44 protein-coding genes and 2 pseudogenes (1 of these 46 running past the window's edge) are annotated in these 57,671 nt (G+C 69.1%); 24 read left to right on the top strand and 22 right to left on the bottom strand.

The features are described 5' to 3' along the window. Positions 1–2,950: the 5' portion of a (Fe-S)-binding protein gene (locus tag TY25_RS20735; protein WP_042258550.1), read on the bottom strand. The gene continues 245 nt to the left of window position 1, outside the view; 2,950 of the gene's 3,195 nt are visible here — the first part of the coding sequence; the start codon lies at positions 2,948–2,950; its stop codon lies off the left edge, out of view. A gap of 454 nt (positions 2,951–3,404) precedes the next feature. On the opposite strand from TY25_RS20735, the gene TY25_RS20730 reads away from it, so the two are divergent. Beyond that, the gene (locus TY25_RS20730) at positions 3,405–4,124 is read left to right on the top strand and encodes a DUF8020 domain-containing protein (protein WP_042258549.1); all 720 of its coding nucleotides are present in this window, start codon (positions 3,405–3,407) and stop codon (positions 4,122–4,124) included. Positions 4,125–4,183: 59 nt separating this feature from the next. On the opposite strand, the gene TY25_RS20725 is transcribed toward TY25_RS20730, so the two are convergent. The 6 genes from TY25_RS20725 to TY25_RS20700 all read right to left on the bottom strand — a co-directional run bounded on the left by TY25_RS20725 (position 4,184) and on the right by TY25_RS20700 (position 13,605). Beyond that, positions 4,184–5,083 carry an NRDE family protein gene (locus TY25_RS20725; RefSeq protein ID WP_042258547.1) on the bottom strand — a complete coding sequence of 300 codons (900 nt, stop codon included), beginning with the start codon at positions 5,081–5,083 and terminating at the stop codon, positions 4,184–4,186. A gap of 139 nt (positions 5,084–5,222) precedes the next feature. Further along, entirely contained in the window at positions 5,223–6,485 is a 1,263-nt protein-coding gene (locus TY25_RS20720; protein ID WP_081868995.1) for a S1 family peptidase, read from the bottom strand. 99 nt (positions 6,486–6,584) lie between these two features. After that, positions 6,585–7,940, bottom strand: coding sequence for a S1 family peptidase (locus TY25_RS20715; protein WP_042258545.1), 1,356 nt, complete (start codon positions 7,938–7,940; stop codon positions 6,585–6,587). Positions 7,941–8,105: 165 nt separating this feature from the next. Continuing rightward, positions 8,106–9,218, bottom strand: a complete 1,113-nt coding sequence (locus TY25_RS20710) for a hypothetical protein (RefSeq protein ID WP_042258543.1) — start codon at positions 9,216–9,218, stop codon at positions 8,106–8,108. Positions 9,219–9,278: 60 nt separating this feature from the next. Continuing rightward, positions 9,279–11,873 (bottom strand): LuxR C-terminal-related transcriptional regulator, encoded by a 2,595-nt coding sequence (locus tag TY25_RS20705; protein ID WP_042258783.1) that lies wholly within the window; start codon positions 11,871–11,873, stop codon positions 9,279–9,281. Then, complete coding sequence (locus TY25_RS20700; RefSeq protein ID WP_042258542.1) at positions 11,866–13,605, bottom strand: Hsp70 family protein; 1,740 nt, start codon at positions 13,603–13,605, stop codon at positions 11,866–11,868. The genes TY25_RS20705 and TY25_RS20700 overlap by 8 nt, the downstream gene beginning before the upstream one ends. Before the next feature lie 294 nt (positions 13,606–13,899). On the opposite strand from TY25_RS20700, the gene TY25_RS40660 reads away from it, so the two are divergent. Genes TY25_RS40660 through TY25_RS20685 form a run of 3 tightly spaced genes read left to right on the top strand, consistent with a single transcriptional unit; the run spans position 13,900 to position 19,153 of the window. Continuing rightward, entirely contained in the window at positions 13,900–15,702 is a 1,803-nt protein-coding gene (locus tag TY25_RS40660) for an IniB N-terminal domain-containing protein (RefSeq protein WP_146154122.1), read from the top strand. A gap of 47 nt (positions 15,703–15,749) precedes the next feature. Beyond that, a complete protein-coding gene (locus TY25_RS20690) occupies positions 15,750–17,612 on the top strand; it encodes a dynamin family protein (protein ID WP_042258540.1) in 1,863 nt (620 codons plus the stop codon). Then, entirely contained in the window at positions 17,609–19,153 is a 1,545-nt protein-coding gene (locus TY25_RS20685; RefSeq protein WP_042258539.1) for a dynamin family protein, read from the top strand. Before TY25_RS20690 ends, TY25_RS20685 begins: the two co-directional genes overlap by 4 nt. 35 nt (positions 19,154–19,188) lie before the next feature. Here the strand turns inward: TY25_RS20685 and TY25_RS20680 are convergent, their stop codons facing one another. Continuing rightward, positions 19,189–19,773 carry a TetR/AcrR family transcriptional regulator gene (locus TY25_RS20680; RefSeq protein ID WP_042258537.1) on the bottom strand — a complete coding sequence of 195 codons (585 nt, stop codon included), beginning with the start codon at positions 19,771–19,773 and terminating at the stop codon, positions 19,189–19,191. Positions 19,774–19,847: 74 nt separating this feature from the next. On the opposite strand from TY25_RS20680, the gene TY25_RS20675 reads away from it, so the two are divergent. Then, entirely contained in the window at positions 19,848–21,086 is a 1,239-nt protein-coding gene (locus TY25_RS20675; protein WP_042258535.1) for an FAD-dependent monooxygenase, read from the top strand. A gap of 37 nt (positions 21,087–21,123) precedes the next feature. On the opposite strand, the pseudogene TY25_RS20670 reads toward TY25_RS20675, so the two are convergent. After that, positions 21,124–22,324: pseudogene (locus TY25_RS20670) on the bottom strand (zinc-binding dehydrogenase). A gap of 62 nt (positions 22,325–22,386) precedes the next feature. After that, the gene (locus TY25_RS20665) at positions 22,387–22,833 is read right to left on the bottom strand and encodes a winged helix-turn-helix transcriptional regulator (protein ID WP_042258534.1); all 447 of its coding nucleotides are present in this window, start codon (positions 22,831–22,833) and stop codon (positions 22,387–22,389) included. An 83-nt stretch (positions 22,834–22,916) separates the two neighbouring features. On the opposite strand from TY25_RS20665, the gene TY25_RS20660 reads away from it, so the two are divergent. After that, a complete protein-coding gene (locus TY25_RS20660) occupies positions 22,917–24,362 on the top strand; it encodes an MFS transporter (protein ID WP_226887135.1) in 1,446 nt (481 codons plus the stop codon). Positions 24,363–24,432: 70 nt separating this feature from the next. On the opposite strand, the pseudogene TY25_RS20655 reads toward TY25_RS20660, so the two are convergent. Beyond that, positions 24,433–26,033: pseudogene (locus TY25_RS20655) on the bottom strand (FAD-binding oxidoreductase). Between the two features lie 473 nt (positions 26,034–26,506). Between TY25_RS20655 and dnaK the strand changes: the two are divergent. From dnaK to TY25_RS20625, 5 genes are all read left to right on the top strand, one after another. Next, complete coding sequence (dnaK, locus tag TY25_RS20645) at positions 26,507–28,354, top strand: molecular chaperone DnaK (protein ID WP_029896915.1); 1,848 nt, start codon at positions 26,507–26,509, stop codon at positions 28,352–28,354. Then, on the top strand, positions 28,351–28,998 hold the full coding sequence (gene grpE, locus TY25_RS20640; RefSeq protein WP_042258530.1) for a nucleotide exchange factor GrpE: 648 nt from the start codon (positions 28,351–28,353) through the stop codon (positions 28,996–28,998). Before dnaK ends, grpE begins: the two co-directional genes overlap by 4 nt. A gap of 48 nt (positions 28,999–29,046) precedes the next feature. Further along, positions 29,047–30,207 carry a molecular chaperone DnaJ gene (gene dnaJ / locus TY25_RS20635; protein WP_014988846.1) on the top strand — a complete coding sequence of 387 codons (1,161 nt, stop codon included), beginning with the start codon at positions 29,047–29,049 and terminating at the stop codon, positions 30,205–30,207. Further along, positions 30,207–30,614 carry a heat shock protein transcriptional repressor HspR gene (locus TY25_RS20630; protein ID WP_042258528.1) on the top strand — a complete coding sequence of 136 codons (408 nt, stop codon included), beginning with the start codon at positions 30,207–30,209 and terminating at the stop codon, positions 30,612–30,614. The genes dnaJ and TY25_RS20630 overlap by 1 nt, the downstream gene beginning before the upstream one ends. Before the next feature lie 552 nt (positions 30,615–31,166). Beyond that, a complete protein-coding gene (locus TY25_RS20625; protein ID WP_042258527.1) occupies positions 31,167–32,336 on the top strand; it encodes an FAD-binding oxidoreductase in 1,170 nt (389 codons plus the stop codon). A gap of 93 nt (positions 32,337–32,429) precedes the next feature. Here the strand turns inward: TY25_RS20625 and TY25_RS20620 are convergent, their stop codons facing one another. From TY25_RS20620 to TY25_RS20610, 3 genes are all read right to left on the bottom strand, one after another. Beyond that, positions 32,430–33,212, bottom strand: coding sequence for an FAD-binding oxidoreductase (locus tag TY25_RS20620; RefSeq protein WP_042258524.1), 783 nt, complete (start codon positions 33,210–33,212; stop codon positions 32,430–32,432). Between the two features lie 14 nt (positions 33,213–33,226). Further along, a complete protein-coding gene (locus TY25_RS20615; RefSeq protein ID WP_029896903.1) occupies positions 33,227–34,384 on the bottom strand; it encodes a globin domain-containing protein in 1,158 nt (385 codons plus the stop codon). A gap of 226 nt (positions 34,385–34,610) precedes the next feature. Continuing rightward, a complete protein-coding gene (locus TY25_RS20610; protein WP_052383090.1) occupies positions 34,611–35,546 on the bottom strand; it encodes an NADP-dependent oxidoreductase in 936 nt (311 codons plus the stop codon). 156 nt (positions 35,547–35,702) lie between these two features. On the opposite strand from TY25_RS20610, the gene TY25_RS20605 reads away from it, so the two are divergent. The 8 genes from TY25_RS20605 (at position 35,703) to TY25_RS20570 (ending at position 45,578) form a co-directional block, all read left to right on the top strand. After that, a complete protein-coding gene (locus TY25_RS20605) occupies positions 35,703–37,424 on the top strand; it encodes a Clp protease N-terminal domain-containing protein (RefSeq protein ID WP_052383089.1) in 1,722 nt (573 codons plus the stop codon). 212 nt (positions 37,425–37,636) lie between these two features. Beyond that, complete coding sequence (clpB, locus tag TY25_RS20600; RefSeq protein WP_042258520.1) at positions 37,637–40,192, top strand: ATP-dependent chaperone ClpB; 2,556 nt, start codon at positions 37,637–37,639, stop codon at positions 40,190–40,192. A 122-nt stretch (positions 40,193–40,314) separates the two neighbouring features. Beyond that, complete coding sequence (locus TY25_RS20595) at positions 40,315–41,112, top strand: DUF5666 domain-containing protein (protein WP_042258519.1); 798 nt, start codon at positions 40,315–40,317, stop codon at positions 41,110–41,112. Between the two features lie 77 nt (positions 41,113–41,189). Next, positions 41,190–42,344: a TtfA family protein gene (locus TY25_RS20590; protein WP_226887136.1), complete on the top strand. Its 1,155-nt coding sequence runs from the start codon at positions 41,190–41,192 to the stop codon at positions 42,342–42,344. A gap of 46 nt (positions 42,345–42,390) precedes the next feature. Next, positions 42,391–43,203 (top strand): SDR family NAD(P)-dependent oxidoreductase, encoded by an 813-nt coding sequence (locus TY25_RS20585; protein ID WP_042258515.1) that lies wholly within the window; start codon positions 42,391–42,393, stop codon positions 43,201–43,203. A 2-nt stretch (positions 43,204–43,205) separates the two neighbouring features. After that, entirely contained in the window at positions 43,206–43,787 is a 582-nt protein-coding gene (gene pyrE, locus TY25_RS20580; RefSeq protein ID WP_042258514.1) for an orotate phosphoribosyltransferase, read from the top strand. Positions 43,788–43,831: 44 nt separating this feature from the next. Next, positions 43,832–44,890, top strand: coding sequence for a beta-ketoacyl-ACP synthase 3 (locus tag TY25_RS20575; protein ID WP_014988834.1), 1,059 nt, complete (start codon positions 43,832–43,834; stop codon positions 44,888–44,890). 4 nt (positions 44,891–44,894) lie between these two features. After that, entirely contained in the window at positions 44,895–45,578 is a 684-nt protein-coding gene (locus TY25_RS20570) for a lysoplasmalogenase family protein (protein ID WP_042258513.1), read from the top strand. Positions 45,579–45,588: 10 nt separating this feature from the next. Here TY25_RS20570 and TY25_RS20565 read toward each other — a convergent pair whose 3' ends face one another. The 3 genes from TY25_RS20565 to TY25_RS20555 form a co-directional block, all read right to left on the bottom strand. Further along, the gene (locus TY25_RS20565) at positions 45,589–46,035 is read right to left on the bottom strand and encodes a DUF3592 domain-containing protein (protein ID WP_029901442.1); all 447 of its coding nucleotides are present in this window, start codon (positions 46,033–46,035) and stop codon (positions 45,589–45,591) included. Positions 46,036–46,130: 95 nt separating this feature from the next. Next, complete coding sequence (locus TY25_RS20560) at positions 46,131–46,784, bottom strand: LuxR C-terminal-related transcriptional regulator (RefSeq protein WP_014988831.1); 654 nt, start codon at positions 46,782–46,784, stop codon at positions 46,131–46,133. Then, positions 46,781–48,154, bottom strand: a complete 1,374-nt coding sequence (locus TY25_RS20555) for a sensor histidine kinase (protein WP_042258512.1) — start codon at positions 48,152–48,154, stop codon at positions 46,781–46,783. The genes TY25_RS20560 and TY25_RS20555 overlap by 4 nt, the downstream gene beginning before the upstream one ends. A gap of 91 nt (positions 48,155–48,245) precedes the next feature. Between TY25_RS20555 and TY25_RS20550 the strand changes: the two genes are divergently transcribed. The 3 genes from TY25_RS20550 (at position 48,246) to TY25_RS20540 (ending at position 50,640) form a co-directional block, all read left to right on the top strand. Continuing rightward, positions 48,246–48,584, top strand: coding sequence for a DUF4190 domain-containing protein (locus TY25_RS20550; RefSeq protein ID WP_014988829.1), 339 nt, complete (start codon positions 48,246–48,248; stop codon positions 48,582–48,584). 43 nt (positions 48,585–48,627) lie between these two features. Then, positions 48,628–49,314 carry a TrmH family RNA methyltransferase gene (locus tag TY25_RS20545; protein WP_042258510.1) on the top strand — a complete coding sequence of 229 codons (687 nt, stop codon included), beginning with the start codon at positions 48,628–48,630 and terminating at the stop codon, positions 49,312–49,314. Positions 49,315–49,551: 237 nt separating this feature from the next. Beyond that, complete coding sequence (locus TY25_RS20540) at positions 49,552–50,640, top strand: glycoside hydrolase family 76 protein (protein WP_029901446.1); 1,089 nt, start codon at positions 49,552–49,554, stop codon at positions 50,638–50,640. Between the two features lie 34 nt (positions 50,641–50,674). Here TY25_RS20540 and TY25_RS20535 read toward each other — a convergent pair whose 3' ends face one another. Both TY25_RS20535 and TY25_RS20530 read right to left on the bottom strand, forming a co-directional pair. Further along, on the bottom strand, positions 50,675–51,325 hold the full coding sequence (locus TY25_RS20535; protein ID WP_042258773.1) for a DedA family protein: 651 nt from the start codon (positions 51,323–51,325) through the stop codon (positions 50,675–50,677). 52 nt (positions 51,326–51,377) lie between these two features. Beyond that, positions 51,378–52,037, bottom strand: a complete 660-nt coding sequence (locus TY25_RS20530; RefSeq protein ID WP_226887525.1) for a DedA family protein — start codon at positions 52,035–52,037, stop codon at positions 51,378–51,380. Between the two features lie 374 nt (positions 52,038–52,411). On the opposite strand from TY25_RS20530, the gene fbaA reads away from it, so the two are divergent. After that, positions 52,412–53,446, top strand: coding sequence for a class II fructose-bisphosphate aldolase (gene fbaA, locus TY25_RS20525; protein WP_042258509.1), 1,035 nt, complete (start codon positions 52,412–52,414; stop codon positions 53,444–53,446). A 34-nt stretch (positions 53,447–53,480) separates the two neighbouring features. After that, complete coding sequence (locus tag TY25_RS20520) at positions 53,481–54,599, top strand: BTAD domain-containing putative transcriptional regulator (protein WP_042258506.1); 1,119 nt, start codon at positions 53,481–53,483, stop codon at positions 54,597–54,599. A gap of 6 nt (positions 54,600–54,605) precedes the next feature. Here the strand turns inward: TY25_RS20520 and TY25_RS20515 are convergent, their stop codons facing one another. The 3 genes from TY25_RS20515 to TY25_RS20505 form a co-directional block, all read right to left on the bottom strand. Then, positions 54,606–54,908 carry an excalibur calcium-binding domain-containing protein gene (locus TY25_RS20515; RefSeq protein WP_226887137.1) on the bottom strand — a complete coding sequence of 101 codons (303 nt, stop codon included), beginning with the start codon at positions 54,906–54,908 and terminating at the stop codon, positions 54,606–54,608. Positions 54,909–54,971: 63 nt separating this feature from the next. Continuing rightward, positions 54,972–56,045 (bottom strand): fused (3R)-hydroxyacyl-ACP dehydratase subunits HadA/HadB, encoded by a 1,074-nt coding sequence (locus TY25_RS20510; protein WP_042258502.1) that lies wholly within the window; start codon positions 56,043–56,045, stop codon positions 54,972–54,974. 239 nt (positions 56,046–56,284) lie between these two features. Next, the gene (locus tag TY25_RS20505; protein WP_226887138.1) at positions 56,285–57,295 is read right to left on the bottom strand and encodes an Rv0361 family membrane protein; all 1,011 of its coding nucleotides are present in this window, start codon (positions 57,293–57,295) and stop codon (positions 56,285–56,287) included. Positions 57,296–57,671: the final 376 nt, after the last annotated feature.

Raw genomic sequence — 57,671 nt, 5'->3', positions numbered from 1 at the left:
TGGCGGGGATGGTCGGCTTGGTTTCGGTGGGTTCCGAAACCGGTTCGGCTGCGGGCGTTTCCGGGGTGGCCGGGCTCTCGGCCGCCGGAGCGGGCGCGGGTGCGGCCGGTGCCTTCGCGCCCGGCGCCTTGGCGCCAGGCGCCTTTGCGGCACCCTTCATGCCGAGTCCCTTGACCGGCTTCGGCGCGGGAGCCGGTGCGGCGGAAGCGGACTCGGTGGCGGAGGCGGATTCGGCAGGGGTGGATTCGGCGGGAGCGGATTCCGCGGCCGGTGCCGCCTTCGCGCCCGGCGCCTTGGCCGCACCCTTCATCCCGAGTCCGCCGGGCTTCTTGGCGGGGCCCTTCATAGCGAGACCCTTGACCGGCGGTGCGGTGGTCTCCGCGGCCGACTCTTCCGCGGCGGGTTCAGCTTTCGCGCCCGGCGCTTTCGCCGCGCCTTTCATGCCGAGTCCGCCGGGCTTCTTGGCGGGGCCCTTCATAGCTAGACCCTTGACCGGGGGTGCCGCTTCCGCGGCGGGCTCCTCGGCCTTGGCTCCGGGCGCCTTTGCCGCGCCCTTCATGCCGAGCCCGCCACCGGGTGCCTTCGCCGGGCCCTTCATCGCGAGTCCGCCGCCGGTCGGCGCGGCCTTGGCGGCTGGGGCCTGCTGCTCCGGTTCGGGTTCGGGCTCGGCGACCTCTTGCACCGCAGGCGCTTTCGGCTCCTGCACGACGGTGAGGTTCTCGGTGAGCCGGGCCGGGTCGACCCGGTCGATGGCGTCGAGCATGAGCTGGGCGACGTCGACGACCTCGACCCCTTCGCCTTCACCCTTTTCCTGCCGGGCGGTGACGCCGTCGGTGAGCATGACGCGGCAGAACGGGCAGCCGGTCGCGATCTTGCCCGGTGTCGCGCCACCGGCACCGGTGAGGGTGTTGAGGCCCTCGTCGACGCGGTCCACGTTGATCCGCTTGCCGAGCTGCTCTTCCATCCACATGCGCGCACCACCGGCACCACAGCACATGGAACGTTCGCCGTGGCGCGGCATTTCGACCAGGGTGGAACCGGAGGCTTCCATCAGTTCGCGCGGCGCGTTGTAGACCTTGTTGTGCCTGCCCAGGTAGCAGGGGTCGTGGTAGGTGACGTTCTGCGACACCGAGGCGACCGGGATCAGTTGCTTCTGCCGCACCAGGCGGTTCAGCAGCTGGGTGTGGTGCACCACCTCGTAAGTGCCACCCACCTGCGGGTATTCGTTGTTGAGCGCGTTGAAGCAGTGCGCGCAGGTGACGACGATCTTCTTTTTCTGCTGCTCGACGCCCTCGAACACCGAGTTGAGCAGTTCGATGTTCTGCGCGGCCAACTGCTGGAACAGGAACTCGTTGCCCGCGCGCCGGGCCGAGTCGCCGGTGCAGGTCTCGTCGGCGCCGAGCACCATGAACTTGACGCCCGCGGTGGCGAGCAGTTCGGCGACCGCCTTGGTGGTCTTCTTCGCACGGTCTTCGTACGCGCCCGCGCAACCGACCCAGAACAGGTAGTCGTATCCGTCGAAGCTGTCCGCGTCCTGGCCGAAGACCGGGATCTGGAAGTCCAGCTCGTTGATCCAGTTGAGCCGGTCCTTCGAGTTCTGGCCCCAAGGGTTGCCCTTGTTCTCCAGGTTCTTGAACAGGCCCGCAAGCTCAGACGGGAACTCCGATTCGATGAGCACCTGGTAGCGGCGCATGTCGATGATGTGGTCGACGTGCTCGATATCCACCGGGCACTGCTCGACGCACGCACCGCAGGTGGTGCACGACCACAGCACTTCGGGGTCGATGATGCCGTTGGCCTCGAGCTCGCCGACCAGCGGACGTTCCGCCTCGGCCTTCGACGCATCGGAGATCTTCGCCAGCGCGGCCTCGTTCGGCGCGCCTTCGGCGTCGACCAGGCCGACCTCGTCGCCGCCCATGTCCTTGCGGCCACCGGCCAGCAGGTACGGCGCCTTGGCATAGCCGTGGTCGCGCAGCGACATGATCAGCAGCTTGGGCGACAACGGCTTACCGGTGTTCCAGGCCGGGCACTGCGACTGGCAGCGGCCGCACTCGGTGCAGGTGGTGAAGTCGAGCCAGCCCTTCCAGGAGAAGTCCTCGATGCGGCCCGCGCCGAACGTGTCGTTGTCCGGGTCGGCGGTCTCCATGTCGATCGGCTTGCCCTTGGACATCATCGGCTTCACCGCGCCGAGCGCGACGCCGCCGTCGTCCTCACGCTTGAAGTAGATGTTCGGGAACGCCGAGAAGCGGTGCCACGCCACGCCCCAGTTGAGGTTGCGGCCGACCAGGAACAGGAAGGTGCTGCCCGACATCAGCTTCACGAACGCGAACAGCGCGACCATCGTCGCGTTGGCCGGCAGCAGCTTGGCGACCTGCATGGTGAAGAAGTCGGTCCACGGGTTCGAGTGGCCGTAGACGGCGATCTTGCCCGCCTTGACCAGCACCATGCCGAGACCTTCGATGAGCACGATGGTCTCGATGATGTAGGCGGGACCGAACCGCGAGCCGCTGAATCGGGACAGCCGTTCGGGCAGGCGCGGGTGGTTCAGCTGGCGGATCACGATCAGCACCAGGATGCCGATCACGGTGCCGATGCCGAGGATCTCGTCGGCCAGGTGGTAGATCGCCCAGTTGCCGATGATCGGCCAGTGGAATTCGGGATCGAAGGTCTGCCCGTAGGCCTCGAAGAAGAGGATGAACCCGGCCAGGAAGCCGATCATCACCAGCCAGTGGGCCCAGCCGACGGTGCGGAACTTCACCATGCGCGTGTGCGCCAGAAATTCCACGATCATCGTCTTGAAGCGGGGGAAGAACGGTCGCCAGCGGTCCGGCGCGCTCTGGCCGATCATGATGGTGCGCGCGATGTTTCGAACGCCGCCGACGAACGAGGCCCAACACAATAGGCTGAGCGCCGTCCCAATCGTGCCCAGCGTCACTGTCAGGGCATTCATGTCGCGACCTTTCTCTAGAGAGGCAACACGAGCGGGGGCAGTTCGGCCGCCCCGGTTGGCTCGTATCCTAACCGGCGGTAAGTTACCCACCGGTAACAACCACTGTCTACCGTACGATCGGCACCTGAGCTATGCCCCATCTTCCTGGGGCTTGACGCAGAATTTACCTGTGATGAACGTCACAAAAGGGTTGCCAATCCAACTGCATGTTCGGGTGATCACCACCGTAAACGTCGAGCGAATCGGTTCTGTCGCTAAGGTCAGGCTTAGTCCGCAAGGCGCGTAATGCATCTCGCATCTGAGCGGCCGTTCGATTACGCTCACGACGTTCTGTCTGCTGTGCCCGTCTCCGCACTGCTCGGGGAGGATCCGGGGCGACCGCCCGGATTTGATGAAGAGCTCTCGCGTGACGCAGATCGGCCGGTAGACGACCTGATGATGGATTGGAAACTGAATGAACCTCCGCAGAACCACCGCGGGTGCCGCGTTGGTCATCGGCGCGATGACCATCGGTCTCGGGACCGCGCATGCCGAGCCTGTCGCCGCACCGGCAGACTCCGGCATCAACTACTCCGTCAAGCTGGTCGACAAGACGGTTGTCGCGTCGCTCAAGGGGGGCACCTTCTCGGTTACCGAGCAGGACGGAGCGACCGCCGAAGATCCCAAGCTCAGTGTTGCCAACGTGCGTGACGGTCAGGGCAACACCCTTGTTTCGTTCCCGCTCGAGGTCGACGTCGACGGCACCCTCGTCCCGGTCAAGACCGAGGTGAAGAAGGACGGCACCGTCCTCGAGATCACCCCGCAGAAGCCCGAGGGCCTCGTCGTCACCGGCAAGCCGGTGGCCGCGCGTCCGTCCGTGGCGCAGGACATCGCCTCGCCGATCGAGAACCAGCGGGCGCAGAACGAGTTCGCCAGCAAGTTCGGTATCGCGACCGCGATCGGTGGCTTCATCGGCACCGCGATCGGCGCTGTCGTCGGCTTCTTCCTCGGCCTGCCGATCTTCGGTGTCGGCGGCCTGCTCGGCATCCCGGTGGGCGCCGGTATCGGCGGCATCCTGGGCACCATCATCGTCGGTGGCCCGGCGCTGGTCGCCGCCGGCCTCGAGCTGATCAACACCATTCAGGCGCCGGACGGCACCACCCAGTGGGCGGACAAGCCGCAGCCGGTGAAGTAAGTTCTTTCGGTTCCATCGACTCGGCCCGCTCTCTTCGGAGGGCGGGCCGAGTCGTCGTTTCAGGCGGGCATTTCCAGCGTGCCGCGCATCGACACCGTGCCCTTCGGTCGCCCGAACCGCCCGAAGGTCCGCTCCGCCATCTCGAACGAGCCGTCCTCCCGCACCAGCAGCACCGTGCTCGCGCGGGTGCCGTGCACGCCGTCGGCGATGAACCGGGACGACAGCCTGCGCTCCATCCGCTTCGGTACGCCGGTGTCCGGCAGGTCCGCGTCCGCGGCGCGGGTGCGGTCCGCGAGCACCTCGAAATAGCGCGCCACCGCGCCCGGCTCGGACGCCACCACGGCCCGCAGGTCGGCTACGCCACTGCGTACCTTGGGCCAGATGGGCTGTGGGGCGGTCAAATCCGTGTCCTGTGGGTTCGGCCCTACCGAGCTGACGAACGGGGCGTTGGAGAGGCCGTGGAAGCCGGGCGTGAGTTCCTGCGGCGGCGCCGCGCTGCGGTTCGAATGCCACCACAGCGCGTCCAGGTCCGACACCACCAGGTTGTAGCCGTTGTAGTCGTCGGGCGCGGCCGCGACGTCGAGGACGTACTTCTCCGGGCCGGGGAAGTCGGCGCCGGACCGCCGCTGCGACGAGCCCCGCAGGAAATCCATCAGCAGCGCGCCGCGCGAACGCGCGTCGGTGCGCTCGTCTCTCGGGTTGCGCACATTGGTCACGGTCGCGAATCGGCTGGGTCGCAGCGGCTCCTGCTGATCCGGCGCGGCCGCGCCGAGCCAGGTGCCGGGCGGATCGCCCGCGGACTTGTTCTTCGCGCCGAGGTCACGGCCCGCGAGCAGGCCGGGCAGCTCCGGCCACCAGCGCATGGACTCGGTCGGCCGGGTATAGAACTCGTCCCGGTTGGCCGCGACGATCAACCGATACTCCGGATGGGCGCGCCAGCCGATCAACACCAAACACATGCAGTCCAGGATGCCGCAACGGTGCCGGACGCAGCACCGCATTCGCCGCCGGAACGGGCCCGCAAGGCCAGTGGAAAGGTGCCCGAGACAGCGAAAAGGCCGCCCGCGCGCACGCGGCCGGCCTTTCCGTCGGGGGAAGCTAGTTGGTGCGCAGCTTCAGACCGGGGTTGTCCGAGAGCACCACGTGCACCGGCTGCGCGAACAGCTGCGGTGCGTTGCCGGTGAGGGCGCCGATCAGGTTGGGGATCTCGCAGATCGGGTAGTCGGCCACCGACGACGCGCTGGAGATGCCGAGCGCCAGACGGCCGGTCACGATCGGGCCGCCGCTGTCGCCGGGCAGCGCGCAGATGTTGGCCGAGAACGCCTGGGTCAGCTCGCGCTCGCCCACCTGCACGGTCTGGTCGACCGCGTTCACCACGCCACAGCTGAAGCCGGTCCGCGAACCGGACTTGCAGACCGGCGCGCCGACGACCGGGGTGGCGACGCCTTCGATCCGGATGGACGCGGCGCCGGGCACCCGGACCTCGTTGTTGCTGAAGCGATCCCGGGACTGATCGGCGATCCGCACGATCGAGTAGTCCTGCTCGCCGAGCACCGACTTCTGGAACCGGCCGAGCTCGGTGCCGAGCCGGTCGCCGTTGAGCTCGTGGATCCGCGCGGCGTTGTCGTTGCCCGCCGACGGCAGATCCGGGTTGCAGTGGCCCGCAGTGACATTCACGATGTTGCCGTTGCGGTCGGTGCCGTTGAAGCCGAGCGAGCAGCGCAGCGAGGTGCGGCCCGCGACCGAGGCGTAGCCGTCGCCGCCGGCCAGCACACCGGTTCCGGCACCGGCGATTTCGCTCGCCTGCGGCAGCGTCGCCTGCTCACCGGCCACCGGCGGGGCCATCACGATGACCCGGGCCGGGTCGATGAAGTTCGGCATCGGCAGGCCGATCTTGTCGACGCGCACCGCGATGCTGTTGTTGATCGTGTCCACCACGACGCCGCGCACCAGCGAGGAGACCGCCTCGGGCTGGCCCTCCAGCCACCGCTCGAACGCGCTCTTCTCACCACGCAGCGCGGTCTCGCTCTTGGCCACGTTGCGCACCTCGAAACCGGCTGACTCCGCGGCCTTTCGGGCTTCGTCGGCACCCGGCCCCTGCGCCAGTGCCACGACCGCCTTGCCGCCCTCGTCGAGCCACGAGCCGCCGAACACGGCGGGGTACTGCCGCTGGGCGGTGGTGGCGAACGCGGCGACCTGCTGGGCCACGTCGGCGCGGTGCAGGTACTCCTCCGGCGAGATCTTCAGATCACGCGCGATCGCGCTGACGAGCTCTGCGGGCAGATTCGGCGCGGGATCGGGTTGTGCAGACGCTACTGCCGTCGGTCCGAACAGCAGTATCGCCGCCGAAGCGGCGATCACTGATTTTCGGACCCGGGTCTGTCGCGCAGCTGATCGGAGAGGACCTATACGTGGCAGGAGCATGCCCAGACTATATGGGCTCGAGCCCGCTATGCCTACTTATACCGAGCCTCGGGTTCGCACCGAGATGCCGCTGCCGACGCCGCCGCCGGACGAGGCGTCGATATCGGCCAGGATCGGCCGGATCGGAATGCCGAGGCTGGCGGTGCCGCCGTACTGCGCCAGCGCGATATTGGCCTCGTTGCAATCGGGGGCCTCGGCCGCGTTGGAGCCGCTGGTGATGCCGAGGGCGAGCGTGCCGGACACGATCGCGCCGCCGCTGTCCCCGCCGAGGGTGCAGGCCGAGCTGGCGAAGCCGCGCACGACCTTGCTCTCGCCCTCCGCGGTGTAGAGCTGGGTCTCGACCCGGTCGGCCACCACGAAGCCACAGGTGAAGGTGGAGGACTGCCCGGTCTTGCACACCGGCGCGCCGGTGATCGGATCGGCGGTGCCGGTGATCGACAGCGTGGTGCCGTTGGCGCCGCGCACGGTCGGCTGGTCCATGCCGGCGCGGACGGCGCGCTCGTTCAGCTTGATCACCGAGTAGTCCAGTGCGCTCTGCCCGCCCAGCTTCGCCTGGACGAACGTGCCGAGCTCGGGGCTGGCCGGGATGTCCTTGACGTTGGGGAAGTAGACGGTGGCCGCTTGGCTGTCCTTGCCGACGTTCGGATCGCAGTGTCCCGCACTGATGTTCAGCGCGTTGCCGGCCGCGTCGACGCTGTTGAAGCCGAACGAGCAGACGTCGACGCCCTTCAGCGAGGCGTCACTGAGCGGGATCGGGGCGCTGATGTAGGTGTCGCCACCCATTGGCCGCCGCTCCACCGCGCCGCCGCTGCCGGGGGAGAGGATGACCTTGACGTTGGCGATCAGGGTCGGCAGGTTCAGCAGGTGGCCCGCGGGGGTGTTGGCGACGCTGAGCACCAGCTGGCTGTTGAGGAAGTCGATGGCGACCGAGTTGATCGCGGTCGAGATCTCCCGGGGCAGGCTGGTGATCCACTGGTTCAGCTGCATCAGCGAGCCCTCCAGTCCGTCCGCGGAGACGGGGGCGAGCCTGGTCTGGTAGCCGTCGGCGGAGGCGATCTTGGCAGCGTCGAGCGAGGTGACCGCGACGATGGGCTTGCCGTCGGTGCCGATCCACGCGCCCGCGAACGCCTCGGGACGCTCGGAGCGGAAGTCGCGGGCGTAATCGCGCAACTGCTGTGCGCGGGCGGCCCGGTCCAGGTATTCGGTCGGCGTCATCTTCAGGTCGCGCGCGATGGCCTGCGCCAGTTCGGGCGGCAGCGTATCGGCGGTGAGCTGCGCGGGGGTCGCCGGCGCCGCCGCGGCGGTGGTCGTGCCGAGCAAGGGAGCGAGGAAAACGGTCGAAGCGATAGCGACAGCTTTGACCGCGGCGCGGCGCGCCACCAACTTGCGCATGAAATCCCTTCGTGGCACGCAAGTGCCAGCTAAATCCGCGGCAACGGGCCTGGAATCCGTTGGCTCACAGTCGTCCTCCAGCAACAGACCGAGCGCCGGGAATTCATCCGACAACACCGGTCAGCGCATCACTTTAAGGCACAAACCGGGGAAGGGCTCTACTAATCACCGACTGCCCGGTATCTGCAGGCCAGGGATGGACGGGATCTCCGGCAACGGCTGGAACGGCGAGGACTTCGACGGCTTCGGGCGCGTCGTCGGCGTCGGCGTGGTCGTCGGCGGTTCGGTGGTCGGCGGCGGGGGTGGCGGAGGCGGCGGCTCGCTCGTTTCCGGCGGTGTGGTCGCGGTGGTGGTCACCGGCGGCTCGGTGGTCGGCGGGGTGGACGGCACGGTCGGGAAGTTGACCGGCGGCGCGGCCGGGGTCGGGCTCACCGTCACCTGATCGGATTTGGCGTCGCGCAGCGGCGGCACCGGAGTGTCGCTCTCCTCGCGGAACAGCACGGCCACCGCGAAGCCGCCGAGCACGAGCCCGATCAGCGCCGCGGCCCCGATCAGCAGCGGCAGCTGCTTGCGGTCCTTCTTCGGCTCCGGCTGCTTGGGCTCGGTTTGCTGTTCCGGCTCCGCGGCCTCGGTCGTCGGCAGCGGCTCGGCCAGCGGGATGGCCGCCGAATACGCCTGCGGCTGCGCCTCGGACGCGGGCACCGCCGGAATGATCACGGTGTCCACCGTCGAGTTCTCGGCGTGCGTCGGATCGGGCGGCGTGCTGCCCGCGGGCGTGGACAACACCGCGGCCAGCGCGGCGCGGGCCGCGTCGTAGGCGTACGTGCCGCCCGGCTCCGCGATCCCCGCGCTCGGCAGCTCGGCCTCGCTGACCAGCAGCACCGAACGCAGTCCCAGGTAGTCCAGCGCGTCCCGCAGTGCCTGGATGTATTCGCGGGGCCAGTCGCCCGGATGCGTGGCGTAGAACTCGGCGGCGCCGTTGAGATATTCGGCCGTGAGGTTGATCAGGCAGAACAACGCGGTCGCGACGAGGTCTTCGGCCCGGTAGGCCTCACCGTCGTCGACCGCGAGACCGGCCGGATCGCCGACGGCGCGCACGAAGCCCGTGATCGCGTGGGCGTTCCCGTCCGGCGGCGCTTCGCCGAGTGCGGCGTCGCCGTCGTCGGACATGTACAGCACCGACTCGCGGACGATGAGCAGCGGCTCATCGCCGCTGTCGGTGACGATCGCCGCCGTGCACTCGTCCTCGGCGATGCGCAGGCCCACCCCTGTGGCCATCCTCAGTACCTCGCTTCGGCATCCGGCTGACGAATCCGCACTCTGTGCACCAGTGCTGGATCACACCAGCAGTGAGCCGTGTCCCATGGCACGGAGCATCGACAATAGCTCCGATCGGGACCGCGCACCGATCCGGCGTCGAATACGGGCGACATGATGCTCCACGGTCTTGGCAGAAATGTACAGACGTGCGCCGATCTCGCGGTAGGTGAGGCCGAGTAACACCAGTTCGGCGACTTCGCGTTCGCGCTCACTGAGGATCGCGGCCGGCTCCCCGACCGCCGGATCGGGGACAGGCGGCGTGCCCTCCCGCACCACGGGTTGCGCCGGCGCGACGCTCGGTTCCTGCGGCTTCGCGTCGGCGCGGACCGTACGGGCCAGTTTGAGCAGCGCGGTGGCGGTGGCCGAATCGGCGGCGCCGAGTGCGGCCTCGCTGGCGAGGCGGGCGGCGTCCCAGGTCATGCCGATCTCGCTCAGCCCGGCCACGGCCGTCGCCACCGGCGCCGCCGAGACCTGTCCGCGCAGCACGAGCACCCAGGTGCGGCCCGCATCGGCGAGGATCGCGGCGTGCCGGTCGCCCGCCTCGGCGGCCGCCTTCAACGCCTTGGCGTGCGGCAGCAGTTCCTGCGGGCTCTCATGCAGGATCGCGGCCTGCACCCCGTACCAGTGGAAGGCGTTCGCCCAGGCCGGAGGTTCGGCCACCCGGCGCAGCAGCGCGAGCGCGGCGTCGACCAGCGGCGCGATCCGGCGTTCGTCGCGTAACCGGATGCCCGCCAGCCACAGCTCACCGATCGGCAGCAGGGTGAGCAGGTCGGTCTCGACGTCGTCGAACATCGGATGCGCGGACTGCCAGGCCCGGGCCAGCGCGACGTGGTCGCCGGTGCGCCGGGCCAGGCCGACGGCGACACCGTGCGCGAGCAGCCGGTCGCGCGGGTCGAGCGAATCGTGTTCGAGCGTGGCGACGGTGGCGGCCGCGGCGCGTTCGTCGCCGCCCAGCATCGCCGTCCAAGCGGCGAGCACCTGCAGTTGATGGCAGCGCAGGCCGCTGGCCGTGGCGCGGCGCAGTGCGTCACCGGCCCGGCGCGGTTCCCCGGTGCCGAGGCACAGCAGCGTCGCGATGGATACCGCGGTGCACGGGAGGAAGCGGTCGACACCGGAGTCCGCGTGCGCGGCCTGCACGAGCGCGGAGACCGCCGCGGCGGAGCGATTCGCGGATCGCGGTGCTACGTCCGGGGTTTCGTGCCCGGTCAAGGTGTCCGCGAGCGCGCCCGCGATCAAGCGGGCGTGCGCGGTGGCCTCGGTCGGCGGCCACTGGGTCGCCGAGGCGGACATCTCCGCCGCGCCGGCCACGTCGCCCGCGAGCGCGAGCACAGTGGCGCCGACCGCCCAGTCCGCGCCGACCCGCTGCGCGCCGAGCCACGAATACAGTTGTGCCGCACGGGCGACCAGTCCCCGCCGGGTCAGCACGGCGGCGCAGATCCGCACCGCGTCGGCGAGTTCCGCGCCCGATACGCCGGGGCGGGCGAGCACCGGTTCGGCCAGGCGCATGGCGGTCTCGCCGTCGCCGTTGCGCCCCGCGGCCTCGGCCCAGCGCAGCGCAATACGGTCCGGGTCGGCACCGGTCGCCGCGGCCGCCGCGTAATAGCGCACCGCCTCCCGGCCCGCCTTTTCCGCTGCCGTGGTGAGGAATTCGGCCAGGCGCGGGTCGCGCACGCCCGATTCGGCCAGCAGCAGCGCGGTGTGGTCGCGCAGCAGGCCCGCGTCCAACCGCGCGCCGAGCAGTTTGCGCTGCACGCCGACGAACCGGCGATCGCCGAGCAGGGTGCGCAGCGGTCCGACCGCGGGCGTGAGCAGCAGATCCGCGTCGGTGACCAGGGCGCTGGCCCGGGCTCGATCGATGAGGTGCTGCGCGGCAACGGGTTCCACGCCCAGCACCTCGGTGAGCTCGCTGGCGTCCAAGCCGGTGCCCGTGGTGGCGACCACGAGGGTCTCCAGCAGATCCGGCTCCAGGTTGTCCAGCAGGGCACGGGCCCACGCGGCGACGGCGGCGTCCACCGCGCCGATGCCCGCGTCCAAGCGGGCCGAGCAGGCGGCGCTCAGCGCGGCGACGACGCCACCGCGGATGCCGTCGGTCTGGCGGTGGATGTGCTGAGCCACCTGGCGCGGCACCATCATGCCGAGTTCCCGGGCGAACGGCGCGATATCGGTGACGCCGAGCGCGCGCAGCTCGACGACCCGGCCGCGCCGGGCGACGGTGTCGGCCAGGACGCGCAGGCGCGGATCGTGCGGCCGCTGCTGGGTGGCCAGCACCACCGTGCGGGTTCCGGATTCGATGGCGGTGCAGAGGAAGTCGAGATCGGACCGGCTCAGCGTGTGCGCGTTGTCGATGACCAGTGCCGGGCGGGGCGTCGAGGCCGTGCGGGTGCTGAAACCGTTGCCCGCGACGGGTGTCGCGTCCGCGGTCTCGGCGACCAGCGCGTCCTGTAGCGGGATGCCGCGGGCCCGCAGCCTGGTGCGAATCTCGTTGAGCAGGGTCGACTTACCGGTCTGCGAACGGCCGCGGATGAGATAGACGATCGGCTCCCGATCGGCGGTCTCGAGCTCCCGCAGGATCTCCCGCGCCGAGGGCAGGGTGTCGAAGGCGATATCAGCCACCGTTTCCTCCGAGGATCTGGCCGGGCGCACGCAGGACGGTGCCGACCGTGCCGCCGACCTGATCGACGGTGTCGTTCAGAACGCCGGTCGGCAGGCTCGGCACGGTGGGCGCCGTCGGCGGCTGCGGCTGCGGGCCGGGACCCGGCGCCGGAGCAGGGGCCGGCTGAGGTTGCGGGGCCGGTTGTGCCGCACCGGGTTCCGCGGGCGGCGCGGCGGGCTGGCCGGCGGCGGGCTGGCTGTTCACCACGGCGACGGTGGTCGCCGCCGGTGTGCCGGGCTGCCCCGCCTCGGTTTTCGGGCGATTCGCGGTCGGGGACGCCGGATCCGCCACGGCGACCGGCGCATTCGGATCTGTGGCGTCGCCCGGCGGGGCGCCGACCGTGGCGGCGATCTCGCCGGCGCGTGCGGGCGTCGAGGTGTTCGTGGAACCCGGATTCGACTGAATACCGGTGCCGATCGCGACGGTGCCGGTGGCGAGCAGGCCGAGTACGACGACCGCGCCCGCGACGACGGCGAGCCGTCGCTTGCCGCCGCGCGCAGCGGCGGCCGCTGTCGGCAGGGACGGTGTCGCCGAGGCAGCGGCAACCGCGGGCGTGGCCGAAAGTGCCACCGTGGGCAGCTCTTCGGTACTCGAGCCGATCGAGGCGGGAGGTGCGGCGGGCACCCGGGTCGCGGCGTCCGCCAGGTCCGCGGCCAGCAGTGCGGCACCGCGTGCGCTGGTCTGCGCCGGCGCGGGCGCGGCCAGCACCGGGAGCCCGAACTCGGACGAGATCAGTTCTGCGACCAGCGGTATCGCACCGCCCCCACCGGTGAGCAGCACACCGCCGATATCGCCGATCGCCAGCCCGGCCCGGTGCACCGCGTCGCGGACCAGATCGGTCGAGCGCAGCAGCGGCGCGCGGAGCAGATCCTCCAGCTCGCCGCGGACCAGCCGCACATTGCTGCTGTGCGCGTCCGCCGGATTCAACCGCACCCGCACCACCGTGGCGGTATTTATCGACAGCTCTTCTTTCGCCGTCCGGCAGCGTTCGCGCAATGTCGCCAATTCGCGTTCCACCGCCGGGTCGAACGGATCCAAATCATTTGCGTCCGTAACGTTTGCCAGCACGTAGCGCATGGTGAGCAGATCGAATTCCGCACCGGCGATGTCGGTGCTCCGCAGCGGTGCGCCGAGCAATCCGGCGTGATCGCCGGTGCGCAACACCGAGACGGTGAGGCCGGTGGCGCCGAGGTCGTACACGACCACCGCGCCGTCGGCGCGCGGACCGTGGGTCGCGGTGAGCCAGCGCAGCGCGGCGAGCGGTTCCGGCACCAGGGTAACCTCGCGCAGACCGGCCCGATCGAAGGCGGCGCGCTGGATGTCGACGGTGTGCCCGGACCACCACGCCGGGTGGCAGGCCACGGTCGAGCCCGGCGGGCGCGACCCGGCGTCCATCTCGTCCATCAGGCACGTCACGGCGGCCGCGACGAGGTCGGCGGCCGAATGCGCGGTGCCGTCCTCGGCGAGCATGTCGACCGGATCGCCGACCCGGGCCAGGAACCCTTCGAGCAGGACCTCGCGGGAGTGCCGTCCCTCGCCGGCCGCGGTGGCGCCGAGGGCGGGCGGTGCGCCGGCGCTCAGTCGCAGCACGCTGGGGCGCGTGCACACGCTGTCGCTGCCCTCCCCCGCTGCCGCCACGGCGACCGAATTCGACGCTCCGACAGTGATGCCGAGCGCCACACGCTGTGTCATTCGTGAACCCCGTTCGAAAACTCTGTGGTCGGGTCTCGCTGCTGTGTAGTCCGGGTGCGAAAGGCAGTGCGGGCACGCCGATGCATCAGTTGTTTCGGTAGCTGGCGGTCCGCCGTTACCTGCGTGGGGGAACTCGCGGGGAAATTCCCCTAATGCCGAGGCCGCCCCTAACGGCCGCGGTGGGGGAGCAGTAGGGGTCGGCCCCGTTCCGCGTAACGAGTTGCGCCCCTAGCGTGAAATTCATTCCAACGACGCGGATCGTGAAGGTCCGCCAGCTCTCAGGAGATGTTTCCGATGACACCCAACGCGATTCTCGAGTTCATCCTGAATTTGCTTCGCGATCACGAGGCGGCGGTCGGCTACTGCGCCAACCCGACAGAGGCGCTGGTGGCCGCGGGTTTGCCTGCGGTGACACCGGAAGACATCGCCGCCGTCGCCCCGATGGTCGCCGAGTCGGCGCTGGTCGCCGGCGGTTCCCAGCTGTCCGCGATCGTGGCCGCGGGCGCCCAGACCGGTGTCGCCGCCGGGCTCGGCGCGGCGGGCGCAGTCGGGGCTGCGGCGGCCGCCAACGCGGGGCTGAACGTCGGCGCCGACCTCGGCCTCGATCTCGGCGGGCAGGTCGGCACCGGCATCGATGTCGACGCCGGGTTGCACACCGCGATCGACACCGGTTTGCAGATCGGCGCGAATATCGGCGCCGGACTGCAGACCGGACTGGAGACGGCCGCGAACGTGGGCGCGGACCTGACCGGCGCCCTCGGCGGCGCCCTGGGCGCCGGTGCGCAGGCGGTCACCGGTCTCGGCGCGGGCCTGCAGGTCGGCGCGGACCTCGGCACCGGACTGCAAGGCGCGGTGAACAATGCGTTGCACCTCGGGACCGGGCTGGAGACGAGCCTGTCCGCCGGCGTCGGCGGTGCGCTCGACGCCGCGGCCGGGTTGCAAACAGGTGTGGGCAGCCAGCTCGGCGCGGATCTGAATGCCGGATTGCAGGGCGCGGTGAACACCGCGACCGATCTGTCCGCCGGACTCGGCGGCGCGGTGAACGCCGCGACCGGCCTCGGCGCGACCGTGGGCGCGGATCTCGGTACGGGGCTGTCGACCGGCTTGAACGGCGCGGTCGGCGCGGCCGGCGACCTGTCAGCCGGGCTCGGCAGTACCGTCGACGCCGCGGCGGACCTGTCCACCGGACTGACCGGCAATGTATCCACCGCCCTTGGCGGCGTGGGGAATTCGGCTGCACAGATGAGCGCCGGCCTGGGGACGGCTGTGGATGGTTTGGTGCAGGCGGGTTCCGGTCTGGAGACCGGACTGTCCACCGGCCTCGACGGTGCGTTCGGCGCCGGTGCCGAACTCGGTGCGGGCCTGGACACCGGACTGGCCACGAGCATCGGCGCGGCGGCGGACGCGAGTGCCGGACTCGGTGGCGGTCTCGCCGCTGGCCTCGACGGTGCCGCCGGCGTCGGCGCGCAGGTCGGGAGTGGTCTCGAAACTGGTCTCGACGCAGGGTTCGATGCCGGCGCGCAGGTGGGCAGTGGTCTCGAAACCGGTCTCGGCGCGGGGCTCGACGCCGGTGCGCAGGCGACTACCGGTCTGGAGACCGGGCTGTCCACGAGCCTCGGATCGGCTGCTGATCTCGGCGGTGAACTGTCCGGCGGCCTTGGCGGGGCGGTGGATTCCGCCGCGGGACTTGGCGGCTCGCTGGGCGGTGCGGTGGATGCCGGTACGAATCTTGGTGGTTCGCTGGGCGGTGCCGTGGATGCCGGCACGAATCTTGGTGGTTCGCTGGGCGGCACTGTGGACGCGGGCACGAATCTTGGTGGTTCGCTGGGCAGCACCGCGCAGGGTGCGGTGGATTCTTCTGCGGGACTCGGTGGTTCGGTCGGTTCGACGGCGCACGGCACGGTGGACACGGCGGCCGGGATCGATGGAAGTGTCGGCTCCACGGCGAATACCTGGTCGTCGCTGGATGTGTCGAGCGCGTTCGGTTCGGGACTGGACAGCTCCAGCGACACCGGACTGTTCGCCGATACGCACGCGAACACGGATCTGACCGGCGCCGCGGGCGCGGATCTCGGCGGCGACGCACTGCTGCACTGATCGCACCGAAAACCGTTCCGCACCAATCGAAAGAGGTCCAGTCCGCGATGGGGACGCCAACACCGAACGCCACACCACCGGCGGTACCGCTGCTCGCGGTACTCGGCGAAACCATCGCGGCGGCGCGGGCGGCGGGCCGCACCGATCTGGTGGGGACGCTCGAGGTGGCGGCCGAACGGGTCCGGGATCCGCGGCGGCGCATCATCGTGGCCGGCCAGCTGGACCAAGGCAAGAGCCGGTTCGTGAACGCGCTGCTGAACCTGGATATCTGCCCGGTGGGCGACGACGTGACCACCACGTTCACCACGGTGCTCGCACACGGTCCCGCACCGAAGGCGGAGCTGGTGCTCACCGCCCCCGGCGGCGACGCGGGCGGCCCGGAAACCCGGGTCGCGGTGCCGATCGGCGAGATCGGCGGGTTGTCCGCGCGGTCGCCGCTCGCGCAGGGACGCCGCATCCTGCGGTTGGAGCTCGAGGTGCCCAACCCACTGCTGGCCGACGGCATCGTGCTGGTCGACACGCCGGGCGTGGGCGGGCACGGAAGTTCTTACGCGGCAAGTGTCTTGGGCATGGTGCCGGCCGCCGACGCGGTGCTGGTGCTCTCCGACGCGTCCACCGAACTCACCGAACCGGAACTCGCCTTTCTGCGGCAGGTCCGCGAACTGTGCCCCACGGTGGCGCTGCTGGTCACCAAGACCGACCTCTATCCACACTGGAGACAGGTGTACGAGGCCGATCGCGGGCATCTGGCCAGGGCCGGCGTGGACGTGCCGATGATCGCGGTGTCGTCGCTGCTGCGCAGCCACGCGCTGCGGTTGCAGGACCAGCAGCTCGGCCTCGAATCCGGTTTCGGACCGCTCTATCAGTTCCTGCGTGAGCAGGTGGTGGCGCGCGACCAGCTCGCCACCCGGGCCACGGTTGCGCGCGATATCCGCGCGGCGGCAGAGCATTTGGCCCTAGCGCTGGGCAGTGAGCTGGTCGCGGTGCGCGATCCGGCGCGCGGTGCCGCCGCGGTGCGCGAACTGCAGGCGGCGCGCAACTCGGCGCAGGAACTGCAGCGCCGCACCGCCGCGTGGCAGCAGACGCTGGCCGACGGGATCACCGACCTGGCCGGCGATGTGGACCACGATCTGCGAGATCGGTTGCGCGGCATCGCCAGAACCACCGAGGAGTGGATCGACGAGCACGATCCGGGCCGGCACTGGGACCGGATCGCCGAACATCTCACCGGCACCATCGATACCGCGATTGGCGACAACCTGCTCTGGACGCACGCGCGGGCGCTGCAACTCGCGAAACGGGTGGCCGAGCACTTCACCGAACTCGGCACGGTCGAACTCCCGCAGGTGCACTCGGACGCCGCCGAGGGCGCGCACGCGAGCGCGGGCACCCTCGCGGAGCTGGAACCCGATATCGGCTTCGGCAGCAAGCTGCTGGTCGGCATGCGCGGGTCCTACGGTGGCGTGCTGATGGTCGGCCTGGCCAGCACCTTCGCCGGGCTCGCGCTGTTGAACCCGATCTCCATCGGCGCCGGACTCGTGGTGGGCGGCAAGGCATTCCGGGACGACAAGCAGGCCCGGCTCGGTCGCCGCCGCAACGAGGCCAAAGCCGCCGTGCGCCGCTTCGTCGACGATGTCGCGTTCCAGACGGGCAAGGAGTCCAAGGACCGTCTGCACCGCATCCACCGAGCACTGCGTGACCACTACGCGGGCATCGCCGACCGGAGCCTGCGCTCGATCGACGATTCGCTGCGCGCCGCGCAGGAGGCCGCGACCATGGCGAATACCCGCCGGGCCGAACGCTGCACGGTGCTGGAACGTCAGCTCCGAGTGGTCGCCGAACTGAACAGATACGCGGAGGCGATGCAGGCCGCGCTGCCGGGTGCGCCCGTCGGTACGGTTGCCTCGTGACACGAGAGGTCGGCGCGGCACCGGGAATTGTGGCCGAGGCGCATCGTCTGGTCGGCGCCGCACGGGCGGCCCTCGCGAGCGAGCCGCGGCCGCGGGCCCTGCTCGCCGACTGCGCGCGGCGGCTCGACCAGCCGTTGCGTATCGCGCTGGCCGGATCGTTGAAGGCAGGCAAATCCACGCTGCTCAATTCGCTTGTCGGGCAAGACATCGCACCGACGGACGCGACAGAGTGCACCCGGGTGGTCACCTGGTACCGCTACGGGTCCACACCGAGCGTGACGGCGCACGCGGGTGACGGCGCGCGCGCCAACGTGGTAGTGCGCCGCGGCAGCGGCACCCATGGGCTGACCTTCGACCTGGATCGGTTGCGCTGGAACGCGCCGGCGCCGCGCGAGGTCGACCATCTCGAGGTCGAATGGCCCGCAGCGGCGCTGGCGCACACCACGATCATCGACACCCCGGGCACCTCGTCGCTGTCGCGGGAGGTCTCGCAGCGCACGGCTCGGTTGCTCACCCCCGGTACGGAAACGGCGCACGCCGCGGCGGGACCGGCGATCCCCGGCGCCGACGCGGTGGTCTACCTGCTCCGCAGGCTCGACGCGGCCGATGTCCACTTCCTGGAGCGGGTCGGCGCCGGAACCGGTGCGGCCTCGGGTGTTCCGGGCCCGCTCGGCGTGGTCGGCGTGGTCTCCCGGGCCGACGAAATCGGGGCGGGCCGGATCGACGCCTTGCATTCGGCGCGCGATGTCGCCACCCGATTCGCGGGGGAGCTGGAGCGTACGGGCCTGTGCCAGGCGGTGATTCCGGTCGCGGGTCTGCTCGCCTTCGCGGCCGCGACACTGCGGCAACAGGAGTACGCCGCGTTCGAAGCGCTCGCGGGTGTGCCCGTCGAGGAGTTGAGCGCGGCCCTGCTGTCCGCCGACCGCTTCGCCCGGCCCGATATCGCGCTGCCGGTGCTACCCGAGGTCCGAGCGCGGCTCGCGGAGCGGTTCGGGCTGTTCGGCATTCGGATGGCGGTCACCCTGGTGCGGCTCGGTGTGCGCGATTCGGCCACGCTGGCAACGGAATTGACCGCGCGCAGCGGTGTGGACGAGTTGCGCTCGGTGCTCGACGTGCAATTCGGCCAGCGGGCCGACCAACTCAAGGCGCACTCGGCGCTCACCGCGCTTGCCCGGGTGCTCACCGCCTACCCGGGCAGCGAGGCCGACGCGTTGCTGCCGCGCGTGCGCACACTGCTCGCCGACGTGCACGGGTTCGCCGAGCTGCGGCTGCTCGGGCGGCTGCGGACCGACGAATTGTCCTTACCCCCCGCCGATCTCGCGGAACTGCACCGCCTCATCGGCGGCTCGGGTGTCGCGCCGCACCTGCGGCTCGGGCTGCCGGTCGACGCCGCTCCCGCGACGCAACGCGCGCAAGCCATGGCCGCGGTCCGCAAATGGCGGGCGCGCGCCCGGCATCCGCTGGCCGATCAGTTCACGACGACGGCGTGCCTGACAGCGGCTCGCAGTGCCGAAGGAGCGCTGGGCGTCCTGTCCGGGTAAGCCGGATCAGGCAGCGCAGCTGAGGTTTTCGCGGCTCATTCGGTGATCTCCCGGATCGCCGCGGCCAAGTCGGCACCGGAGGGCGCGTGCTCGGGGTCGATCAGACACTGGGCCGCCAGGCCGGTCAGCAGGATCTGGTAAAAAGCGCCGAGCGCCTGCGCTTTTCGCGGGTCGGCTGCGTCGGAGTCAGCCTCGGTGCCGGCATCGGCCAAGAGATAGGCGAGACCGCCACGGGCCTCGGCCATGCGGGCCGCGAGCTGGTCCTTGGTCGCCGGATCGTGTCCGGCCTGGGCGATGGTGTCGAACGTGGCCGCCCAGAGCCCGCGATGGGTACCGATCGAGTCGATCACCGCGCTCCAGCTCGACGCGAATCGATCCAGCGGTGCGCTGTCCGGCCGGCGTGCCTCGGTGAGCGCGCGCTCGAGTTCCACGCCCCACTCGCGGTTGGCTTCGGCGAGGGCCTCGTTCAGCAGGGCCTCTTTGGAACCGAAGTGGTAGCCGATCGCGGCCATGCTCACCCCGCCGGCGGCGGTCGCGATATCGCGCACGGTGGTGCGGGCGTAGCCCTTGTCGAGCAGGCAGCGGCGAGCGCCGGCCAGTAGATCCTCGCGGTTTCCCATGCTGGTCAGGTTAGCGCAGGCGCCTTAGGCATACGTCTTGTGCGTTTGCCTAAGACAAATGTACAGTTCTGCGCATGAGTAATCCTCAGCCTCCGCGCAACCGGAACGTCCTCATCTCCGGCGCGAGCATCGCCGGGCCCGCGCTGGCCTTCTGGTTGAACCGCTACGGTTTCGCGCCGACCATCGTCGAGCGCGCGCCCGTCCTGCGCACCGGCGGTCAGGCCATCGACGTGCTCGGTACCGGCACCGACGTGGTGCGGAAAATGGGCCTGCTGGACCAGGTGCTCGAGTCGAGCACCGGTAAACGCGGCACCTCCTACGTCGACGCGTCGGGCAGGTCCCGCGCCGATATCAGCAGCGAGATGTTCAACGGGGTCGGCGCGCACGGCGACACCGAGATCCAGCGGGGTGATCTGGCGCGGGTGCTCTACGACGCGACCCGCGACGATGTCGGATACCTGTTCGGGGACAGCATCACCGGGCTCACCGAGGATGCCGAGGGCGTGCACGTCACGTTCGCCCGTGCCGAGTCACGCACCTTCGATCTGGTGATCGGCGCCGACGGCGTGCACTCGAACACCCGCTCGCTGGTCTTCGGGCCGGAGCGCGAATTCCTCCGGCACATGGGCTATTACATCGCCATCTTCACCACCCCGAACCTACTCGAGCTGGATCACTGGGAACAGGACTACAACGTCCCCGGCAAGATCGCGGGCAGTTACAGCGCTCGCGAAAACACCGAAGCGAAGGCGGTTTTCGCGTTCGAATCCGGTCCGCTCGACTACGACTACCAAGATGTCGCGCAGCAGAAGCGGATTCTCGCCGAGACCTTCGCCGGGGTGGGCTGGGCGGTGCCGCGCCTGCTCGCCCACCTCGACGCCGCCACCGACTTCTATTTCGACGCGATGGCGCAGATCAAGATGGACGCCTGGTCGAAGGGGCGGGTGGCGCTGGTCGGCGACGCGGGGTACTGCGCCGCACCGCTGTCCGGTCAGGGCGCGAACCTGTCACTGGTCGGCGCCTACGTCTTGGCCGGCGAACTAGCCGCCGCCCGCGGTGACCACACCGTTGCCTTCGCCCGCTACCACCAGGAGATGCGGCCGATGGTCGAGGCCTGTCAACGCTTCGCCGAAGGCGTCGGCAAATGGTATGCGCCACCCACCAATTCGCTGATCCGCCTCCGCAACCTCAACGTCCGCCTCCTCCCTTACCTCCCCTGGCGCGCCCTCATCGGCGGCGCACCCCAAAAGGTCGCCCGCACCATCCCCGCCAAGAACTACCGCGCCCACGAACTCGTCACGCCGCCGAACTGACCGACATCTCCACATGCAGCCCTGCGGCCGTCACCATTCAGCTCAGCCGCATTCGGTGATCCTCGGTCGGTATGGATTCGGGTTGCGTGGCTGTGCTTTTGGGGTCGATGAGGATTTTGGCGTGGTGGTTGGGGGTGGCGAGGGTGGTGAAGGCGGCCTCGATGCCGTCGAGGCCCACGGTGCCGGTGATCAAGGGGGAGGGGTCTACTTTGCCGTCGGCGAGCAGGTGCAGGGTGTCGCGGAATTCGCCGGGGTCGTAGCCGAGGACGAAGTGCAGGTCGAGTTCCTTGTTGATGGCCACGGCGGGGTGGATGCGGTCGGCTTCCATGCAGACACCGACCACGACGATGCGGGAGCGCGGCGGTGCCGCGGCGAGCACTCCGTCGAGAATTCCGGGCACGCCGACGCATTTCGAAGATCACCGGGCCGGAGGGGCCCGCGTCGAACTTGTCCGCGAGCCGGAAAACGTACCACCAGGGCAGTTTCGGCACCCGGCGCAGCCGCTCCATGGTGTCGAAGCCGAGATCGAGGATGTCGGTGACGCCGACGATGCGCCCCCGTTTCGGTGCCGCGGTCCACGGCGACTCGACGGCCGGGTCGACGACGATATCGGCACCGCAGGCCCGCGCGAGATCCCGGCGCCGGGGCGAGAAGTCGCCGGCGATCACTGTGCGCACGCCCGCCGCCTTCAGCATGCAGATCACCGCGAGGCCGATCGGTCCGCAGCCGATCACGAATGCGTTCTGCCCCTTGCCGACTCGGCCTTTGCGGACCGCGTGCCAGGCCACCGCCATCGGCTCGGTGAGCGCGGCGTGCTCGGCGGAGAGCCCGTTCGGCACCGGCATCGTCATCGATTCCTGGACCACCACCTGTTCGGCGTAGCCCCCGGGTGCCGCCGCCGACAACCCGGTCAACTCGGATTTCTTGCCGTGGCGCACGATCGGCAACGCCACCACGGGCGTGCCGGTCCGCCAGCGCTTCCGGCAGTCCGGCCCGTATTCGACTACCTCGCCGCTGAATTCGTGCCCGAGCACGACTCGCTGGGTCGACCGCATGAACCCGGCGTAGCCGGTGGCGTCGGCCAGGTCGGCCATGGTGTCGGCGTGGGCGCGGGCGTGCAGGTCCGAACCGCAGATGCCGCAGCGGGATACCTCGATCAGCAGCTGGCCACGGCCCGGTACCGGCGTCGGCAGATCGGTGACCTCGAATTTCGTCTCGGTGACGACGGCGGCGCGCATGGGCGGACTCCTCGGGTCGGCGGCGGGTCCACGCTACTGCGTCGCCCTGTCCTCGGGAAGGTTCAGCGGGCGGCGGTCAGTTCCCCTTCGGCGGCGGTGCGTCGGTCGTAGGCGTTGCGGGCCGCGACGATCTCGGGCTGATGGGTTTCGGTCCAGGTGACCAGCGCTTTGATGGTGGTGTGCAGGCTCGCGCCGAGCGGGGTCAGCGCGTAGTCCACCCGCGGCGGCACGGTGGGGTAGACGGTGCGTTCGACGAGCCCGTCGCGCTCGAGGTGGCGCAATGTGCGGGTGAGCATCCGCTGGCTCACCCCGTCGATCTTGCGTTTCAGCTCGGTGAACCGCAGGCTCTGCTGATCCAGCAGCGCGATCACCAGCAGCGACCATTTGTCGGCGACGCGGTCGAGGATCTGGCGCACTTCGCAGTCGACGCGAGTGTCCCACTGGTAAACGTCGTAGTCGGCGTCGGTATCCCCGCAGTCCCCGGGTGACTTCAAAGTGCCGTCTTCCATGGTCGTCGATTCTGCCGGAAACTGGCTCTCGGTATCAAGAGGTAACCGACCCCACTGTGGGGAACCGAAATTGGGGAGTCGTGATGGTGAAAGCCAGAGCCGCCGAGGTCTTTACGGAGATGAACGGCCGCGCCTGGGGCGTGCTCGCGGTGTTGTGCGGCGCGATATTTCTGGAGGGCATCGACGTCGCGATGCTGAATGTGGCGTTGCCGTCGATCCGGGCCGAGCTCGGGCTGTCCACCGGCATGCTGAGCGGGGTGGTCTCGGCGTACGTGCTCGGCTACGGCGGTTTCGTCCTGCTGGGCGGCCGGGCCGCCGACCTGCTCGGCCGCAGGCGGATGTTCCTGTTCTGGTTGACCGTGTTCCTGGTCTTCTCCGGGCTCGGCGGTTTCGCCACCACCGGCTGGATGCTGTTGACCGCGCGCTTCGTCACCGGAGTGGCCGCGGCGTTCCTCGCTCCCGCCGGACTGTCGCTGATCACCACGAATTTCGCCGAGGGGCAGGTGCGGGACCGGGCGTTGGTGGTGTACGCCGGTATCGGCGCGGGCGGTTTCACGCTGGGCATGGTGGCCGGCGGCCTGCTGACCGCGCTCGGCTGGCGCTGGGTGTTCTTCGTGCCGGTCCTGGTCTCGGCGTTGCTGCTCGCCGCCGCGTATGTCCTGGTCCGGGATTCCGGTGTGCCGCAGCGGGTTCCCGGGCTCGTGGGCTTCGACCTGCTCGGCGCGCTGAGCGTGACCGGTGCCATGCTGCTGCTCGTCTACGGTGTCGTCCGCCTGGAGCATCTCGCTGACGGACCGGTGCTCACCGGGGCGGTCTTCGCGGCCGGGTTCGCGGCACTCGCCCTGTTCGTCCTGAACGAACGCCGTGCGGTAGCACCGTTGGTCCGCCTCGGCGTACTGCGCTCGGTGTCGTTGGTGCGCACGAATCTGGTGGCCGTGCTGTTCATGGGTGCGTTCATGGGCTTCCAGTTCGCGGCGACGCTGTACTTCCAGGAGCTGCGCGGCTGGTCCACGGTGCAGACCGGTCTGGCGATGGCGGTGCTCGGCTTGGACGCGGTGGTCGCGCCGCTGCTGACGCCGTGGCTGGTACGGACATTCGGCACCGGGCGGGTGATCTTCGGCGGCGCGGTGCTGGCGGCGCTGGCCTACCTGCTGTTCTTGCCGAGCGGACTGGACCGGGCCTACGTCGCCCTGCTGCCCACGCTGCTGTTGATCGCGCTGGCCTTCGCCCTCGTCTACGGTCCGCTGACCATCGCGGGCACCGATGACATCGCCGCGGAGGAGCATGGCTTGGCGGGCGGATTGCTCTACACCGCAATTCAATTCGGCGTCGCGCTGGGCGTCTCCGTGGTGACCGCGGTGAATGTCGCCGCAGTGGATGCAGGCAAGGTCGGCATGGACGCGCTGCGCACCGCTTTGATCGTGCCGGTGATCGCGGCGATCCTGGCGGGGGTGGTCGCCGCAACCGGCTTGCGCCGCAACGCAAAGCCCGCGGTCGTGCCGAACCCGGAACAGCTCGTGCACGTCTGAAGCGTCCGAAAGAGCAGGCCGGAGTGGACAACCCACTCCGGCCTGCGCGCGTGCGCGGGACGGCGGCGGTTCAGATCAGGACGCCGGGATTGAGGATGCCCGCCGGGTCGAGAGCCGATTTGGTCGCGCGCAGGGCGAGGGCGAACGGTTCCGGCCGCTGCCTGTCGTACCAGGGGCGATGATCGCGGCCCACCGCGTGGTGGTGCGTGATGGTGCCGCCGGCGGCCGAGAGCGCCTCGGAGACAGCGGCTTTGATGTCGTCCCACTGGGCGAGCGTGCTACCCCAGCGGCCTGCGGCGTAGACGCCGAAGTAGGGCGCGGGACCATCCGGATAGACATGGGTGAACCGGCAGGTGAGCACGCCGGTGGCGCCGACGGCGCGGATCGCCTCGTTCGCCGCCGTCGTGACCGCGTCCTTCAGTTCCTCGAATGCGTCCCAGGTGCAGGCGGTTTCGAAGGTCTCGGTGATCATCGACTGGGCGGCGAGCGCGTCACGCTGGTACGGCATGCGCAGGAACGACGAGCGCCAGGTGTCGGCGGCCCCGGCCCCGTCGGTGTGCGCGTCGGAATCGGTGTAGCGCACCGGCTCCGGCAGCGTGCCGCCGTGCGCGCGCACAATATCGACGGCCCGCTCCATCCAGGGCCGGGTCGGGTGGTCCGCGGATTCGAAGCCGAGTACCAGCACGCCGCCCGCCGTCGCCGCCCCCGCGTTCAGGAACGCCTCGGCGGGGTCGAGCAGACGGCAGTTCGTCGGGTACAGCGCGGACTGCGCGATCGCGCGGGTGGCCGCGACCGCCTTGGTGTAGTCGTCGAAGTGCACGGAGCCGTTGCGCGCCAACGCGGCCGGTCCTGCAGTCGCAGCCAGGCCTCGGTGATCACGCCGAGGATGCCCTCGGAGCCGAGGAACAGCCGGTCGGGGGCGGGCCCGGCCCCGGACCCGGGCAACCGGCGCGATTCGCTGACCCCCGCGGGCGTCACCACCCGCATGGCTTCGACGAGATCGTCGATGTGGGTGTAGAGCGTGGCGAAGTGCCCACCGGCCCGGGTGGCCAGCCAGCCGCCGAGCGTGGAGAACTCGAACGACTGCGGGAAGTGCCGCAGCGTCAGATTCGCTTCGCGCAGTTGGTCTTCCAGAGCGGGGCCGAGTACTCCGGCCTGAATGCGGGCCGCTCGGCTGATGTGATCGATCTCCAGCACCCGATCGAGCGCGCCGAGGTCGAGGCTGATCGCACCGGAGAAATCGCCGTCCAGCCGCGGCTCCACGCCGCCGACCACGGAAGTGCCGCCGCCGAACGGGATCACGGCGACGCCGGAGCGGCTCGCCCAGTCGAGCACGTCGACGATATCGGCCTCGGTGCGCGGACGGATGACGAGGTCGGGCGGTGCGCCGATGTCGCCCATCAGGTTTCGCACCACATCGCGGAAGGCTTGGCCGTGTGCGTGTGCCGCGCGATCGGCCGGATCCGCCGACGCGAGGTCCGCGAGCGCGTCCGGCACGGTGATCCGCGGCGCGGGCAGCGCGAGCGATTCGATCGAGGGCGGTTCGTGCGCGGTGAGGTCGGCGTCGGGCAGGATGGCCGCGACCCGCCGGGTCAGCGCCGCTCGCTCGGCTCCCTCGACCGCATCCTCGACGTTCCCCCAGCCCCACCACGATCGCGTCTTCGCCGGCACACCGACTCCTTCCCGCCGGGCTCGGGCCCGTCGCGCGGCTATTGCACCACGGATGCGCGTCCGGCGGCGGTCGCCGTAGGCGCCGGTAACCCCTGCTCAGGGGGGCGCCGTTATCGGTAAGTGCTGGTAGGCGGGGGTGCCGGGGACGAGAATGGCGGACGGACGAAATTCGTGCCGGTGTTCGGGAATGATCCGCGCCGGTCGTCCGTTGAGCTATTGAGCAACGTTGAGTGTGTCGGACTCAAGTTTGAGTTGACCCGGGCGATGATCGGGTGCAGGATTGAGTCGACCACGCTCAGCGTAGCGACTGCTCGCAGGTCGCTCGAAAGGGCCTGCGTTGCTGGGACCGTGCTCCGTCAGGTGCTTGGGGCGAGGTCTCGCGGCACGAACAGTCCCGATGCGGACATCCGGCCGCAGGGCGACAGCCCGCCCAGGCACCGACACCTGTAGGTACGTCAATAGGAGGAACCACAATGGCTCGTGCGGTCGGAATCGACCTCGGGACCACGAACTCGGTCGTCGCCGTTCTCGAAGGCGGAGAGCCGGTCGTCGTCGCCAACTCGGAAGGATCGCGCACCACCCCGTCGATCGTCGCGTTCGCGAAGAACGGCGAGGTGCTGGTCGGCCAGCCGGCGAAGAACCAGGCCGTCACCAACGTCGACCGCACCATTCGCTCGGTCAAGCGCCACATCGGCACCGACTGGACCGTCGAGATCGATGGCAAGAAGTACACCCCGCAGGAAATCAGCGCGCGCACCCTGATGAAGCTGAAGCGCGACGCGGAGGCCTACCTCGGTGAGGAGATCACCGACGCGGTCATCACCGTGCCGGCCTACTTCGAGGACGCCCAGCGCCAGGCCACCAAGGAAGCCGGCCAGATCGCCGGCCTGAACGTGCTGCGCATCGTCAACGAGCCCACCGCGGCCGCGCTCGCCTACGGCCTGGACAAGGGCGACAAGGAACAGACCATCCTGGTCTTCGACCTCGGTGGCGGCACCTTCGACGTCTCGCTGCTGGAAATCGGCGAGGGCGTCGTCGAGGTCCGCGCCACCTCCGGCGACAACCACCTCGGTGGTGACGACTGGGACGAGCGCGTCGTCTCCTGGCTGGTGGACAAGTTCAAGGCCAGCGCGGGCATCGACCTGACCAAGGACAAGATGGCCATGCAGCGCCTGCGTGAGGCTGCGGAGAAGGCCAAGATCGAGCTGAGCTCCTCGCAGAGCACCTCGATCAACCTGCCCTACATCACCGTCGACGCCGACAAGAACCCGCTGTTCCTCGACGAGCAGCTGACCCGCGCCGAATTCCAGAAGATCACCTCGGACCTGCTCGACCGCACCCGCGCGCCGTTCCAGTCCGTGATCAAGGACGCGGGCATCAACGTGGCCGATATCGATCACGTCGTGCTCGTCGGTGGCTCCACCCGCATGCCCGCCGTCTCCGACCTGGTCAAGGAACTGACCGGGGGTCGCGAGCCGAACAAGGGCGTGAACCCGGACGAGGTCGTCGCCGTCGGCGCCGCCCTGCAGGCCGGTGTGCTCAAGGGTGAGGTCAAGGACGTCCTGCTGCTCGATGTCACCCCGCTGTCGCTGGGCATCGAGACCAAGGGCGGCGTGATGACCAAGCTCATCGAGCGCAACACCACCATCCCGACCAAGCGCTCGGAGACCTTCACCACGGCTGACGACAACCAGCCCTCGGTGCAGATCCAGGTGTTCCAGGGTGAGCGCGAGATCGCCTCGCACAACAAGCTGCTCGGCTCCTTCGAGCTGACCGGCATCCCGCCGGCCCCGCGCGGCGTGCCGCAGATCGAGGTCACCTTCGACATCGACGCCAACGGCATCGTGCACGTGACCGCGAAGGACAAGGGCACCGGCAAGGAGAACACGATCAAGATCCAGGACGGCTCCGGCCTGTCCAAGGAGGAGATCGACCGGATGGTCAAGGACGCCGAGGCGCACGCCGCCGAGGACAAGGCCCGCCGCGAGGAGGCCGAGACCCGCAACCAGGCCGAGTCGCTGGTGCACCAGACCGAGAAGTTCATCAAGGACAACGAGGACAAGGTCCCGGCCGAGATCAAGACCAAGGTCGAAGCGGCCATCGCCGAGGCGAACGAGGCGCTCAAGGGCACCGACATCGCCGCGGTCAAGGCGGCCGTGGAGAAGCTGGCGACCGAGTCGCAGGCGCTGGGCCAGGCGATCTACGAGGCGTCGGCCAACGAGTCCGCCGCGTCGAGCAACGGCGCCTCCGCGACCCAGGACGATGATCAGGTCGTGGATGCCGAGGTCGTGGACGAGCCGGTCGACACGGAGAAGAAGTGACCAACGGCAAGCATTCGGAGCAGCGCGACACCGAGCAAGAACCGATCACCTTCGTGGACAACCGCAAGATCGATCCGGAGACCGGCGAGGTTCGTGAGCCCGCGGCGGAGGCCGCCGCGGGCCCCGAGGCCGGGAACGGGGCGGCGGCCGAGGCTCCGGCCGACGCCGCCGGCGGTGAACTTGCCGAACGCACAGCCGATCTGCAGCGGCTGACCGCGGAGTACGCCAACTATCGGCGCCGCGTCGAACGCGATCGCAAGACCGCGATCGATGCCGCCAAGGCGGCCGTGGTCACCGAATTGCTCGGCGTGCTCGACGATCTCGATCGGGCGCGGGCACACGGCGACCTCGATGCCGGACCGCTCAAGTCGGTGGCCGACAAACTGGCCACCGCCCTGCAGAAGCAGGGTCTCGAGGAATTCGGTTCGGCGGGTGAGCCGTTCGATCCGACCCTGCACGAGGCCGTGCAGCACGAGGGTTCCGGGCATGAACCGGTGATCGGGTTGGTCATGCGCAAGGGCTATCGATTCGGCGACCGGGTGCTTCGGCACGCGCTCGTCGGGGTAACCGATGCGGTGGCCGAGCAGACCGGATCCGCGCAGACAGAGGCATCGGATGCTGATGCCGGTGCGAACAAACAATAACGGCGCGGCGCGCCGCAACCCCAGGACTGTGAGAGGAGGAGATATCCGGTGAGTCAACGGGAGTGGATCGAAAAGGACTTCTACAAGGAGCTGGGTGTCTCCTCCAGCGCCTCACAGGACGAGATCAAGAAGGCGTACCGCAAGCTCGCTCGCGACTTGCATCCGGATGCCAACCCCGGCGACAGCAAGGCCGAGGAACGGTTCAAGACCGTCAGCGAAGCGCACGCGGTGCTGTCGGATCCGGCGAAGCGCAAAGAGTACGACGACACCCGGAAGTTGTTCGCGGGTGGCGGATATCCGCGCGGCGGCGGGTTCACCCCCGGTGCGGGCGGCGGCTTCTCGCAGGACTTCAACATCGGTGACATCTTCGGCAACGCGAACGCGGGCGACGGTGGCCTCGGTGACCTGCTTGGCGGGCTGTTCAACCGGGGCGGCACGCGGACCGCGAGCCGCCCGCGCCGCGGGGCCGACGTGGAGACCGAGACGACCCTCGGTTTCCGGGAGGCGGCGCAGGGCGTCACCGTTCCGCTGCGGATGACCAGCCCGTCGCCGTGCACCACCTGTCACGGCAGCGGCGCCAAGCCGGGCACCAGCCCTCGGGTCTGCCCGCACTGCAACGGAACCGGCATCATCAGCCGCAACCAGGGCGCCTTCGGTTTCAGCGAGCCGTGCGATGACTGCCGGGGCACCGGTTCGATCATCGACGACCCGTGCGTCGACTGCCACGGCAGCGGCATCCAGAACCGGACCCGGACCATCACGGTGCGGATCCCACCGGGTGTCAGTGACGGACAGCGGATTCGGCTCGCCGGCCAGGGTGAGGCCGGGTTGCGCGGCGCGCCGTCGGGCGATCTGTTCGTCAGCGTGCACGTCAGCCAGGACAAGGTCTTCGGCCGCAACGGCGACGACCTGACCCTGGTGTTGCCGGTCAGTTACAACGAATTGGTGCTCGGCACAACGGTTTCCGTGCCGACCCTGGAGGGGCGCGTCGGCGTCAAGGTGCCGCCCGGCACCGCGGACGGCCGCATCCTGCGGGTGCGCGGCCGCGGCGTGCCCAAGCGCGGCGGCGGCGCCGGTGACCTGCTGGTCACCGTCAAGGTCGCGGTGCCGCAGAAGTTGGATGACAACGCGGCCGAGGCGCTGCGGCGCTACGCGGACGCGGAAAAGGCCAGCGGATTCGATCCACGGGCAGGATGGGCAGGTGCTTGATGTCCAATGATCCGAAGCGGGCGTCCGGTGGGGCGGCACGAGCCGAGTTCTTCATGATCTCGGTGGCGGCTCAACTGGCGGGCATGCACGCGCAGACGCTGCGCACCTATGACCGACTGGGACTGGTTACGCCACAACGTACTTCGGGCGGCGGGCGACGTTACTCGACCAGGGACGTCGAACTGCTGCGCGAGGTGCAGCGGTTGTCCCAGGACGAGGGCGTCAACCTGGCGGGCATCAAGCGCATCATCGAGCTCACCAATCAGGTCGAGGAACTGCAACAGCGCGTCGCCGAGCTGGCGGCCGAGCTGGATCGGCTGCGGGCGGGCTACCGACCCGATCTCTCGCCGCCGCAACGCAGTACCGCGCTGGTGGTGTGGCAGCCCCGTAATCGTCGCGGAAGCTAGATCTCGCGCAACAACGCTGAATACGGCTGGCTAACCATCGGGCCCCTTGTCCCGGCACACAATTCGTGTTCCGAGGTCAGGGGGCCCGATGGCGTTGCGGGAGCATCGTTCGCAAGGTTAGCCAAAGGTAAGCCGAGAGCCGGTGTGTAGCAGTGCTTCGCGCATTCGATCCGCGCGGTCCTGCTCCGCGCCGAATTTCACCGCCGACCCCCGCGGTCCGGCCGTGCCCGGCGTCTGCTCGGGTGACCAGCGGATGGTCCAGAAGTTGCCGCATGGTCGCTCCGGAGCCGAGTTTTTCAAAGTGGGCCTTGCAAATTCAGTGTATCTGTGACCGATTTCACCTGTTTTTACGGTCTTTCAGTATGTTTGCTCGGCGTTTCACGCTGCGGATCCTCGTTTCAGGGGAATTACACGCTTGATGTTTAAACGGAGGATTCCGTAGCTGGCAAACCTCGCATACACTCCTTGGCAACGGCTGCTGACGAGTGTCCCGCAGCACCTCACTCGCCGGCACAGCTTTGTGTTCGAGTGCGAAATGGGGTTGTGACACAAATGGATTCGCGGACTGTCGCTTTGATCAGAACGACGTTCAAGGCGGTTGCTGCGGAGGAAGGGGGGCAGGAGAAATTAGCGAGATCGTTCTATTCGATCCTCTTCACCGACTACCCCCAAGTCCGCGATTTCTTCCCGGCAGCCATGGACGCACAGCGTGATCGGCTTGTCAAGGCCATCGGCTACGCGCTGGACCGGCTCGAGGAGCCGAACAAGCTGTTGCCGTTCCTCGCCCAGCTCGGGCGCGACCATCGCAAATACGGTGTGCAGCGCGAGCATTACGCCGCGGTCGCCAACTCGCTGAAGACCGCGATGCGGCTCTACGCGGGCACCGAGATGTGGACCGACGAGGTGGACCGGGCCTGGGACGAAGGCCTGACGATCATCGGCGACACCATGATCGGCGCCGCGGAGAAGGAGACCACGCCGCCGGTCTGGACCGGCACCGTCGTGGAAAGCCGTGCGGTACTGCGCAATCTGTCCATCGTGCGGCTCCAGCTCGACCAGCCGATGCAGTACGCCGCGGGCCAGTACATGAGCGTGCAGGTGCCGTCGCGGCCCCGGATGTGGCGCTACATGTCGCCCGCCGTGCCGGCAAATGCCAACGGCGAGATCGAATTCCACATTCGCAGCGTGCTCGGTGGCTGGGTCAGCTCGGCCATCGTCGGCCACACCGCGATCGGCGACAAGTGGTTGCTCGGCGCGCCGCTCGGCGGACTCGGCATCCCGCGCAACGCGAAACGCAAGATGTTGATGGTCGGCTGCGGCACCGGTATCGCACCGCTGCGCGCCCAGCTGATGGCGATGGCGCAGCGCCGCACCAACCCGAAGGTGCACCTGTTCGTCGGCGGCCACCATCCGTGCGACCTCTACGATCTCGACACGCTCAACAGCCTCGCCGTCGCGAACCGATGGCTGACCGTGACGCCGGTGACCGAACACGAGGAAAACCCTTGGTGGTACCAGGATTCCGGCGCGCTGGCGCCGAACTGGACCGGTTTGGAGCCGCGCTTGACCGGCCAGATCGGCAAGGTGGTCGCCGGCTACGGCGCCTGGGCCGACCGGGACGTGCAGATCGTCGGTTCACCCTCGATGGTGCAGACCACCAAGTTCCGCCTGATGGCCGCGGGGACGCTCACCAAGAACATCCGCCACGACCCGCTGTTCTGACCGGCCGTCCGGGATTTCGACCCCTCCCGTAATCCCGGACCGGCCCGGAATCCGGCCGTGCCCAGTACCGCGGCCGGATTCCGGTCTCCGGGGTTACAGACCCTCGAATTGGATGCGCTCCGGCGGAGTTCCGGTTTCCAGCAGGCGGTCGACGGTCGCGCTGACCATCCGCGGCGACCCGCAGACCAGCACCTGGTGATTTTCGAAGGCGCCGTGCGAGCCGACCACTTCGGCGAGGGTGCCGAACAGCATGTCGTCGGGTGGGAAGCCGATGTCGACGCGGCTGTGCTCGTACCACTCGTCCACCCAGCTCGGGTCGTCCGGGCTCTCCACCACGGGAATGACCGTGAGCCAAGGCAATTCATCGGCGAGCAGGTACAGCATGTCGGAGGCGTAGAGCTCGCGCGGGGAGTGCCCGCCGAAGAACAGATAGGTGCGCGGCGGTTCCGGCGCCCGCGCCAGGTCCAGGATCTGCGCCCGCATCGGCGCGAGTCCGGTGCCGCCCGCGATCATCACCACCTCGTCGCCCTCGGGGTCGACCGTGAAACCGCCGAGGGGCGCCCGGATCTTCCACTCGTCGCCCGCTTTGGTGTCGGCCACGATCGAGCCGCTGCACCAGCCGCCCGGCACGGTGCGCACGTGGAACTCCAGCTTGCCGTCCAGCGAGGGCGGCAGCGCCGGGGACAACCGGCGCCGCATAGTCGGTTGCTGCGGCACCGTCACCTCGACGGACTGGCCCGCGACGAACGGGACGAACTCACCGATCAAGCGAATCACCGCCAGGTCGTAGCGGATTCGATGATGCCCGACCACGGTCGCGGTCCACTCGGGCGGCTGCGGTGCGCCGTTGCCACGCGCACCAGGGTCCCCCACCATTGGGGCCTCCTTCATCACACAGGATCGGAGCTGATGATGTGCTCCGGAGTACCGACCGCGATCAACGCCCGGCGGGTATCCGCGATCATCTTCGCCGATCCGGCGATCTGGATCTGCCGGTCCGCCCACGCGCCGAAGCTCGCGACCACCGCGCCCAGGTTACCGATCAACCGCCGATGCATGCCGTACGGCTCTTCCTGCGGCGGATGCGGATACCACCACGGGTTGGTCTTCTGTTCGCAGACCGGAACGATGGTGAGCCACGGATTGCTCTGCGAGAGCTGCCACATGTTCTCCACGTCGTAGAGATCGCAGGGGTAGCGGCCGCCGATGAAGAAATGCACCCGCGGGTTGATGCCCCGCTGGCCCATCTCGATCAGCTGGGCGCGCAGCGGCGCGATGCCGGTGCCCGCGCCGATCATCAGCACATCGCGGCCGCTTTCCCGATCCACGTGCAGGCCGCCGAGCGGGCCGGCGATCTGCCAGCGGTCACCGACCCGGGTCTCGTTGACGATGGCGGGGCTCACCCAGCCGCCGCGGATCTTGCGGATGTGGAATTCGATCTCGCCGTACGGGTTCGCGGGAATCGCGGGCGAGAAGTAGCGCCACATCTTGGGGCGCTGCGGCACCGTGAGCGGCACGTACTGACCGGCCTGGTACGGGATCGGGCTCTCGGACTGCAACCGCACGATGGCCAGATCCTCGAGCACCCGCCGGTGCCCGACCACGGTCGCCTCCCAGAACGGCTGCGATTTGTCGGAATTCGCGCCGATCGCCATGGACGCCGAGATCAGGATCGTGATGTCGCGCCAGCCCTCCTCCAGGCCGCGGTGCCAGGCGGCGCCGTTGTAGGCGCGGAACGCGGACAGCAGCGCGCGGCCCGCCGCGTCGTAGTGCGCCGCGTCGACGCCGTACTTGCGGTGATCCCGAGCGAGCTGCTCGAGGAACTTCTGCGCCCGTCCCCAATCCTCCAGATGGTCGAGCACATACTGGATCGCCGTGACGATCCGCTTCGCCTGCATGTCCATCGCAGGCGGGAAGAGCTCACGCAGTTGCGGGTTCTCGGCGAACAAATGACCGTAGAACGCACTGACCAACCGCTCGGGTCCGTTCGGCGCCTCGATCACCGAACGGAAGTTGGCGCGGACCAGCGCAGCCGAACGCGCATCCACGACGCGGTGTTTCCTTTCCCTCAGTTTCTGCCCGGGGACCTACCCGTAACCGGCTGTCCTCCGCGGACCAGTATCCCTGAATTCCCCGTGGTCGGGGCGGGTATGTCCCTGAAGCCCAGACCAAACGGTAACCGTCGGGCTAACGCCCGCTGTTACGACCTTGATGCGGAAATCACATCATGGCAGTCGCGGCTTGTCGGGAGCGCGCTGCCGCTGTCGAGGGTACTCAGATCGCGAGGACGGTTTTGCCGCGGGCACCCGCGGCGCCGAGCACGCTCACCCCGTCGGCGAGGGGAATGGTCGCGTCGATCGGCACCACCACGTCGCCTTCGGCGACCCGGTCCAGCAACCGCGCCAATTCCGCTGCGCCGCCGCTGGATTCGAGGTTGCCGCCGCGCAGTCCCTTGGCCCGCAGCGCGTTCTCGTCGGTGGACCAGATGGTGGAGTACACCGCGCCGCCGGGGCGCACGAGGCCGAGCAGGTCGGCCAGCGCCGCGGGCGGGCTCACCAGGTCGTAGAGCACGTCGATGCCGTCGGGGTGCGCGGCGGCGACCTGCGCGCCGATCGAACCCGCGGCATAGTCGACGGTCTCGGCCGCGCCGAGCCGGGTCATCTGATCCGCGGCCGCGGCGCGGGCGGTGGCGACGACCTGTGCCCCTGCCATGTTCGCCAGCTGGACCAGGAAGGAGCCCACCCCACCGGTGGCGCCGACGATCAACACGGTCTGGCCGGGCTCGATCCCGGTGGCGTCCACCAGGTCCTGTGCGGTGACGCCCGCGGTCGGCACCGCCGCGGCCGTCGCGGTCGGCACGCCGTCGGGAATGCGCACCAGGATGCCGCTCTCGGGAACCACCGCGAACTCGGCGAAGCTGCCGTGCCCGGCCGGCGGCGTCAGGAACTTGCCGACCACCCGGTCACCGACGGCGAAGCGGCTGACGCCGGGCCCGACGGTGGCGACGGTGCCCGCGCCGTCGAGGCCGAGGATCATCGGAAAATCGTGGGGCATCTTGCCGTCCAGGATGCCGTCGGCCATTTTCGCGTCGAACGGGTTGACCCCCGCCGCCTCGATCTGCACCCGGATGGTCCCCGGTCCCGGCTCGGGAACCGGCATGTCGACCAACTCGGGTGTCGCTCCGAACTTCTGTACCACGATCGCGCGCATGCATTCGCTCCCTCGGTCGGGTGAAGAGTGATGCATCAACTAACGGCCAGGCTCATCGTATGCATCCATACCCCGTGGACACTGTGATTCATCGCATTGACGGGTGTCGCGGCGTTCCGGTTCGGGCCTGCCCCGTCGTCGGCTAGTAGTGGAGCGGTGGACACGTTCAATCCGACCAGCAAGACCGAGGCTGCCCTGACCACCGCGTTGCAGTCGGCGTTCGCCGCGGGCAATCCGGAGATCGCGCCCGCGCACCTGTTGATCTCGATGCTCGATCAAGCCGACGGCGCGGTCGCCGCGCTACTGCAGGCCGTCGGCGCCGACCCGGGCGTCGTGCGCCGTGGCGCGCAGGATCTCGCGGACCAGCTGCCGACTACCGCCGACCCGAGTGTCGTCCCGCAGCTCGGTCGTGACGCGCTCGCGGTGTGTACCGCGGCGCGGCGGACCGCGACCGAATCCGGGGCGGGCCACGTCTCTACTGAGCACGTCATGCTCGGTCTGGTGGCGGGCGACACGGCGGAGGCGGGCCTGCTCGCGGCACACGGTGTCACCGCCGAGACGCTGCACGGCGTGCTGCCCGCGGAACCCGGCGGCGCGACCGCCGACGCGGATCCGGCGAACAGCCGCTGGGCGCTGCGCAAATACACCACCGATCTCACCGAGCTGGCCCGGGGCGGCGAGCTCGACCCGGTCGTCGGGCGATCTGCCGAAATCCGTCGGCTGGCACTGCTTTCGAGCCTGCGCAGCAGAAACGCCGCGGTGCTCGTCGGCGCCGACGGTGTCGGCAAGACGTCGGTCATCGCGGGTCTCGCACAGCGAATCGTGGCCGGTGAGGCACCGGACCTGTGGCGCGACAACGTCATTGTCCTGCTCGATCTGACCGCGATGGTGGCCGGGGCCAGCGGCTTCGGGGAGTTCGAGCAGCGGCTGACCGCGGTGCTGGACGGCATCGAGGGCCGGGCCGCGCGCGCTGTCGTCGTGATCGATGAACTGGCCACGCTCGCGACCGTGGCCGACGCCCTCGCGACGACCGCCACCATCGTGCTCGCGCCCGTGCTCGCGCGCCGGGCGCTACGCCTCGTCGGTACGGCCACGCCCGAGACGTACGCCCGGCTCATCGCGCGCGACAGCGCGCTGACCCGGGTCTTGCAACCGGTCGAGGTGCGGGAGCCGGACCACGCCGACGCCGTCGCCATGCTGCGCGGCGTCCGGGCGCGCTACGAGGCGCACCATCAAGTGCGGATCACCGACCACGCCGTACGGGCCGCCGTGCTGCTCGCCGGCCGCCATCTGCCCGGGTCGTTGCCGGACAAGGCGATTCACCTGATCGACGCGGCTGCCGCGCAGCTGCGCATGGCGGCACTCGATCGGCCGGTCGACGTCGACGAGCTCCAGGACGCGATCCGCCGCCTCGAAACCGAACAGGCGGCGCTGAAGCAGGAGCCGGCGGAGCAGGTCGCCGAGCGTTCGAGCCTGCTGCGGTCGGAGCTCGCGACCGCTCGCGCCCGGCTTGCCCAACTGCTGAACGAATGGCGGGACCGGCAGCGGGCCGTCGATCAGATCATGGACCTGCAAGACGACCTGACGCGGAGCACCGCGGGATGGCTGGAGAAGGACCGCATGGTCGACCGTGACCTCGCGCAGCAATTGGCCGACGCGCGGGCCGAATACGAGCGCGCCGAACGTACCGGCGATTTCGGCCTGGCGTCCGAGCTGCGCTACAGCACGATTCCGCACCTGGAGCAGCGAGTAGTCGAACGAGCGGAATCCGCCGGAGCGCCCCAGGCGGTGTCCGTCGGACAGGTCGAAGACTGGCATATCGCCGCCTTGGTGTCGGAGTGGGCCGGCGTCCCGCTCGACCGGTTGAACCCGAGCTGACCATTCGGCGTCGACCCGGCGCGGGCGGCGGGATTCGTCCTGTTCGGCCGCGGCGCGGCGTACCGTTTCAGCGCACGGGAAAACAACTGAACTTGAGCGGAACAGACTCAACCTTTCCGACGTTGGACGTTAGGAACGGCACGGAGCCGTGCGAAGGGTTTCGTGCGGATCAGGCTCCGGAGCCGCCACATCGACTAGCAGGAAGGTGACTTGTGGACTCGTTCAATCCCACCACCAAGACCCAGGCGGCCCTGACCGCCGCGCTGCAGGCGGCCTCCGCTGCGGGCAACCCGGAGATTCGTCCGGCCCATTTGCTGGTGGCGTTGCTGGATCAGACCGACGGCATCGCCGCCCCGCTGCTGAAGGCCGTCGGCGTCGACCCGGCGTCGGTCCGGCGCGAGGCCCAGGACATCGTGGAACGGCTGCCCAAGGCGACCGGCGCCACCACCACACCGCAACTCGGCCGCGAGGCGCTGGCCGCGATCACCGCCGCCCAGCACCTGGCCACCGAGCTGGGCGACGAGTACGTCTCCACCGAGCACGTCATGGTCGGCCTGGCCAAGGGCGATTCCGACGTGACGATGCTGCTCGCGAAATACGGCGCGAACGCCGACGCGCTGCGCGAGGCGTTCACCACCGTGCGCGGCAGCGCGCGGGTGACCAGCCCGGAACCCGAGGGCAGCTACCAGGCCCTGGAGAAGTACTCCACCGACCTCACCGCGGCCGCGCAGGAGGGCAAGCTCGACCCGGTGATCGGGCGAGACGCCGAAATCCGCCGCGTGGTACAGGTTTTGAGCCGTCGAACCAAGAACAACCCGGTGCTCATCGGCGAGCCGGGCGTCGGCAAGACCGCCATCGTCGAGGGTCTTGCGCAGCGCATCGTCGCCGGTGACGTGCCGGAGTCGTTGCGCGGCAAGTCCGTCGTCTCACTGGATCTCGGCGCGATGGTGGCCGGCGCGAAGTATCGCGGCGAGTTCGAGGAACGGCTCAAGGCCGTGCTCGAGGACATCAAGAACAGTGCGGGACAGATCATCACGTTCATCGACGAGCTGCACACCATCGTCGGCGCCGGCGCGACCGGCGAGTCCGCGATGGACGCGGGCAACATGATCAAGCCGATGCTGGCCCGCGGTGAACTGCGCCTGGTCGGCGCGACCACGCTGGAGGAGTACCGCAAGCACATCGAGAAGGACGCGGCCCTGGAGCGCCGCTTCCAGCAGGTGCTGGTCGGGGAGCCGTCGGTGGAGGACACCATCGGCATCCTGCGCGGCCTCAAGGAGCGTTACGAGAACCACCACGGCGTGCGGATCACCGACTCCGCCCTGGTCGCCGCGGCCAGCCTCAGCGACCGCTACATCACCTCGCGCTTCCTGCCGGACAAGGCGATCGACCTGGTCGACGAGTCCGCGTCCCGGCTGAAGATGGAAATCGATTCCCGCCCAGTGGAAATCGATCAGATCGAACGCGCGGTGCGCCGGCTCGAGATCGAGGAACTCGCGTTGACCAAGGAGACCGACGAGGCCTCCAAGCAGCGCCTGGAGAAGCTGCGTTCCGAATTGGCCGACGCCCGTGAGGAACTCAACCAGCTGACCACCCGCTGGCAGAACGAGAAGAAGGCGATCGATCAGGTCCAGGTGCTGAAGAAGGAACTGGAGGTGTTGCGCGGCGAGGAGGAGCGCGCTGACCGCGAGGGCGACCTGGAGAAGGTGTCCAAGCTGCGCTACAAGGACATTCCGGAGCTGGAATCGCAACTGGCCGAAGCCGAACGCACGTCGAAGACCGCGGGCGACGGCGACGTGATGCTGAAAGAGGAAGTGGGCCCGGACGATATCGCCGAGGTGGTCGCCGCCTGGACCGGTATCCCGGTGGGCCGGCTGCTCGAAGGCGAGACGCAGAAACTGCTGCGGATGGAGCAGGAGCTGGGCAGGCGCGTGGTCGGCCAGACCGAGGCGGTGCAGGCGGTGTCGGACGCGGTGCGCCGGGCGCGCGCCGGGGTCGCGGACCCGAACCGGCCGACCGGCTCGTTCATGTTCGTCGGACCGACCGGCGTCGGTAAGACGGAGCTGGCGAAAGCGTTGGCGGACTTCCTGTTCGACGACGAACGCGCCATGGTCCGGATCGACATGAGCGAGTACAGCGAGAAGCACGCGGTGGCTCGGCTGGTCGGCGCTCCGCCCGGATACGTCGGTTACGACCAGGGCGGCCAGCTGACCGAGGCGGTGCGGCGCCGGCCGTACACGGTGGTGCTGTTCGACGAGATCGAGAAGGCGCACCCGGATGTGTTCGACATCCTGCTCGCCGTGCTCGACGAGGGACGGCTCACCGACGGCCAGGGCCGCACGGTGGACTTCCGCAACACCATCCTGATCCTGACCTCGAACCTCGGTGCGGGCGGCGAACGCGAGTTCGTGATGAACGCGGTGCGCTCGGCGTTCAAGCCGGAGTTCCTCAACCGCCTCGACGACGTGGTGATGTTCCACGCGCTCGACGAGGAGCAGCTGGAGCACATCGTCGACATCCAGCTCGATCAGCTGCAGAAGCGGCTCGCGCAGCGCAGGCTGAAGCTGGACGTGAGCGACTCGGCCCGGTTCTGGCTGGCCGTGCGCGGTTACGACCCGGTCTACGGGGCCCGGCCGCTGCGCAGGCTGGTGCAGCAGGCGATCGGCGACACGCTCGCCAAGGAACTGCTCTCGGGTGAGGTCACCGACGGCGACACCGTGCAGGTGACCGTCTCGCCGGACGGCGACGGGCTCATCGTCGGCAAGTAAGGCACGACGGCGCCCTCGGTCCGGTCGGGCCGAGGGCGCCGTGACGCTGTTATCCGGACGCAGTCCGAATTCCTGTCGCGCATGACCCCGGCGCGGGCCCGGTAACGCCTAACCTGGAGTCCATGACCAACCCGAACGATCCGTGGGGACAGCGGCCGGAGGATGCGCCGACCGAGCACCTGGCGGGCAAGTCCGGGTTCGAGCAGCCGCTGCACACCACGGAGTATTCCGAGGCGTACGGGTCCGGCGCGCCCTCGGCGTATCCGGCGACCGAGCAGTTCGAGCCGTGGTCACCGCCCCCGCCGAACGCGACCCGCGAATTCCCGCCCGCCGACAACCAGTGGGGTGGCTACGAGAGCACCTACGGAAACCAGTGGGCCGCCGCGCCGGTGGACGCGCCGCCGGGCGGTCCGGTCCCGCCTGGTCTCGGCATGCCGCCGGAGCCGCCGAAGCGCAACACCGGTTTGTGGATCGCGCTGGGTCTTGCGGTCGTGCTGCTGGTCGGTGTCGCCGGCGTGGTCGCGGGCGTGGTGCTGAGCGGCAAGGACTCCGATTCGTCCACGGCCGCGAACACGTCGGCCCTGCCGACCGCCAACCGGACGCCGGTGCCGCCGCGCACCGGTCAGCCCAACCCGACCGTGCTGCCGAGCCTGCCCGGGCTGCCCGGCATCGATGCGCTCGGCACCACCATGGGCACGATCACCGCCAACGACGGCGGCACCCTCACGGTCAGCACGCTGACCAACGCCACGGTCACCGTGCACACCGATGCGAACACCCAGGTGATCTCGGTGTCCGGCACCAAGGTCTCCGACCTGCCCAAAGGCGATATCGTCCTGATCCAGGGCGACAAGGGCGCCGACGGGACGATCCACGCCAAGGTCATCATCAGCACGTCGCTTCCCGGAGGCCCGAGATGAACCGGCTCGCTTTCACACGGCTCGGCGCGCGGCCGAGAACAGACCGCGTCCGGCCGCTTCCATTAGGCTAGACGGCGATGACGGCAATGTGGTTCGGCTTGGCGGCGATCGCACTCGTGGGTGCGATCGTGCTGCTGTATTTCGATCGGATCCAGCGGCAGCGGACCGGTCACGCGCGGCAGGTCTGGGCGAAATCCCAGGGCTACACGTATGTGTCGGTGGAGCCGGCGCTCCCCTCGACCTGGCGGCGCGGTGCGCTGGCCAAACTGGGCTACCTGTCCGCGGTGGACGTGGTGTCCGGCATTCGCAAGGGCGAGAAGTTCGTGCTCTTCGATCTGGAGGACGCCGCGACGCTGATCGCGGTGCGGCGCCAGATCGGTTCGGACATCGACGTGGACATGCGGCTCAAGACGGCCTCGCCGCCCAAGGACGCCGACCTCGAACTGCTCGGCGCGATCGGCGACCGGGTGGTCTTCGCGACCAACCCGGAAATCGCCAGGCACGCAGTCGATCAGCGGATGGTCGCGTTCATCGAGACGCTGCCCGACACCGTGCAGATGCTGTGGAGCGAAGGCAACTGGACGCTGGGCATGTTGTCGGTGGGCACCTCCTCGCGCGAATGGGAGACCTCGATCGACGCGGTGCTGCGCCTGTCCGGCCTGCTGCACGTGCTGCCGCCGGTCAGCGAGCCGCGCTTCGACAGCGGTGATCACGATCCCGGTCGGCCGCGGCCGCGCGGCCGCGGCCGCGACGAGGAACTCGACGACGACGAACTGGACGGCCCCGTGGGCGCCGGCCGCGTACAGCCGCCGCGGCTGCGCAAGGACGAGGACTACGACGAGCCGCCTTTCGTCGAACAGGATTACGACGGGGACTTCGACGAGCGCGCCCCGCTGTCCACCCCGAACGAGCCGGAACCGCCGCGCCGCCCCTCACTCGCCGTCGTGCCGGACGCGCGCACCCGGGTCCGGGAAGAGCCGCGGGTCCGCGAAGAGCCGCGGGTGCGAGAAGAACCGCGCGTGCGCGAGGAGCCCGAGGCCGCCGACGACTGGTCGCCCGCACCGCGCGATACCTGGTCGCCCGCGCCGCGCGACGAGCACGCGGACAACGACTGGGCCGACGAGCAACCCGACCGCCGCCAGGCCCCGCGCGAGGACGATCGTGCGGCCGAACCGCCGGGTGGGCCGTTCCACCCCGGGTTCCGTCCGTATCAGGGACCTGTGCCGCAGTGACCGGCCGTGTCGGCAGGGTGACCGCCGTCCGACCGACCGAGCGCCGATGACCGAACACCCCGTGCCGCCGCGCCTACCCGGCGCGAGCAGGCCCGTGGCGTTGATCACCGGACCGACCTCGGGTATCGGGCACGGCTACGCGATGCGCCTGGCCTCGCTCGGCTACGACCTGGTGCTCGTCGCCCGGGACGAACAGCGCCTGGTGACCCTCGCCAACGCGCTGCAGCATCGGTTCGGCACCCGGTGCGAGGTGCTCGTCGCCGATCTGACCAGTCCGGCGGCCCGGGAGCGGGTCGCGGCCAGGTTGCGGGCCGGCGTCGAATTCCTGGTCAACAACGCCGGATTCGCGCATGCCGAACCCTTCTGGGCGCTCCCGCCCGCGCAACTGCAGGCCGAAGTGGACGTCAACATCACCGCGGTGGTGCAATTCACCCGGGCCGCGTTGCCCGCGATGATCGCGGCGGCGAACGGCTCGGTGATCAATCTGGCCAGTGTGGCCGGGGTGATCCCCGGACGTGGATCGACGTATTCGGCGGCCAAGGCCTACGTCGTATCCTTCACGGAAGGGTTGGCAGGTGGACTGGCCGGAACGGGTGTCCGGGTCCAGGCCCTGTGCCCGGGATTCGTGCGCACCGAATTCCACGAGCGAGCCGGCATCGATAAGTCGTCGCTGCCGAAAGCCTGGTGGCTCAGCGTCGATCAGGTGGTTGCCGGTTCCCTGCGTGATCTGGAGAAAGGCCGGGTACTGAGTGTGCCCGGCATGCAGTACAAAGCGCTCACCACCGTCGCCGGAATGATCCCGCGAAACCTGGCGGCCCGACTGAATCGCGGCTTGTTCAACGCACGCGGAAGGACTTAGGAATGATCGACGAGGCAACCACCAACGAGTCGGCGCTGGGCACCACCGCCGGTTCCGACCGAGATAGATTGGCCGCGCTGGTGCGCGAGCTGGCCGTGGTGCACGGCAGGGTCACCCTGTCGTCGGGCAAGGAGGCCGACTATTACGTCGACCTGCGCCGGGCGACGCTGCACCATGATGCGGGACCGCTGATCGGCAAGCTGCTACGCGAACTGGTCAACGACTGGGACTTCGACGCCGTCGGCGGTCTGACCATGGGCGCCGACCCCGTCGCGTTCGCGGTCATGCACGCGCCGGGGCGGCCGATCGATGCGTTCGTGGTGCGCAAGGCCGCCAAGGCGCACGGCATGCAGCGCCAGATCGAGGGCCCCGACATCGTCGGCAAGCGGGTGCTGGTCGTCGAGGACACCACGACCACCGGAAACTCCCCGCTCACGGCCGTGCGCGCGCTGCGCGAGGCGGGCGCCACGGTGGTCGGCGTCGCCACCGTCGTGGACCGGGAAACCGGGGCTGATCAGGTGATCGCCGCCGAGGGCCTGGAGTACCGCTCCATCCTCGGATTGAAGGATCTGGCGCTGAGCTAGCCTGGACAGCGGTCTAGTTCTGCAAAGGTGAAGGGTCATCTTCAGTGGTGAGCATTGCAATCAACAAGAATCGCGACAACGTTGCGATGCTCGGTATCGGCGCCTATCGGCCGGAGCGCATCGTCAGCAACGCCGACGTGTGCGAGGTGCTGGACTCCAACCCTGAGTGGATCTACGACCGCACCGGCATTCGCAACCGCCGCTGGATCAGCGGTGACGAGACGCTGCGGTCGATCGCGGCCGCGGCGGGCGAACGCGCGCTGGTCAACAGCGGGATCGACCGCTCGAAGATCGGTGCGCTGATTCTCGCGACGTCGAGCTGGCTCATGCTCACCCCGCACGGTGCCCCGTCCATCGCGCACGACCTGGGGATCAACGGCATCCCGGCGTTCGACCTGACCTCCGGCTGCGGCGGTTTCGGCTATGGACTCGGCGTCGCGGCCGATCTGATCCGGGCGGGCTCGGCCGACTACGTGCTGCTGATCGGCGCCGAGACCATGACGGTCGGGCTCGACCCCACCGACCGCGGCACCGCGATGATCTTCGGCGACGGCGCGGGCGCGGTGGTGATCGGGCCGAGCGAGGAGAACGGCATCTCGCCGACTGTGTGGGGCAGCGACGGCGAGAACGCCGCTGCGATCGCCCAGGACGTGAACTTCCTCGACTACATGGAGAAGGCCCAGGCCATGCAGGGCACCGATCCGGCGGTCGAGCCGATCGGCCGGATGTCGCTGCGGATGGAGGGCCCGCGCGTATTCCGTTGGGCCGCCGTCACTTTGCCGCGTGCGCTGTCCACCGCGCTGGAGGTGTCCGGGGTGGCCAAGGAGGACATCGAGGTGTTCATCCCGCACCAGGCCAACGCGCGGATCAACGAGTTGATGAAGAAGAACCTGGGCCTGGCCGACGATATCCCGATGGCCAACGACATCGAGAACACCGGTAACACCTCGGCCGCGTCCATCCCGCTGGCCATGGAGGAGATGCTGGTCACCGGCAAGGCGAAGGGCGGTCAGCTGGCGCTGCTGCTGGGGTTCGGCGCCGGATTGAGCTACGCGGGACAGGTCGTCACCCTGCCGCCGAAGCCGGTCGAGCCGAGCTTCTGAGCCGATGCGAAAATTCCGGGCCGGGTTCCTGGCGGCCGCCGCGGTCACCGTCTACGGCGCGGTGACCGGCCGTGAGCGGGCGCAGTGGCTCGCGAAGCCGCTGCTGATGCCGCTGCTGGCGGCCGACGTCGCCACCAGCGACGCGGCGCTCGACAAGACCGATCGCACCGTCCTGCTCGGATCGCTCGGCGCCGCGACGCTGGGCGACATCCTGCTCATCGACCCGGACGACGACCGGCGCCTGATCGCCGGGGCGTCGTCGTTCGCGGTGATGCAGGCCGGGTACACCGCGCTGTGGTTGCGCAAGGGCGCCCGGCCGCGGGCCGCCATCGCCGGACCGCGGTTGGCGGCCTGGCTCGGCGCTGCCGCGTTGTTGCGGGCCAAGGCGCCCGCCGTGGCGCTGCCGCTCACCGCCTACGGCGCGACGCTGGGCGCCGCGGGCGTGCTCGCCTCCGATCCAGCCCTGGCCCGGGACGCGAAAAACGTTGCGGGCGTGAATATTCCCAATGTCGATCCGCGCAGCAGGCTGGCGCTCGGCGCGCTGCTGTTCACCGTCTCCGACGGACTCATCGTGGCGCGCAAGCTGTTCGCGCGCGGCGAGCGCAGTCGCCGGGTCACCGAGGGCGTCATCCTGACCACCTATGCCGCCGCCCAGTTCCTGCTCGCCGATCCGGACGCGCACGCCTGAACCCACCGGCTCACAGCACGACGATGATCCGGTCCCGGTTGGCCGGGTCGACCCGGATCGAAATGGTCTCGCCGACCGCGAGTTTCGGCTTGTCCGCCGGGGTGACATCGAAAACTATGGTGCCCCGGTAGGTTTCGGAACCGGGCACGGTGAGTTCCAGGTCCAGCTCGGTGAGTTCGCTGTGATGGTCGGTGGGCCGCAACGGATGCACGCCGTGCACGGTCGCCCACCCTTCCAGTCCGTGCCGCCAGAGTCGCCGATCCGCCTTGGACGGCCGGGCCGCCAGCATCATCCCGATGCCGAGGCAGGTGCCGAAAAGCCCGACCAGCGCGACGATCTGGTACGGCAGCGTACCCGGCGGCGTGTGGTGGACCAGCCACCCGAGCCACAGGCCGAGCAGCATGAGGTAGCCGGCGGTGACTCCGAGCACCGTGCGCAGGATCCGCCCGTGGTCCATACCAGCCTCCACCCCGACTGTCCGGCTTCCAGGATAGGCCCGCAGTGGCGCTGACATGCGCGGATCGGGCTCGATAGGGCGGCGGCGGTAGGGGTTCAGCCCTTCAGGCGAAGTACCGCGAGCACGCGGCGGTGGTGGGTGTCCGAGGGCGGCAGATCGAGTTTGGTGAAGATGTTGCCGATGTGCTTTTCCACCGCACGTTCGGTGACGGTGAGGCTGGTCGCGATGGCGTTGTTGGACAGGCCCTGCGCCATCAGTTCGAGCACCTCGCGTTCGCGCGGCGTCAGGCGGGTCAGCGAGTCCTGCTGTTTCGAGGCGCCCATCAGTTGGCTCACCACCTCTGGGTCGAGTGCGGTGCCGCCGGTGGCGACGCGGTGCAGGGCGTCGACGAAATCGCGGACATCGGCGACCCGGTCCTTGAGCAGATAGCCGACCCCGCTCGCGCCGCCGGCCAGCAGCTCGGTGGCGTAGCGGGTTTCGACCCACTGGGAGAAGACGAGCACCCCGGTCATCGGATATTTGCGGCGCAGCTCGATGGCGGCGAGCAGGCCCTCGTCGGTGAAGCTGGGCGGCATCCGCACGTCCACCACGGCGACGTCGGGATTGTGCGTGCCGACCACATCGCTCAATGTCGTCGCGTCGCCGACCATCGCGACCACCTGGTGGCCGCGTTCGGTCAGCAGTCCGGCGAGTCCGTCGCGCAGGATCGCGCTGTCCTCGGCGATCACGATGCGCAGTGACTCGGTCATCGTGAGCCTTCCTTCGGTAGCAGGATGGTGATCACGGTCGGGCCGCCGGTGGGGCTCTGCACGGTCAGCGACCCGTCGACCGTGCGCGCCCGCGCGGCCAGCCCGGAAAGCCCACTGCCCGCGGCGAGTTGGCCTTCGGCCGGTTGCAGGACGCCGCCGATGCCGTTGTCCCGCACCGTGATCGCGATGGTGTGCGCGTCGCTCGGCAGCACCGACACCCAGGCGCGGGTCGCGCCGGCATGCCGGACCACGTTGGTGAGCAGCTCCGCGACGGAGAAGTAGGCGATCGCCTCGACCGCCGGGCTGGGTCGCTCGGGCAGGTGCACCCGCAGTTCGGTCGGCACCGAGCAGCGCGCGGTCAGCGTTTCCAGTGCCGCTCCGAGGCCGAGTTCCAGTGCGGGCGGATGGATTCCGCGCACCAGCTCGCGCAGCTCGGTCAGCGCCTCCTTGGACGAGGCGTGCGCGTCGGCGATCAGATCCCGCGGATCGCCGCCGGCCTCGAGCCGGTCTTCGGCGCGGCCGAGCGCCATGGCGATGGTGACCAGCCGCGCCTGAGTGCCGTCGTGCAGGTCGCGCTCCAGCCGGCGCAGGGTGGCGGTGGAATCGTCGACCGCGGCCTGCCTGCCCTGCTGCAGTTCGGTGATCCGCCGATCGCGGGCGGTCGCGCTCAGCAGGGCCATGGCCAGCAGCCGGTGCAGCCAGCAGAGCGCGCGCAGCAGCCAGGGCAGCGCGAAGCAGCCCAGGACGCCGAGGGCGGCGAAGCCGAGCACCCGCGGCCAGGTGTCGATGTAGAAATCGCCGAACTGGGCGAACGAATGATGTTCCACGCCATCGGCATCGACGTTGATCGGATCGATGAGCACCCACAGGATCGGCGAGACCGCGACGAACACCGTCATCGCGACCACGATGAGCGCGAGGTAGCCGACCACGACGCCGAGCACCGCCTGCGCGATGAGGAACAGCGTGGCGCGCCAACTGGCCAGATCGGTGAATGCGCTCTTGAGGAAGCCCACGAGGCCAGGCGTCGGCGCGAACGTCGTCGGCGGCGTCAGTGGCGTCGCGAGCAGGTCCTTGACCAGCGCCCGGTAGATCCGGCCCCAGAAGCGGCCGCCGAGCAGGACCAGCGCGAGGATGGGCAGGCCGATGACGGTGAAGGAGATCAGCAACCCGCCGCCCCACCCCGCGTACAGGTAGACCACGGCGATGCAGCCGAGCACGAACGCGGTGAAGACGTAGACGAGTTCTTTCCAGAATCGCGCCTGGAACGGCGCAAGCAGGACGGCACGAAGCGCCTGCTCGGCCGTCGACCGGGTTTTACCGGTCATCGGGTCGAGCACCAGTGTGGGTTCGGCGTGTGTCTCGGTCATGGCTCCATGGTTGTCGGCGCGGCGTCGCGATTCGATGGAGCTGTCCGCCGGATGAGTGGTGTAGCCAGCTACACCCACTACCATCCTGCTGATGAGCTACCCGCCGCAGCAGCCGCCATACGGCTATCCAGCCTACGGGGCCTACGGACCGCCACCGGATCACCCGCAGGCCACCACGATCCTGATCCTCGGCATTCTCGGTCTGGTCTTCTGCCAGATCCTCGGCCCGGTGGCCTGGGTGATGGGCAAGCGGGCGCTGAACGAGATCGATGCCTCCGGCGGCGCGATGGGCGGCCGGTCCAACGTCATGGTCGGTTACGTCTGCGGCATCATCTCCTCGGTGCTGATCATTCTCGGCATCCTGTTCGTCGTGCTGTTCGTGGTGCTGGGCCTGCTCGGCGTCTGGGCGGGGTCGAGCACCAGCTACTGAGCCGGGCGTTTCGCGGTGCGCGCCCGGAATTAGCATCGGCGGAGTGAATCACGCAGTGCCGGACGCGGCCGAGCAGGACCCACCCGGGCCCACCGAATGGGGCGAGCACCCGCACGGTGTCGGGCCGTGGTCCGACGAGCACGCCGAGCCGCCGCCGGAGGATCCCCGGCTCGACGCCGAGTTGCTGGTGGCGGGCGATCGCCGCAACGTGGTCGACGCCTACCGCTATTGGTCACGGGAGGCGATCGTCGCCGATATCGACCGGCGCAGGCATCCGTTCCACGTGGCGATCGAGAACTTCGGGCACGACGCGAACATCGGCACGGTGGTGCGCACGGCCAACGCCTTCGCGGCCGCGGCAGTGCACATCGTCGGGCGCAAACGCTGGAATCGACGCGGTGCCATGGTCACCGACCGTTACCAGCACATCGAGCACCACGAGTCGGTGGCCGAACTGCTGGTGTACGCGGCCCGCGCCGGGCTGACCGTGGTGGCCGTGGACAACGTCCCCGGCTCGATCCCGTTGGAGACGGCCGAGCTGCCCCGGGACTGCCTGCTGCTGTTCGGTCAGGAGGGCCCCGGCGTGACGGCCGACGCGAAAGCGGCCGCGGCCATGACCGTTTCGATTGCCCAGTTCGGCTCGACGCGCAGCATCAACGCGGGCGTGGCCGCGGGTATCGCCATGCACGCGTGGATCCGGCGGCATGCCGATCTCGCCGACGCGTGGTGAGTCGCGACTTATAGCCCAGACCTGAGAATTCGGCGCGGATTTCGCGCGCTGTGTCATTCGAGCATCGTCTTTGTAACAAATCGGGCGCGTAAAAGCGTTCCAAACTGGCACCATTGACGCATGACCACGCGGAAGGCCGAGGACCCGCAGCACGCGACAGCACGGTCGCTGGGTGAGCGCGCGCGGGCGAACCGGGATGCGGTCGCGACCGCCGCGGTCTGGTCCGAGCGCGCCGATATGGCCGAATCCGCGATCATCTCCCGGCATCTGCGCGCGCTGTGGGCATTACCCGGCACGCAATTGGGCGTGGTCGGCTGGCCGGCGACCAAGCGCGAGCGCGCGTTCGGGTCTTGGCACTACTGGTGGCAGGCGCATCTGATCGACTGCGCGGTGGACGCCGCGAACCGCACGCCGACCCCGGTGCGCCGCAAGCGGATTGCCGCGATCGCGCGCTCGCACCGGATCCGCAATCTCACCGGTTGGACCAACCGGTACTACGACGACATGGCCTGGCTGGCCATCGCCTTGGAGCGCGCGGAACGGATCGCGGGCGTCACCGAGGCGCGCAGCGGGCTGCTCGCCCTGGAGAAGCCGCTGTACGAGGGCTGGAATCCGGAGGTCGGCGGTGGCCTGCCGTGGCGGATCGGCTCGGATTATTACAACGCGCCCGCCAACGGCCCGGCCGCGATCGCGCTGCTGCGGCTCGGGCGGCAGCTGCGCGCCCAGGAGATGGCCGACTGGTTGGACGAGACGCTGCGCGATCCGGAATCCGGGCTGATCCTCGACGGCATCCATCTGCCCGCCGGCGAGATCGAACGTCCGGTGTTCACCTACTGCCAGGGCGTGGTGCTCGGCGTGGAAACCGAACTCGCGGTGCACACCGGCGAGGCGCGCCATATCGAGCGCGTGCACCGGCTGCTCGGCGCGGTCGAGGAGCACATGACGACCCGCGGCGTGATCAACGGCGGCGGTGGCGGCGACGGCGGCCTGTTCAACGGCATCTTGGCCCGCTATCTCGCGCTGGTCGCGCTGATGCTGCCCGGGGAGGACGAGGCGCGGGCGGCCGACCGGCGGGCCGCGGCGGCGATCGTACGGGCCTCCGCGACGGCGGCGTGGGCGAACCGGCTCCAGGTCGAGGGCGAGCCGCTGTTCGGCCACGATTGGAGCCGACCGGCGACCCTGCCCGGTGGTACCGCCGGGGCCGGTCACTTCACCCCGGGCGGTTCGGTCACCGCGTCCCGGGTGCCCGAACGCGATCTGTCCGTGCAGCTTTCGGGCTGGATGTTGATGGAGGCCGCCTACCAGGTCAGCGCGGCCGGCCTGTAGACCGGCCGCCGCTGTTCGTGGCGGCCGAGTGCGGTCAGCTCTCGGCTTCGACGACCCGGATCGGCACGGTCTCGAAGTCGAAATCCTCGGCGGGCTTGGCCATTTCCTGCCGGTAGTGCCGAATCCCGAGCGCGGTGCCCACGATCAGGCCGAGCACCAGCGTGCCGATCACGATCGGCATCAACCACGGCACCCGATCGAGGAAACTACCCGCGTAGTAGCCGATCAGCAGCAATACCGGCGCCCAGATGATCGCGCCGATCGTGCTCGCGATGGTGAACTTGCGATGGTCCATCCCGGCCGCGCCCGCGACCGTCGGGCACAGCGTGCGCACCCACGGAATCCAGCGGGCGACGAGCACCGCGACGAAGCCGTGCCGCTGCAGCAGTTCGGTGACCCGCTGCAGATTCCTGGTGTTGATGTAGCGCCCGTTCTTGCGGGCCACCAGGTGATGGCCGGTGCGCTGGCCGATGACGTAACCGACCTGATTGCCCGCGATGGCCGCGAGCATCGTGCCGACCGACAGCGCCCACACCTGGGTCTCACCGGAGGCGTGCGAGGCCATCACCACGCCGGCCGTGATCAACATGGAGTCGCCGGGCAGGAACAGCCCGAGAATCACCGCGCACTCGAGGAAGACGAAGGTCAGTACCACCGTCCAGACGAGCGCTGGGCCCGCTGACATCAGCGGATCGAAATTGCCCACTGCTAGGGGCGAGGACGCCGCGAACACGCGCTCAGCGGGTCGGCTCGCTCGTCGAAACGGTCAGCTCGGCTTCGGGGGCGGCCACCGGCGCCCCGCCGCCACGATTGAGCAGCCGCTTCGCCACCGCGAAGATGCCGGGCAGGATCGAGACGAACACGATGAGCAGGAAGATGGCCTCGACGTGGTCGCGGATGAAGGCGATGTTGCCGAGGAAGTAGCCGCACACCGTCACGCCGCCGCCCCACAGGATCGCGCCGACGATGTCGAAGGCGACGAACTTGCGGTAGTCCATCTTGGACACCCCGGCCAGCACCGGCATGAACGTGCGCACGATCGGCACGAACCGGGCCAGGATGATGGTCTTGGGGCCGTGCTTCTCGAAGAACTCGTGCGTCTCGGTGACGTAGTGCTTCTTGAAGAACCGGGTGTCCTCCTTGTGGAACAGCGCGGGCCCGATGCCGCGGCCGATCCAGTACCCGGACTGGTCGCCGGCGAAGGCGACGAGGGTCACCAGCGGCAGCAGCCACCAGATCGAGACCGGCGGATTCGACTGCGCGGCCAGCAGGCCGCCGGTGAACAGCAGCGAATCGCCGGGCAGGATCGGGAAGAGCAGGCCGGTCTCGATGAAGACGATCGCCAGAATGGCGGGAAGCACCGCGTTCTTCAGCCACGTCTCCGTGAGCAGGTGCATCGGGTCGAGCAACTGGGTCAATGCGATGTTGCTCGTCACCGATTCTGTCGCTGCCAGCAGAATCACGCGGTCTCCTGTTCTGGGTACGGCCGGCCTGATCGCTCACCCTCGCATCGGGAGCCGCCAGCGCAATTACCGGCACCACAGTACCGGGTTCGGCTGAGAATGCCCGTGCTGTGCGCGAAACTACCGGCTGGTCACCTGATGGTTCCGCGGCGACCACGGCACGGCCACCTGTGGGTTCGGCGGCGGTGCGCGGTGGCGGTGGCCCGCGGGATGTTCGTCTGCCTCCCTGGATACCAGGCGAAACCCCGCTGTCCTAGGGTGGTGGCTGACAAAATAGGTCTTTGCCGCAACAACACGGAGGTCTTACTGTGCCCATCGCGACTCCGGAGGTCTACGCCGAGATGCTCGGTCGGGCCAAAGCGCACTCCTTCGCCTTCCCGGCCATCAACTGCACGTCGTCGGAGACGATCAACGCGGCCATCAAGGGCTTCGCCGACGCGGGCAGCGACGGCATCATCCAGTTCTCCACCGGCGGTGCGGAATTCGGCTCCGGCCAGGGTGTGAAGGACATGGTGACCGGTGCGGTCGCGCTGGCCGAGTTCGCGCACGTGGTGGCCGCGAAGTACGACATCACCATCGCGCTGCACACCGACCACTGCCCGAAGGACAAGCTGGACGGCTTCGTCCGGCCGCTCATCGCGATCTCCCAGGAGCGGGTGAAGAACGGGCAGCATCCGCTGTTCCAGTCGCACATGTGGGACGGCTCCGCGATCCCGATCGACGAGAACCTGGAAATCGCCAAGGAGCTGCTCAAGGCCTGTGCCCAGGCCAACATCATCCTCGAGGTCGAGATCGGCGTCGTCGGCGGTGAAGAGGACGGCGTCGAGGCCGAGATCAACGACAAGCTCTACACCTCGCCCGAGGACTTCGAGAAGACCATCGACGCGCTCGGCGCGGGCGAGAACGGCAAGTACCTGCTCGCCGCCACCTTCGGCAACGTGCACGGCGTGTACAAGCCGGGCAACGTGGTGCTCAAGCCCGAGGTGCTGGCCGAGGGCCAGCGGGTCGCCGCGGCCAAGCTCGCGCTCGGCAAGGACGCGCAGCCGTTCGATTTCGTCTTCCACGGCGGCTCCGGCTCGCTGAAGTCCGAGATCGAGGATTCGCTGCGCTACGGCGTGGTGAAGATGAACGTCGACACCGACACCCAGTACGCGTTCACCCGTCCGGTCACCGGCCATATGTTCAGCAACTACGACGGTGTGCTGAAGATCGACGGCGAGGTCGGCAACAAGAAGGTGTACGACCCGCGCAGCTACCTGAAGAAGGCGGAAACCTCGATGGCAGCGCGTGTCACCGAGGCATGCAATGATCTGAAGTCCGCGGGAAGGTCGATCAGCGCCTGACCCGATCATCAACCCACCGGGGGCTCGACAGCTCATGTGTCTGGATGTGCGCGTGCTCGGGCCCGTCCGGTTGCTCGTCGGCGGTGAGCCGGTGGCGGTCGGCGGGCCCAAGCCGCGGGCGTTGCTCGCCGCGCTCACTGTGAATCGACGGCGCGCGGTCTCTTCGGCCGCGCTGGCCGACATGGTGTGGAACGAGGATCCACCCGATTCGTACGCGGCGAGCCTGCAGGTATTCGTCTCGAATATTCGTAAAGCCCTGCGTAATTCGGGTGTGGACCCGGCGCAGGTGCTGCGCACGGAATCCTCTGGCTATCGGCTCGAAGTGGCCGAGACCGCGTGCGATCTCGGCCGTTTCGAGACGGCACGGGAGGCGGGCAGCCGCGCGGCCGCGCTCGGCGATCACGCCGGTGCCGCGCAGCTGTTCGGCGCCGCACAGCGCGAGTGGAGCGGCCGCGCGCTGGCCGATCTCACCGGGCTGCAATTCGCCGACGGCTTCGCCACCGCGATGGAGGAGGAGCGCTTGGCGGTCGCCTCCGCGCGGATCGACGCCGAAATCGCGCTCGGGCGTGCGTCATCGGTGATCGGCGAGCTGGTCGCGATGACCACCGAGCATCCGCTGCGCGAGCCGCTGTGGGGTCAGCTGATCACCGCGCTGTACCTGTCCGGCCGGCAGGCCGACGCGCTCGACGCGTGCCGCCGGGTGCGGACCGTGCTCGCCGACGAACTCGGCATAGATCCCGGCCCCGCGCTGACCGAGCTGGAACAGCGGGTGCTGCGGCAGGAGCCGCTGAGCACGGTCGAACTGCGCCAGGCCGAGCGGATGGCGGCGGCGATGACCGAGACGGTCACCGAGGCGCCGCGCGCGGTGCGCAACGGGCAGTTGCGACTGCCCGACGGCCGGGTGGTCTCGATTGCCCAGGGCGGCTTGCGGATCGGCCGGATGACCGACAACGATCTGGTCCTCGACGACCCGAAGGCCAGCAGGTACCACGCGCACATCATGCCGAGCCGGGCCGGGCTGCTGATCAAGGATCTGCATTCGGCCAACGGCGTCTACGTCAACGACGATCCGATCGAGAACGGCGCGCTGCTGGCCGACGGCGATCAGATCCGGATCGGCGCGACCATGCTGACTTTCCAAGCCGCGCAATAGCACCGGCTACTCGTTGCAGGCGATGCCGTCGTTGTCCTGATCGAGGTAGGCGTTGTAGCCGCGTTCCCCGCGGTACAGCGGGCCCGCGCCTTCGGCCCGCACCTGGTCGCAGTTGGTGTAGATCCGGCGCTTCTTCTTGTCCTTGCCGTCTTCCGGATCGTCCTTGGGCAGCGAATCCGGGCGGGCGGCACTGGCGATGGTGGGCGAGGTCGCGGCGGCGGCGGTCGGCGGCACCAGCGTGAGTGCACCGACCATCAGACACGCGGCGCCGAGCGCGGGAACCACGCGGCGTACTACTGAATTTCTCACGCCTCCATCCTGCGCCGAAATCGCGCAGTTGTGGGGTGCGAATTTTTCAGACCGCGCGGGCGCTCAACTGAAACGGACCTCGGCGATCGCGCGCCCGAACAGCTTTCGCTCCTCCGAGGTGCCGCCGAGCACGATCGTCGCGGTGCGGGTGCGCGGGTCGAGTGCTTTGATCCGGCCGGTGAACTCGACCGTGCTCGCCGCGTTCGGGGCGACCGGGACGAAGCCGGCGAACCGCACGCTGAATTTCTCGATGGCCGTGGGGTCGCCGAGCCAGGCGGTCAGGTAGCCGCTCGCCAAACCCATCGTCAGCATGCCGTGCGCGACCACCGTGGGCAGGCCCACCAGCTCGGCGGCGTGATCGCTGAAATGGATGGGGTTGGCGTCGCCGGACACGCCCGCGTAGTTGGCCAGGTCGCCGCGGGTCAGCCGGAAGATCCCCGGCGCGAGCTGATCGCCGACCGAGAGCCGGTCGAAATCGGGCAGCGTGTGCACCGGCGCGGGCACCCGATCGGGCGCGGGGCCGGGCAGCGTGCCCGTGCCGAGCGGGATCAGCGCCGAGCCGTCGGCCGCTGCGCTTCCCGCGCTGGGGAATTCGACGACCTGGCCATGCATCATGATGTTGTCCACCACGTCGGCCACGCTGGGATCCACGTCGACGCCGCGGCGGGCCACGATCGTGGTGGAGCCGATCAGGGCCAGCTCGCCGTGCTGGTTGAGCAGGGCCGAACGCACCACGACGAAATCGTTGTCGCCGAACTGGCGGATGGATTCGATCAGGATTTCGCTGCTCAGCCGGTCGCCCGCCTGGATCGGCCGATAGGCCTGGAAAACCTGATCGGTTTGCAGGATCTGGGACAGATCGTATTCGGTGAGCACCGATTCGAGCAGGGAACGGGTGCCGGCCGAACCGATCACCGAAGCGAAAGTCGGTGGCGCGATGATGTTCTCGTGTCCCAGCCGCAGTGCATCGGATTCCTGCTGATGCGCGCCGTGGTGGTTCTGCACGGCCCGCGCGAATTCGCGGATCTTTTCCCGGCCGACCTCGTAGTGGTCGCGTACCCGGAACCGTTGTCCGGCCAGTGTTGCCGTCTGCTGCGTGCCATCGGTTTCTAGCGAAAGCGTTTGTTCCCTGACCATGATGCGGCCACGCTACTAATGAACCGGACCCTTGACCAGCTGTGTGTGAGCAGCGCTACCGTCGATCGATATGGAATTGCTATCGAGTTTGCCGGTTCTTCATTTGCGCCGCGGGTCCGAGGTGTGCGTCACATCCGGACAGTAATTCGATATCGCTATAAAATATTTCGGCGTCTCGATTGCTCCTGTGAGGAACAACCGAGACGCCGAACCGAGTCGAAGACGATTCCGGGTCACCGCTACTGCGGGCTCGTCGGCGGATCGCAGACCTTCCAGCCGCCGTCGGTGTCCTGCAGATCGAAGGTGCGAGCCGAGCGCTTGGCCGGATCCGCCTCCGTATAGACGGTCGCCTGGGCGATCGCGGTCTTGTCGGTGATCCGGATGGCGTCGATGCCGTCGATCACCGGGATATTGCGCCGATCCATCGACAACTGATGCACGCCGGCGAACTGATCGGCGGGAATGCCCTGGTAAAAGTCGTGCAGTGGGCCACACGTGGTGTTGCGCAATGCGTTCAGATCACCCTTTTTCAGCGCCTGCGTGTAATCGGTGATCGCGGCGCGCACCTTCTCCTCGGGCGAATTGCCGCCCGAACCCGTGATCAACACCACGGCCACGCCGATCAGCACGACCACCAGCACGGCGGCACCCGCCACCGCCAGCAGCCAGCGCTTCGAGCGGCCCGCCCCCGGGGCGGACTCCGAGGCGGCTGGAGCCTGCCCGGCGGGCGTGATCCGCTGCGGTTGCGCGATCGGCCGCGGTTGCGGAGGGCGCGGACCGGCCAGCGATTGCGCGGGCAGCGTCGGCTGGATATCCGCCGGCGACGGGGCCGAACCCGGACGCTGCTGCGGGGGACGCGCGTCCTCGACCGGAGCCGAACCCGGACGCTGTTGTGGGGGAGCGGGACGAGCATCCTCGACTGGGGCTGGACCGCTCTGCGGCGGCGCTGAAGGTCCTTGCAGGCCCGGCTGTTTCGGCCCGCCCGCCGGCCGCGGCGTGCTCGGCGGTTTGGTGATCGGCACGCGCCCGGGGCCCGGCGCCACCCGATCGGTGCCCGCCTGCTTCGGTGCGTCAGGTCGCTGCACCGGCAGCGCGACAGTCTTCGCGTCGTCCGCCTTGATCACCGGCATCGCCACCGTCACGTCCTCGGACGCAGGCGGATTCTGCCCCCCGTCCTTCGCCGACGCCGTCTGCATCCTGACGGTCTCGTCCTCCGCGCCCGCGTCCGCAACCGGCGCAGCCTGCTGCACCCGCATCACCGTCGTCGGCGCATCATCCGAGACCGGAGGTTGCTGAGGAACACCCCCTGCCGCTGGAGCACCTTGCGCCGGAACGACTTTCGCCGCACCCTGCCCCACTGGAGCACCTTGCGCCGGAGCGGCTCCACCCTGAGTCCCGGGATTTCCTTGCGCCGGAGCGGTTTGCGCCCCACCCTGCGCCGCCGGAGTACCTTGCGTCGAAGCAGCCTGCGCCCCACCCTGTGTCGCCGAAGTGCCTTGCGCCGGAGCGGCGCTGATCCCACCCTGCGCCGCCGGAGTGTCTTGTGTCGAAGCGGCTCCACCCTGAGTACCGGGTGTCACTTGCGTCGGATCAGGCTTTGCGCCGCCGTGCCCCGTCGTAGCACCT

Source organism: Nocardia brasiliensis NBRC 14402 (genome assembly GCF_000308475.2).
GTDB lineage: Bacteria > Actinomycetota > Actinomycetes > Mycobacteriales > Mycobacteriaceae > Nocardia > Nocardia brasiliensis.
This window is presented reverse-complemented; position numbering and strand designations above follow the sequence as displayed.

Excerpts from the sequence above, each read along its gene's own strand:
- TY25_RS20610 (WP_052383090.1), bottom strand. The coding sequence starts at position 35,546 with ATGCGCGCGATCGTGGTACAGAAGTTCGGAGCGACACCCGAGTTGGTC.
- TY25_RS20560 (WP_014988831.1), bottom strand. The coding sequence starts at position 46,784 with ATGACCGAGTCACTGCGCATCGTGATCGCCGAGGACAGCGCGATCCTG.
- TY25_RS20700 (WP_042258542.1), bottom strand. The coding sequence starts at position 13,605 with ATGACACAGCGTGTGGCGCTCGGCATCACTGTCGGAGCGTCGAATTCG.
- pyrE (WP_042258514.1), top strand. The coding sequence starts at position 43,206 with ATGATCGACGAGGCAACCACCAACGAGTCGGCGCTGGGCACCACCGCC.
- TY25_RS20690 (WP_042258540.1), top strand. The coding sequence starts at position 15,750 with ATGGGGACGCCAACACCGAACGCCACACCACCGGCGGTACCGCTGCTC.
- TY25_RS20725 (WP_042258547.1), bottom strand. The coding sequence starts at position 5,083 with ATGTGTTTGGTGTTGATCGGCTGGCGCGCCCATCCGGAGTATCGGTTG.
- TY25_RS20590 (WP_226887136.1), top strand. The coding sequence starts at position 41,190 with ATGACGGCAATGTGGTTCGGCTTGGCGGCGATCGCACTCGTGGGTGCG.
- TY25_RS20520 (WP_042258506.1), top strand. The coding sequence starts at position 53,481 with ATGTGTCTGGATGTGCGCGTGCTCGGGCCCGTCCGGTTGCTCGTCGGC.
- TY25_RS20510 (WP_042258502.1), bottom strand. The coding sequence starts at position 56,045 with ATGGTCAGGGAACAAACGCTTTCGCTAGAAACCGATGGCACGCAGCAG.
- TY25_RS20595 (WP_042258519.1), top strand. The coding sequence starts at position 40,315 with ATGACCAACCCGAACGATCCGTGGGGACAGCGGCCGGAGGATGCGCCG.
- TY25_RS20710 (WP_042258543.1), bottom strand. The coding sequence starts at position 9,218 with ATGGCCACAGGGGTGGGCCTGCGCATCGCCGAGGACGAGTGCACGGCG.
- TY25_RS20565 (WP_029901442.1), bottom strand. The coding sequence starts at position 46,035 with ATGGACCACGGGCGGATCCTGCGCACGGTGCTCGGAGTCACCGCCGGC.
- TY25_RS20660 (WP_226887135.1), top strand. The coding sequence starts at position 22,917 with ATGGTGAAAGCCAGAGCCGCCGAGGTCTTTACGGAGATGAACGGCCGC.
- TY25_RS20530 (WP_226887525.1), bottom strand. The coding sequence starts at position 52,037 with ATGCACCTGCTCACGGAGACGTGGCTGAAGAACGCGGTGCTTCCCGCC.
- TY25_RS20730 (WP_042258549.1), top strand. The coding sequence starts at position 3,405 with ATGAACCTCCGCAGAACCACCGCGGGTGCCGCGTTGGTCATCGGCGCG.
- TY25_RS20675 (WP_042258535.1), top strand. The coding sequence starts at position 19,848 with ATGAGTAATCCTCAGCCTCCGCGCAACCGGAACGTCCTCATCTCCGGC.
- TY25_RS20540 (WP_029901446.1), top strand. The coding sequence starts at position 49,552 with ATGGCCGAATCCGCGATCATCTCCCGGCATCTGCGCGCGCTGTGGGCA.
- TY25_RS20555 (WP_042258512.1), bottom strand. The coding sequence starts at position 48,154 with ATGACCGAGACACACGCCGAACCCACACTGGTGCTCGACCCGATGACC.
- TY25_RS20630 (WP_042258528.1), top strand. The coding sequence starts at position 30,207 with ATGTCCAATGATCCGAAGCGGGCGTCCGGTGGGGCGGCACGAGCCGAG.
- TY25_RS20625 (WP_042258527.1), top strand. The coding sequence starts at position 31,167 with ATGGATTCGCGGACTGTCGCTTTGATCAGAACGACGTTCAAGGCGGTT.
- TY25_RS20550 (WP_014988829.1), top strand. The coding sequence starts at position 48,246 with ATGAGCTACCCGCCGCAGCAGCCGCCATACGGCTATCCAGCCTACGGG.
- TY25_RS20680 (WP_042258537.1), bottom strand. The coding sequence starts at position 19,773 with ATGGGAAACCGCGAGGATCTACTGGCCGGCGCTCGCCGCTGCCTGCTC.
- TY25_RS20665 (WP_042258534.1), bottom strand. The coding sequence starts at position 22,833 with ATGGAAGACGGCACTTTGAAGTCACCCGGGGACTGCGGGGATACCGAC.
- TY25_RS20535 (WP_042258773.1), bottom strand. The coding sequence starts at position 51,325 with ATGTCAGCGGGCCCAGCGCTCGTCTGGACGGTGGTACTGACCTTCGTC.
- TY25_RS20570 (WP_042258513.1), top strand. The coding sequence starts at position 44,895 with ATGCGAAAATTCCGGGCCGGGTTCCTGGCGGCCGCCGCGGTCACCGTC.
- TY25_RS20585 (WP_042258515.1), top strand. The coding sequence starts at position 42,391 with ATGACCGAACACCCCGTGCCGCCGCGCCTACCCGGCGCGAGCAGGCCC.
- dnaK (WP_029896915.1), top strand. The coding sequence starts at position 26,507 with ATGGCTCGTGCGGTCGGAATCGACCTCGGGACCACGAACTCGGTCGTC.
- TY25_RS20715 (WP_042258545.1), bottom strand. The coding sequence starts at position 7,940 with ATGCGCAAGTTGGTGGCGCGCCGCGCCGCGGTCAAAGCTGTCGCTATC.
- TY25_RS20620 (WP_042258524.1), bottom strand. The coding sequence starts at position 33,212 with ATGGTGGGGGACCCTGGTGCGCGTGGCAACGGCGCACCGCAGCCGCCC.
- TY25_RS40660 (WP_146154122.1), top strand. The coding sequence starts at position 13,900 with ATGACACCCAACGCGATTCTCGAGTTCATCCTGAATTTGCTTCGCGAT.